Below are 57,671 nucleotides of genomic sequence, written 5' to 3'. Positions count from 1 at the left end.
CCGGATGTCGATGGGCGTACCGGTGAGCCGGAGCCGGGGGGCCTGCTCGACCAGGGTGACGTCATGGCCGCGGACGGCCAGCTCCCGGGCGCAGGCGAGCCCGGCCACACCGGCTCCGGAGATGAGGATGTTCATGGCGGGCTGCTCCCGGGGTCGCGTGGTGCGCTGCCGAAGGGCTTACTAAAGCGACAAGCCGTCGCTTTTAGCGAGCGTACTGATCCCCGGCTTGCACCGCAACGTCCCGCCTGGCGACAATCGCCACCCCGGTGGAGAGGACCACCCCGGTGGACGGGACCACTCCCGTGGAAGGGGCTATCCCGGTGGAGGGAGCCACCCCCGTTGGAAGGACAGGACAGGACAGGGCAGGAGGTGAGTACGTGATGAGTGAAGGGACCGCCGACCGTTCCCCCGCCCGCCGCCCCGGTGGCCGTACCGCCCGGGTCCGGGCGCAGATCCTCGACGCGACCGTCGAACTCGTCGCCCGCGACGGCATCGCGGGCTTCCGCTACGAGGAGGTCGCCGAGTTCGCCGGGGTCCACCGGACCAGCGTCTACCGCAACTGGCCCGACCGTGAGGAACTCGTGGTCGAGGCGCTGCTGCGCTACGCCGAGGGCCTCGCCTCGGTCGCCGACACCGGCGATCTCCACCGGGACCTGGTGGATTTCCTGGTCGCCCTCGCCGGTGGTCTGGAGACACCCTTCGGCCGGACCCTCGAACAGGCCATCCAGCCCGCCCGGCACAGCGCCACCGTCCAGGCGCTCACCAAGATCCTCGACCAGCGCGTGGCCGCCATGCGCCGCCGGGTCGACACGGCCGTCGAACGGGGTGAACTCCCGCCGGTCGACAGCGGCTTCCTGGGCGAGATGATCTCCGGGCCGGTCCATCTCATCGTCAACCGCGGTATGCGCCCCTTCTCGCGCGCGGACGCGGAACGCATCGTCACGGTGATCCTCGCGGGCGTCCGCGCCACGGCCGCCCCGCCCGCCGGTGCGAGTCAGGCCCGACGCCCACGGGCCTGACCGGTCGGGGACGGTGGGGTCCGTCCGTCCCGGCGACGCGCCTTTCGCCTCATACGGTTAATCGGCCGCCCGGCCCGCTCTGCTCGCCGCCCGGCCCGCCGTGCTCGCTTCCCTCCCCGAACCGTCGCACAGTGGAGACATGACCCCCCACGCTCCCGGCCGGGAACTGGCACAGCTGGCCGCGGCGGCGCGTGACGCGCTCGTACGCCAGATCGATGCCACGGGGGCCTGGCGCGCCGACCCGGTATGGCGGGACGCCTTCCTCGCCGTGCCCCGGCATCTCTTCGTGCCCTCCTACTACGTCGGCGCCACCGGCGGTTACGAGCGCCGCTGGGGCGAGGACCCCGACCCCGCCGCCCGCGACCGCTGGCTGCTCGGCGCCTACGCCGACACCCCCCTCGCCACCCGGCTGCGCGACGGGGAACTCCTCTCCTCCAGCAGCCAGCCGTCCCTGATGGCGCTGATGCTGGCCGCCCTCGGGGTGCGCGAGCGGGACCGCGTCCTGGAGATCGGCACCGGCACCGGCTACAACGCCGCGCTGCTCGCCCACCGGCTCGGCGACGACTCCCTCGTCACCACCATCGACCTCGAACCCGACATCACCGACTCCGCCCGCGCCCATCTCACCCGCGCCGGGCACCACCCCGTCGTCGTCACCGGCGACGGCGCCCGGGGCGTCCCCGAACGCGCCCCCTTCGACCGGATCATCGCCACCTGCGCCCTCGCGACGATCCCGCGCCCCTGGCTCACCCAGTGCCGTCCCGGCGGCCGGGTCCTCACCCCGCTCGCCACCGGCGTCATCGCCCTCGATGTCAGCGCGCCCGGCCGGGCCGAGGGACGCTTCCTGGACACCCCCGCCTACTTCGTCCCGCTGCGCGGCACCGGCCGCCCGGAGCCGGAGGCGGAACCGCCACCCCTCGGCGGTGTCCCCCGCCGGGGCCGGGACCACGAACTCTTCCGCTTCCTCGCCACCCTCACCCGCGGCAGCCTCGACCCCCAGGACGCCTACGCCCTCTGGGAACACGAGGGACGGCCCCCGCGCGAGCGCTATGGCATCACCGTCGCCGGTGACCGCGCCTGGTCCTGGCTCGACGAACCGGAGGGGCCGTACACCTGGCCCCTCCCGGGGTGAAACGCCCGGCGGCCCGCCGTGTGACGGTCCTCAGCCGCGGCGGATCGTGATCGTCGTCCACGCCCCGACATGCACCCGGTCGCCGTCCTGCAACGGCACCGGCACATACGGCTGGATCGGCTCCTCCGAGCCGTTCACCGTCGTCCCGTTGGTGGAGTTCTGGTCGACCACCGCCCAGCTGCCGTCCGGCTGCTGCACCAGCACCGCGTGCTGATGCGAGACACCCGGGTCCTCCGGCGGCACCGACAGATCGATGTCCGGGGTCTCCCCGGTCGAGTGTCTGCGGCGGCCGATGGTGATCTGGTTGCCGGTGAGCGCGCGCTGCTGCTCCGGGGAGTACGCCGGGAGGTTCAGGCCCGCGGCCTCGGGGCCCGAGCGCTGCATCATCGCGAGGAAGTAGTCCCGGTCGGGACCTATCGTCGCCGACCAGCTCAGCGGGCGCTGCGGGGCGGGCGGCGCGGGGGGCGCCTGCGTCGAGCCCTGCTGCGGGTAGCCGTATCCGCCGGGGGGACCGCCACCGCCGGGGCCGCCGTTGGGCGGCGGGATCACCCAGTCGTCCTCACCGCCCCCGTAGGGACCGCCACCGCCACCGCCGGGCGGGCGGCCCGACTCCTGGGGGAATCCGGGGTGCGCCGGGGGAGCGGGAGGCCCGGGGGGACCGGGATGGCCGGGATGTCCGGCGTGACCCGGGTGACCCGGGTGTCCGGGCGGGCCGGGGTGGCCCGTCTGGCCGGGATGGCCCGGCTGCTGGAATGCCTGCGGGGCGCCACCGGGCACGCCAGGGCCAGGGCCAGGGCCTTGTCCGGGGGGTCCGGGGTTGGTCGGCTGAGGTACCGGACGCGAGGGATCACCGGGTCCGCCCGGCCCGCCGGTGCCGTACGGGCCACCGGGGCCACCGAAGCCGCCGGGGCTGTTGGGCCCGGCCGGGGGGCGTGGCGCGTTGGGGTCGCCGAACGCGCCCCCGCCGCCCGGCGGGATCGGCTCCGCGGGCCGGTTGATCTGCGACGGGCGCGAGCCCTGGTAGTCATAGGCGTCGGCGCCACCGCCGTACGTCGGACCGGGGCCGGGGCCCGGGGGCGGGCCCGTCTGGAAGCCCGGGGGCGGGCCGCCGGCCGGGGGGCGCGGCGCGGCGGGAGTGTACGACGTCGCCGTGTTCGTCAGGAAGTTCCACCGGCACTCCTCGCAGAACGGCGCCGCCCCCTCCCGGGGCGTGCGGCACTGCGGGCACAGCTCGGGCGGACGCCCCTGGGCCGGGCCGGGATAGCCCCCGCCCGGCTGGCCTCCGGCGGGCGGCGGGAAGCCGTAGCCCCCGGCGGCCGGAGGCGGCGGGGGAGGCGGCGGTACGGCACCGGCCATGCGGTGACCGCAGACCTCGCACCAGTCGTCGGAACCCGACTGGTGTCCGTTCGGGCAGGTCGGCATGTCGGCGCCTCCCCCTCTCCTTCTCCCGGCCCCACGGCCGGTCTCCCACCCCGAGGGGCTGCTGTCGCTGCTACTGCTTCTTTACACGAACAGTCTGTGTCGACCGGGTTTCGAGAGTCATCTCGTCGGCCTCCGCGACCTTTGTCTTCAGTCGCACAGTACCCGTCGTGGCGTCGACGACGTCCACCACCTTCGCAAGGAGTTTCGCCGTATCCGCGTTGCCGGAAGCGCTCGCCAGCTGAACGGCGCGGCCGAATTTGGCGGTTGCGCCATCCACATCTCCGGATTTGCGCAAATCGAGCCCTTGTTGGATGACTTGTGCCAGTTCGGCCTGCCCGGTGTAGTGGGCGACCTGGGGATTGATCGACGTCGTCGCGACCATGTCGTCGGTCCACACGGCCCGTACGAGCCCCTGCGCGCCGAGGTTGCGCACGGACCCGCCGCCGGGCTCGGGAATGACCAGCGAGGCCCGCGCCGCCAGCATCTCCTGGCCCAGACCGGCGGCCGGGACCTCGACGCAGATGTGGTAGTCACGGGACTCGTCGCCCCAGGAACCGGTCGGGTAGTCACCCGCGCGCGGACCCGCCTCGCTGCGGCGGCCGGTGAGGTCCTCGACCCGCGGGGCGACCTGCTTCACGTACTTGATCGTCGTCCCGACCGGGGTCCACAGCCGCAGTGAGACATCGGCGACCTCCTTGCCCATCGCCGTCTCCATCAGCTGGGTGAAGTCGGCGGCCAGACCGGACGGATCGGCCACGATGTCGGCCGTGCCGAGCAGCGCGGACGCTATCCCTGTGACTTCTTTCACTTCCCAGTCCGTGCCCACGCCCCGGGCGTCACAGGTGAACCGCCCGGCGCAGGAGTCCAGCGCCGCCTTCAGATCCTCCGGCGCCTCGTGTTCATTGCGGCCGTCGGTCAGCAGGATGCCGTGCCGGATCTCGACGTCCGCCGCCGACAGCAGCCGGTCGGCCAGCCGCAGCCAGGTGCCGATCGCGGTGCCGCCGCCCGCGCTCAGCCGCCGCAGCGCCTGCTTGGCCTGCTCCCGGGTGGCCGGATCGGCCACCGCGAGGCGTCCGCCGCCGGGGAACACCTCCCGGGCCACATGGGTGCCGTCGATCACCGCGAACCGCACCCCGTCGCGCAGGGTGTCGATCGCGGCGGCGGTGGCGTCCCGGGCGCCGCGCATCTTGGTCGGCGGGTAGTCCATCGACCCCGAGCAGTCGACCATCAGCGCCACCGCGGCGGACGGGCCCTGCCCCGGTGAGTAGAGGTGCTGCGCGGCGACCGCGCTGCCGACGGTCCCGCCGCCGGTCGCGCTGACCGTGACGATCGCGTTGACCTCGCGGCCCCCCTCCGGCAGGTACTCGTTCTGGTACACGTCCATCGAGAACTGCGGCACCTTGGACTTCGAGAAGTTCGCCATCCCTTTTCACATCCCCCTCGCACGCCCCGGGTCGGCCGGGACGCCATCGGTGAGCGGACCGGTCCCCTCCGGCCCGCGGACGATCATCTTTCGGCGTGCGGGCTCCCTCGGGGGAGCCATGCCCTGCGCCGGTTCCTCCGCACGGAGCCGTGTCCGGCACGGGCCCTTTCCAGGAGCCGCGCGCGGGCTCCCTCGCGGGTGACCTCCCCTTTTCGGGGAACCTGTCGAGCGCCGGGACCGGCCCGGGTCCCGCTCCGTCGGGCGCACGGCCCCTCCAGGGTGCCCGCCTGTCCGGGCTCTCTCCCCGTCGGGGCCCGTCTCAGGCCGATCCTGCCCCCTGCGGTACCGCCGGGAACGGCAGGACGGCCACCGTTACGTTGTCGTGGCCGCCGCCGTCCAGGGCGTGGCCGACCAGGACACGGGCGCTGTGCAGCGGGCGGACCGCCGCGTCGACCGGTACCGTCCGGGCCATTTCCTCCGCGCCCTCGGCGTAGTTCCACAGGCCGTCCGTGCAGACGACCACCACTCCCGGGCGGTCCGGTTTGAAGGACGCGGTGTGCGGCTCCAGTTCATAGGCGTCCGCGCCGAGCCAGCCGGTGATCGCGTGGGCGCGCTCGTCGGCGTACGCCTCCGCCTCGTTCATCAGGCCCGCGGCGACCATCTGGGCGGCCCAGGAGTCGTCCTCGGTGAGCCGGGCGGGCGGTGAGGTGCGGTCGGCCGGGACCCAGTAGGCCCGGCTGTCGCCGACCCAGCCCACCACCAGCAGCCCGCCCGTGACGATCGCGCCGACCAGGGTGCACGCCGGGGCGTTCTGGTGCGGGGCCTGCGCGCGGGCCGTCGCGGGCTCGTTGGCCAGCGAGTTGACCGCGCGGGACGCGGCGACGATCGCGTCGTGCATGGCCTGCTGCGGATGGGTGCCGGCCGGCAGCGCGGCGAGCAGACTGTCCCCGGCCGCCCGCGAGGCGGCCAGCGAGGCATCGTCCGGGCGGGTCGCCGAGGAGACCCCGTCGCAGACGATCGCCAGCACGGCGGGGGAGCCGTCGGGCAGCGCGGTGCAGCCGACGGTGAACGCGTCCTCGTTGCGGTGGTGGCGCAGCCCGCGGTCGCTGACGGCGGCCACCGGGCCCGACTCCTGCTCCATGTGGTCGCGTTCGCGCGGCTGGGCGTGGCCGCAGTTCTCGCAGTACCCGTCGCTGTCCACCCGCCCGGCCCGGCACGCCACGCACACCGGCACCCCGGTCCCGGCTCCGCCCCCGGCAGGGGCTGCCTGCTGCGGCTCGGCGATCCGGGGATCGGGCGCCTGGAGCGGATAGTCGTCGGGCTCATGGGAGGGCCCGGCGGCGGACCCGGCGGAGGGCGGCTGCGCGGCGGAAGGCGGCTGCGCGGCGGAAGGCGGCTGCGCGGGGAGGGGTGGCGCGGCGGAAGGCGGCTGCCCGGCGGAGGGCGGCGGCGTGGCGGATGGCGGCTGCCCGGCGGAGAGCGGCGGCGTGGCGGAAGGTGGCTGCCCGGCGGTGGCCGACGGCTCGGGGTCGCCCGCGCGCCGGTCGAAGCGGACCCCGGGGGCCGGCTGCCCGGCGTCCGGCGCCGCGCGCGGACCCTGCGGCGGCACCACGCCCAGCGGCGCGGCGGCGGACGCCCCCGGCGTGCCCCCGCGCTCGGGCAGCGGGATCCCGCCGGAGTCCGTGCCCCGCAGATCCGTCGGCAGATGGGTCGCCTGGCTCCCGGCGGAGCCGGACGGCGGGGCCGGCCAGCCCGGCGGCTCCTCCGGTGCCGGAGGCGGTGGCGGCGGCGGTGGCGCGCTCAGCGTCAGCGTCGGGTTCTCGTCCGGGCGCAGCGGCACGGCGGACAGGTCGTAACCGCACGCGCCGCAGAAACGGTCGCCCGACTCCAGCGGCTCCGCGCAGCTGGGGCAATGGGACACAGCGGCCTGCGGGGGCGTCCGGGGCGTCTGGGGGGGCTTCTGCGTCATCAACTACACCCACGTCCGGGGGCGGTAACGGTTGGCACGTTCCACCAGGTCGATCCTCTCCTCGCCGCCCGGCGCGAGCCGGGCCAGCGTGCGGTACGCGCGCTCCAGGCCGAAGCGCAGCCCCCGCTCGTCCAGCCCATTGCCGAGCAGTGTCCGTCCTCCGGCGGCGGGAGGAGCGGAACCCCGGCCATCGGAGAGTATCCAGTCCAGCGCCGAGCCGAGCACCTCGGTCGCCAGCCGCTCCCGCCGGGTGGCGTCCAGACCGTACGCGCCCAGCGCCTCCACCTGGCCCGCCGCCGCGCTGAGATCGTCGAGGAAGGGCATGTCGGAGGCGGTCGGCGTGCGCTGCCGCAGCCGCGCCCGGACGGCCGCCACCCGCGCGGCGGTGTAGTGGATGGACGCCTCCGGCACCGATTCGAGCGTACGAACGGCACCCGACCGGTCCCCGGCCGCGAGCTGGACCCGCGCCAGGGCGAACGCCGCGCTGACGAAACTCGGGTCGGTCGTCCACACCAGCCGGTAGTACTCGGCGGCGTTGTCCAACTGCCCCAGCACCTCCGCGCACAGCCCGAGGGCGAGCTTGGGCGCCGTCTCGCCCGGGAAGGCGTCGTAGATCGCGTCGAAGGCCAGCGCCGCGCCCTCGAAGTCGCCGGTGACCAGCGCCGCCACCCCCCGGTACCAGACCACCCGCCAGTCGTCCGGCCGCTCGTCCTCCAGCCGGGCCAGGGCGGTCAGCGCGGTGTCCGCGTCGCCGTTCTCCAGCCAGGCCCGCACCTGCCGCAGCCGGGTCTCCGGGGACGGCGCGGGCGCCGCGTTCAGCGCCGTGACCAGCTCGGCCGGAGCGGACGCCAGCAGCCCCGCCAGGAACCCCGCGTTGGGGTCCTGGGGATCCACGTGCGGCACCGGCAGGGCCAGCGCGGCGGCGGCCGTGTCCAGCGAGCCGACCAGCGGCGGCGGGGCCGGGGGCAGCACGGTGGCGGCCACCCCGATCGACGAGGCCAGCGCCGGGACCGGTGTGCCCGGCGGCAGCGCCCGCCCGGACGGCCCCCGCGAGCCCGTTCTCGCGCGCGCCCCCAGCCGGGACACCTCGTCGCGCAGCTCCGCGAACAACTCCGTGTCCGTGACCCGCAGTTCCGGCCCGAACAGCGTCGACAGCGCCGGACGCGCCCGCCCCGACTGGAGCGAGACCACCTCGCGCAGCACCCCGGTCAGCTGCTCCGCCATCTCCTGCGCGGACGCGAACCGGCGCACCGGGTCGGGGTCGGTGGCCCGCACCAGCAGCCGGTAGTACGACTCGTAGCGGCCGAACACCGGGATGTGCTCCGGGTCGGGCAGCGAGTCCACGAACACCGTGGTGTAGCCCTGGAAGTCGAAGGACAGCACGGCGAGCGTCCGGCCCACCGTGTACAGGTCCGACGCCACCGTCGGGCCGGTCTCGGCCACCTCCGGCGCCTGGTAGCCGATCGTGCCGTAGATCGCCGACTCGTCGTCGTCCAGCCGGCGCACCGCGCCCATGTCGATCAGCTTCAGCTCGTCCTCGGCCTGGATGGCGTTGTCGACCTTGAAGTCGCAGTACACCAGATTGCGGCTGTGCAGATGGCCGAGCGCCTCCAGCGCCTCGATGCCGTACGCGCACGCCTGCTCCACCGGCAGCGGGTCCCGCTTCCCCTCCGGGCTGCGGCGGGCGTTGGCGATCTCCTTCAGCGACTTGCCGCCGACGTACTCCATGACGATGTACCCGTCCAGCGAGCCCGTGCGCTGGTCCAGGTGCTCCACGAAGTTGTAGATCCGGACGATGTTGGAGTGCTCGATCTCGGCCAGGAAGCGCCGCTCGGAGATCGCCGCGGCCATCGCGTCCTGGTCACCGGTGTCCAGCAGGCCCTTGAGCACCACCCACCGGTCCGACACCGCGCGGTCCACGGCGAGATAGATCCAGCCCAGCCCGCCGTGCGCCAGACAGCCCACCACCTCGTACTGCCCGTGCACCACATCGCCGGCCTTCAGCTTCGGCACGAAGGAGTACGGATGCCCGCACCGGGTGCAGAAGCCCTCCACCCGGCCCGGCTGCCGCCCGCGCGCCCGGCCCACCGGCGCCCCGCAGTCCGAGCGCGAGCAGAACCGCTTGCGCTCCGGCACCTCCGGATTGTCCAGCACCATCGCGCGCGGGTTCGGCCGCGGGATCGGCGGCACCTGCACCAGCCCGGCCCCCAGCCGCCCCCGGGACGACGTACCGGCCGCCGAGCCCGAGCTGCGCACCGACACCGAACGGCTCGCCGTCCGCCCCGACAGCGACCGCGACAGCCGCCCCGACACCGACCGCCGCGACCGGGACGACTGCGAAGTCTGCGACGACGTACGGGAGCTGGCGTGCGACCCGGTGCGGGCGGCGGAGCCGCTCGACGCGGAGCGCCCGCCCACGGTGAGCCCGGTGGGCGGCGAGGAGATCATCCCCCCGGGCGACACCACCGGCGCCAGACCGCAGGTGTCGCAGTACAGCTCACCGCCGCCCATGTCCTCGTAACGGCCCTCGCAGCCCGGCCGCTGGCAGCCGCCGGTTCCCTCGGGTGCCTCGGGTCCCTCACTCATCACGTCTCCCCCTACCCCCTGTGGTCCTCGGGCCGGTACGGTCCGCCGCCCAGCAGTTCGGCCGCCGCCCGCTGGTAGCGCAGCACCGCCTCCCCGGCCACCCGGAGATCGCAGGGCGCGCTCCACAGCATCCGGCGGGCCGCGTCGTACCGCTCCACCAGCAGCGGGTCCTCCGCCAGCCCGTGCCGGGACACCTTCGCCCGGTACGCGTCCAGCCGCCCGCGCAGTTCGGCGCGGACCGCGAGCGGCGCGGTCACCGCCGTCAGCGACTCCCGGGCGCGCAGCAGTTCGTCCTCGGCCTTCTGCTCCAGCGACTCCAGCAGCGGCGACAACCGGTGCCACTGCCCCTGCCGACGGTACTCGGCCGCCATCGCCAGCTGCTCCTGGAGCGCGGTGGGCGGGCCGCTGACCGGCGGCACCTCGGTCGCCGCGATCTTCGCCAGCACCTCCCCGCGCGCGGTGCGCGCCTCGGCGAGGGTGCGGTCCGCGCGGCTGAGCACGTCCCGCAGCCGGATCAGCCGCTGCTCGGCGTCCTGCCGCACCCCGAGCACCGCGTCGATCTCCCGGCGCACCTCGTCCAGCGCGCGGGCCTCCCGGTCGTAGACCGCGGTGTCCGGACGGCCGCCGCCGGGCGCCGAACTGCCCTGCGCGGGCAGCCAGTACGCCAGCGGATCGGAGATCACCCGCTCGCGCAGGACGGTCAGGGTGCGGGTGATGCGCTCCAGGTCGTCACCGGCCGGGTGCTCACCGGGGCGCACCCCGACCGAGTGGGCCAGCTTGCGGGTGCGTTGCAGCTCGGCGGCCAGCAGATCGATCCGGGCGGGCAGCGCCGACCAGACCGCGTCCGCGGCGACCACCATGTCCAGGGAGCCGGCGTACAGCTCGTTCATCCGGTCCACCAGCGATGCCAGGGAGAAGCTCTCGCTCAGCCGGCCGGTGCCGTTCAGGCTGGGCGCGAGGGCGGTCGCGGCGCCTGCGCCGGCCATCGCCACCGGCTCGCCGCGCAGCAGCTCCGTCAGCTCCGTCAGATCCTCGCGGGAGGACCAGCGGCGCCGGGAGCGGATCTCCCGGGCGGAGCGCAACGCGCCCGCGTAGGCGTCGAAGTACGTCCACAGCAGGGTGATCGCCGCCTCGGCGCTCCGCCAGCGCTCCTGGGTGGTGCCGGTCAGCGCGGCGCCTTCGAGGAGTCTGCGGCCGGCGTGGTCCTGGAGGGCGAGCAGCGAGGTCTCGATCGCCTCGTGCTCCGCGCCGAGCCGCGCCAGCGCACGGTCCACCTCGTCCCGGTCCATCACCGGCCCGGTGGGTCCCGTGCCGCCCATCGATCACCTCTCGCTGCTGTCGCGTGCCGTTGTGTCGGTGTGTCGTCGCCGTCTGTGTCGTCTGTGTCGTCCGTTTTTGTCCGGGCCGTCCGTCGGGACCTTCTGTCTGGGCCGTCCGTCGGGATCGGTGGCGGGGGCTACTGGCTATTGCCGGTACTGGGGCTCGGGCGGGGTCGCGGACTCCGAGTCGGCGCCCATGGTGTCCGACAGCCAGCGGTCGTAGGAGTCCCGCCAGCCGTTGTCCTGGCGGTAGTCCTCCAGTATTCGGTTGACCCGGCGGACCAGGTCGTCCGCGCCCTTCTTCATCGCCACGCCGTAGTACTCGGTGGTGAACCGCTCGCCCTTGAGGCTCACCGTCGGGTCCTGCGCGGCCTGGCTCGCGGCGAGCGCGCCATCGGTCACCACCGCGTCCACCTCGCCGAGCTGGAGCCGGACCAGGCAGTCCAGCTGACTGGGCACGGTGGTGGAGATGTCCGCGTCCTTCGCCAGCTCGCCCGCCTTCTGGTCGGCGGCCAGCGTGTCGTGGGCCGTCGAACCGGACGCCGAGCAGATCTCCTGACCGGCGAGGCTCTCGTCATAGCCGGTGATGTCCGAGGTGACCGGCGCGAGGACCTGCTGGCCGGTCATGAAGTAGGGGGCGGAGAAGTCGACCTCCTCCATCCGGGTGCAGCTGATCGTCATCGTGCGCACCACCATGTCGACCTGGCCGCTCTGGATCGCCGGGATGCGCTGGTTGGTGGGGATCGCCTTGAAGATGATCTCGTCGGGGGAGCCGAGCAGCTCCTGCGCTATCCGCCGGGCCAGATCGATGTCGAAGCCCTCCAGTTGGACGTCCTGTCCCTGGCGGTTGGGGTCGCGGTACCCCCAGCCGAAGCTGTTCTGGTCGACGCCGACCAGGAGATGGCCGCGCTCCTTGATGGCCTCGATGGTGGCGCCGTCGGCGGTGGACGGGGCGAGGCTCTGGTCCTGCGGGTCGGGGCACTCGGGCGCCTTCTGCCCGGCGCTGACCTGGGAGGCGTCGGCGAGGCCGGAGCCGCCGAGGCCCGTACTGCCGTCGCCGCCGCGCGAGGCGGTCAGCGGCAGCAGCAGCGTCAGCAGCGCGGCCAGGGCGCAGACGACCGCCATGGCGCCCACGCCGCCCCAGCCCCTCAGACTGGCTCGCGACCTGTCTGCTCGCATCGTCACGCCCCCTTTCACCGGTACTCCGACAGCCTGCGGCCGATGCCGAGGACCGCGCCCGCCGCGCCGAGCACGGCCAGCGCCGCGGCGCCCGCCGTCAGCCCGGTCATCGCGCCCAGACCGTCGGCGGCGGCGGCCTCGAACTCCTTCTTCTCGTGGTCGATCGCCAGCGCGAGGCTCTCGTCGACCCCGTCGAAGCACTCACCGGTCGGCGGGTCGTCGGGGTCGCCGCCGATGATCCGGTTCAGCGCGGTCTGGTAGTCGCCCGCGTTGTCCGCCGCGCGGGCCCTGCCGTGCCGGGCCTGCCACTCCTCCATATTGCCCGCCGCCTCGGACACCGGGTCCCGTCCGGCGTCGTCGTCCGCCAGACCGGCGGCCGTGTCGAGCCCCTTCTCCAGGTCCGCCATCGACTTGCCGAACTCGACGTCGAACTTGTCCTGGTACTCGCCGTCGACCATCACGCTCTCCGCGCCCCGGTTGACCAGCGTCAGATTCTCGTTGCCCCGCGCCTTCAGGGAGGCGATCCGGGCGTCGTTGAGCGCGTTCAGCGAGCGGACGCCGTGCTCGTAGGAGTCATTGAGCCCCGCGCGGGCCACACTGTGCCCGACGACCAGCCACAGCAGCACCACGACGGTGGCGGCGGACGCGGCGACCAGACCGTGGTTGAGGACCCGGTTGGTACGGCGGTACGTACGGTGCTGGGCCCAGGCGAGGGCGCCGAGCGCGGCGACGCCGAGGGCGATGGCCGCCCACGGGTAGGGCGTGGCGTCCGCGTAGTCGGCGCTCAGGCGCTCGTTCTCGGTCTTGTAGAGCTTCTCGGCGGACGGGAGCATGTCCGACTGCATCGTGTCGTTGGCGTAGCGCAGATAGGCGCCGCCCAGCGGGAAGCCCTGGCGGTTGTTGGCGCGGGCGCGCTCGATGAGGCCCTTGTACTCGGGGAGCAGCCGGTTCAGGTCGGCGATGGTCTGCGCGGACGCCGAGCCGGGCTCGGAGTTGTTGGCGGCGCGGACCAGGCCCTCGGCGGCCTTGCGGATGTTGTCCTCGTACCGCTCGCGGGACTCCTCGGTCTCCTGACCGCCCGCCAGGAAGCCGCTGGAGGCGGCGGTGTTGGCGTCGGCCAGCGACCGGTAGATGTCGGCGGCGTCGGAGCTGAGCGGCTGGCTGGTGTTCAGTACGGCGTCGGCGGCCGAGGCGCGCTCGGCGCTCTGCCAGGCGGTGATCGCGCCGAACGCGACGACCAGCAGGGCGAGCAGGGCGCCGATGACGCGCAGCCGGCCCGGCTCGGTGGTGGCCCCGGCCCGCAGCCGGTCCACGCCCTCGGCGAACGCCGTGCGGCGCGGCGGCTCCGGGAGCGGCGGCGCGGTGGCCGGGCCCGGCCGGGACTGGGCCGGGATCGCGGGCGCGGAGGGGGCGCCCGTGCCGCCTGTGCCGCCCCCGCCCGGTGGAGCGGTGCTGCTCTTGGGCGGTTGTGTCACTGTATTGACCTCCCCCATGGTCATCCGGTCGCCGCAAGTATCTCTGCCGGGGCCGACATCCGCATCGCGCTTGACTGGATCTTGCGCCGCACAGCGCCCCCTTCCCATGAATACGCCCCCGGAATCGGTTCGGTTCCCAGCAGGGGGGACGGGTGCGGAGGGTTGTTGCGGGGGGCTTACGGGGAGCTTGCGGGGGGTGGGTGAAGGGGTGGGGTGGGGGTGGGCGGGGGTTGTCGTGAGGGGGGTTTGGGGGCGGGGGTGTCATCCGGTTGCTTGGGGGGCGCGGGGTGGGGAGGGGCGGCTGCCTGGGGGCTGGTGGGGGCGCGGGTGTCCCTGGGGACTGGGGGGGATGTGCGGGTGCGGGGCGCCTGGCGTGGAGGGGGGTGAGGGGGCGCGGCGTCCGGCGTGGAGGGGGTGAGGGTGCGCGGGGGCCCCTCCGGAGGGGTGGGGCGGGTGCGGGAGTTCGGGCTGCCCTGCGGGGCGTGGTGCGCCCGGGGCCCGTGCTGCCCCGGCTCAGGCCCCGGCCCATGCGCGGGCCCGTCGGCTCAGCCACTCCTCGTATCGTGTCGACGCCGGTTCCACCCCGGTGTCGCCCTCGCCGGTCAGCACCGGCCCAAGCCCAGGCCCGGCCCCGGCCGGGGGCCTCTCGGCCCGGTGAACCTCCCCTGCGCGCAGGCCAGTTCGCGGGCGTTGCCCGGCTCGCCGCATCCCCCGGAGGGGTAGGGCGGGTGCGGGAGTCCGGGCCGTCCAGCCGGGCGTGGATACGCCTGGGTCCCGTGCTTCCCCGGCTCAGGCCCCGGCCCAAACGCGGGCCCGTCCGGCCCAAGCCAAGCCCGGACCGGGGCCGCGCGGCCCCGGTGAACCGCTTCTGCGTGCGGGCCAGTTCGCGGGCGCTGCCCAGCCCCCGCGCTCCCCCCGGGAGGGGCGGGGAGGGTGCCGGGAGTCCGGCCGCCCTACGGGGCGTGGGTACGTCCGGGGCCCGCGCTGCGGCCCGGCCCAGGCCCCCGGCCCAAAGCTCAGGCACCGGCCCAGGCCCAGGCCGCCCGGCCCAAGCCCAGGCGCAGGCCCGCCCGGCCAAGCCCACCCCCCGGGCCCCGCCCGGTGAGCCACCCCCGCCCGAACGCCAGTTCACCAGCGGCGCCGCACCCCAGCCCCGTACCCCCCCGGAGGGGCAGCCTGGGGCCCCCTCAGAAGTGGGTGCGCAAGCGGGTCTGGGACTCTGGGGGGGAGCCCAGGGCGTCCAGGCCCAGGAGGGCCGCGCCCAGGACGGGGGGTGCGGTGACCACCCGGGGCGTGGCCTTCGGGGCGCGTTCGGTGAGCAGGGTGCGGATGCCGGTGTCGAGTTGCTCGTGGCGGGCCGCCAGCACACTGCCGCCGAGGACGACCGGGGCCGTCTCCTCCAGCAGGCCGAGGCGGGTGAGGGCGACCGTCGCCAGGGTCGTCACCTCGTCGGCCAGGTGGTCGATCAGGGCGCGGGCGACCGGGTCGCCGTCCGCGGCCGTGCGGAACAGCACCGGTGTCAGCTCGTGGCGGCGCAGTGGGTCGATCCGTTCGAAGTGGAGGGCCTCGATGAGGGCGTACATGGACGGCAGGCCGAAGTGGGAGGGGAGGGTGCGCATCAGGTCCGTCGGTCCGCCGCGGCCGTCCTCCGCGCGGGCCGCGTGGTAGAGCGCCTCCTCGGCCATGCCCCAGCCGCCGCCCCAGTCGCCGGAGATCCGGCCGATCGCGGGGAAGCGGGCGGTCCGGCCGTCCGGGAGCATCCCGACGCAGTTGATGCCCGCGCCGCACACCACGGCGACCCCGCGCGGCTCGGTGACCCCGGCCCGCAGGATCGCGAAGGTGTCGTTGCGGACGTCCACCGCGTCGCCCCACCCGCGCGCGGTGAGCGCCGCCGTCAGCCGCTCCTCCTCCAGCGGGAAGTCCGCGTTGGCCAGACACGCCGAGACCTGCGCCACCGGGGGATCGCCCGCGTCGGCGAGGGCGCGCTCGACCGCCTCCGCCAGAATGCCGACGGCCGTGTCCACGCCCACCACCGGTGGCTGGAATCCGCCGCCGCGGGCCGTGGCGAGGACCTCGCCGTCGCCCGACACGACCGCGACGTCGGTCTTGCTGTTCCCCGCGTCGACGGCGAGGACCGCTGTGCTCATGCCCACGCGAGGTGCTCCCGGTTGTGCGCGATCAGCCGGTCGGTGAGCCCGTCGGCGTAGGCGTGCTGGCCGATGAGGGGGTGCGCGAGGAGGGCCTTGAAGACCCGTTCCCGGCCGCCGTGCAGGGCGGCGGTCAGGGCGAGGTCCTCGTAGGCGGTGACATGCGCGATCAGTCCGGCGTACAGCGGGTCCACGGGCGGGAGCGGCAGCGGGGTGGGGCCCTTGGGGCCCACGGCCGCCTGGACCTCGATGACCGCGTCGTCGGCGAGGAAGGGCAGGCGGCCGTTGTTGCGGGTGTTGACGACCTGGTAGGGGCTGCCGGAGCCGCCCAGCAGCGCCGCCGCCAGATCGACGGCCGCCTCCGAGTAGTAGGCCCCGCCGCGCTTGGCCAGCAGCGCCGGTTTCTCGTCCAGCGCGGGATCGGCGTACATCTTCAGCAGATTGCGTTCCATCTCGGCGACCTCGGCCGCGCGGGAGCGCTTGGTGCGCAGTTCCGCCACCACCTCGTCGTGGGCGTAGAAGTAGCGCAGGTAGTAGGAGGGGACGACGCCGAGGCGGGCCACGACCGGGTGCGGCAGGCTCAGATCGGCGGCGATGGCCTCGCCGTGCTCCGCCAGCAGCGCGGGCAGGACGTTCTCGCCCTCGGGGCCGCCGAGGCGTACCCCGGTCTCCCAGGTGAGGTGGTTCAGGCCCAGATGGTCGAGGTGGACCTCGGCCGGGGACACCCCGAGCAGGTTCGCGAACTTGCGCTGGAAGCCGATCGCCACATTGCACAGCCCCACCGCCTTGTGCCCGGCCTGGAGCAGGGCGCGGGTGACGATGCCGACCGGGTTGGTGAAGTCGATGATCCAGGCGTCCGGGTTGGCCCGGCGGACCCGCTCGGCGATGTCCAGGACCACCGGGACCGTGCGCAGCGCCTTGGCGAGGCCGCCCGCGCCGGTGGTCTCCTGGCCGACGCAGCCGCACTCCAGCGGCCAGGTCTCGTCCTGCTCGCGGGCCGCCTGGCCGCCGACGCGCAGTTGCAGCAGCACCGCGTCGGCGCCCTCGACGCCCTCGTCCAGGTCGAAGGTGGTGACGATCCGGCCCGGGTGGCCCTGCTTGGCGAAGATCCGCCGGGCCAGCCCGCCCACCAGTTCCAGCCGCTCGGGTGCCGGGTCCACCAGGACCAGTTCCTCGATCGGCAGGGTGTCCCGCAGCCGCGCGAATCCGTCGATGAGTTCGGGTGTGTAGGTCGACCCTCCGCCGACCACGGTGAGTTTCATGTGCTGCCTAACCCTTCACTCCGGTGAGCGTGACGCCCTCGACGAACGCCTTCTGCGCGAAGAAGAACACAAGGATCACGGGGGCCATGACCAGCACGGTCGCGGCCATGGTGAGGTTCCAGTCGGTGTGGTGCGCGCCCTTGAAGGACTCCAGGCCGAAGGACAGGGTCCAGGCGCCGGGGTTCTCGGAGGCGTAGATCTGCGGTCCGAAGTAGTCGTTCCAGGCGTAGAAGAACTGGAACAGGGCGACGGCCGCGATGCCCGGCTTGGCCATCGGCAGCACGACCTTGAGCAGGGTGCGCAGATCACCGCAGCCGTCCACCTTCGCCGCGTCCAGATACTCATCGGGGATGGTGGTCAGGAACTGGCGCAGCAGGAAGATCGAGAACGCGTCGCCGAACGCCATCGGGATGATCAGCGGCCACAGTGTGCCGGAGAGGTCCAGCTGCTTGGCCCAGAACAGGTACATCGGGATGATGACGACCTGCGGCGGCAGCATCATCATCGAGATCACCAGCATCAGCGTCACATGCCGGCCCCGGAAGCGGAACTTGGCGAGCGCGTACGCCACCGGGATGGACGACACGACGGTCAGCAGGGTGCCCACTCCGGCGTAGAGCAGGGTGTTGCGCCACCAGATGAGGAAGCCGGGGGTGTCGAAGACCTTGGTGTAGTTGCCCCACTCCCAGGTGTCGGGCACCAGGTCCCGGGTGAGCGCCTGCTGATCGCTCATCAGCGAGGTCAGCACCACGAACACGAACGGCAGGACGAAGAAGAGCGCGGCGGCGACGCCGAGGGAGTGCACCGCGATCCACTCCAGGACGGCCCGGCGGCGGGCGGTCCGCTGTTCGGGGGAGGGCGCCGCGTCGCTCTCCACGGGCCGCTGCTCCAGTAGCTGCGTCATCGCTCACCTGCCGGCTTCAGGGGCCGCTCATGCGTTCGGGTCGTCGGCGCACCCGCCGACTTCAGGAGCCGCTCACATACCCGCGTCATCGCTCACCTGCCGAGATCAGTCCGCCCCGGCGGCGCATCAGCAGTGCCGTGAACGCCATGGACAGCGCGAACAGCACCAGGGCGACCACACAGGCGGCGCCGTAGTCGAAGCGCTGGAAGCCGAGGTTGTAGACCAGTTGGGGGAGGGTCAGGGTGGACTTGTCCGGGTAGCCCGGCTCGAAGGACTGGCCGGAGCCGCCGATGATCCCGGAGGCGACCTTTCCGGCCACCAGGGGCTGGGTGTAGTACTGCATCGTCTGGATCACGCCGGTGACCACGGCGAACAGCACGATCGGGGAGATGTTGGGCAGGGTGACGAACCGGAACCGCTGCCAGGCCGACGCCCCGTCCAGCTCCGCCGCCTCGTACTGCTCCTTGGGGACGTCGAGCAGCGCCGCCATGAAGATCACCATCAGATCGCCGACGCCCCACAGCGCCAGCGCGGTGAGGGCGGGCTTGGACCAGGTGCCGTCGGTGAACCAGCCGGGGGCGGGCAGACCGAGGCCCTCCAGCACGGAGTTGACCGGGCCGGTGCCGGGGTTCAGCAGGAACACGAAGGCCAGCGTCGCCGCCACCGGCGGGGCCAGATAGGGCAGATAGAACAGGGTCCGGAAGACCCCGGTACCGGTCCTGATCCGGGTGATCAGCAGCCCCACCCCGAGCCCGAACACCACCCGGCAGGTCACCATCACCAGCACCAGCCACACGGTGTTGCGCAGGGCGGGCCAGAACATCGGGTAGTCCTGGAAGACGTACAGCCAGTTGTCCAGGCCGCGGAACTCCGGGACGCCGAAGCCGTCGTACCGCATGAAGGAGAAGTACACGGTGGACAGCAACGGATAGGCGAAGAAGACGCTGAACCCGATGAGCCATGGTGACAGGAAGGCCGCCGTCCGAAGCGCCGACCTGCGGCGCTTCGCGCGGAGCGTGTACGTGGTCACCCGGGGCTACTTCGCCTGCTCGATGTCGCGGTCGATCTGCGCGGCGGTCCGCTCCAGACCGGCCCGGAGGTCCTTCTCCTTGCCGGACTCGTACTGGTAGCCGAAGTCCTGGAGGGTCTGCTGGTAGGTCGAGCCGTTGACGGAGGCGGGCGGGCTGCTGGACTCGGGGTGCTGGGCGATGTCCAGGAAGGTCTGGAACGCGGGGTCGTGCTTGAGGTCCGGGGACTTCAGCGCCTCGAAGGTGGAGGGGACATTGCGGATGCCGTTGGAGAAGGCGACCACGGCGTCCGTGTCGGTGGTCATGTACTTCACGAGTTCCCAGGCGGCGTTCTGCTTCTCGCTCTGCGGGGCGATGCCCATGACCGTGCCGGACAGGAAGCCCTTGCCGTACTCGTCCACCTCGTCGTCCGCGACCGGCAGCGGCGCGGTGCCGATCTCGAAGTCCACCCCGGCGTCCTTGGCCATCCCGAGCCGCCACTCGCCGTCGAGCTGCATGGCGACCTGCCCGGTGTGGAAGGGGTGCTTGGCGCCCCACTCGTCCCCGAAGGTGTTGCGGTACTTCTCCAGCTTGGAGAACCCGCCCAGCTCGTCCACCAGCTTCTTCTGGTAGGTGAACATCTCCGCGAACGCCGGGTCCGTGGCGATGGTGGACTTGCCGGAGTCGTCGAAGTAGGTGTGGTCCCACTGGGACATGTAGTGGTCGACGACGGTCTCGTAGCCGTGGTAGTTCGGCATGAAGCCGAGCTGCTCATAGCTGTCGCCCTTGGCCTCGGTGAGCTTCTTGGCGACCTCGGTGAACTCGGTCCAGGTCTTCGGCGGGGCGGTGATGCCGGCCGCCTCGAAGGCGTCCTTGTTGTAGTAGAGGCCGTAGGCGTCGCCGAGCAGCGGCAGGGCGCAGCGGGTGCCCTCGAACTGGGTGTAGTCCAGCATCGGCTTGGGGATGAGGGCGTCCAGATCCAGCTTCGACTTCTCGATGAACGGCTTCAGATCGAGGAAGGCACCGGACGAACAGAACTTCCCGATGTTGGCGGTGGTGAACGACGACACCACGTCCGGCCCGCTGGAACCGCCCGCGCGCAGGGCCTGGTTCAGCTTGTCGTCGTTGATGTTGCCGACGACCTTGACCTTGATGTTGGGGTGCGCCTTCTCGAAGCGGGCGATGTTGTCCTCGATCGCCTTCACCTCGGCGGGCGCGCTCCAGCCGTGCCAGAAGGTGATCGTGGTCTCGGCGTCCGGGTCGTCGGCGGCGCTGGTCCCGGAGGAGCCGGTGCAGGCGGTGGCGGTCAGCGCGAACGCGGCGGAAGCGGCCAGCGCGAGGGTGACTTTCCTGGATATTCCGGGCATGGCGGGATCTCCTGGGGGAAGGGAAGGCCCTTTCAGGGGCGCGGGGAACTGCGCGACGGGCCACAACCGGCCCGCGGCGTCACACTCAAACCGGTGTTACGGGGGCGCGCCCCTAGCGGAGCGCCAGCGTGTCGAAGACTTCATCGCGGGTCGCGGCGAGGGCGCTCTCCAGCGCCCCCCGCAGAACGGGTTGCTCGATCACTTCGCCGACCACCAGCCGCGGGCGCGACGCGGCCAGCTCCTCCAGTTCGGCCTGGATCAGGGCGCGCAGCCGCTCGCCGCCGGAGGTGAGGGCGGAGCCGCTGAGCACGACGAGTTCGGGGTCGAGGACGGAGACGAGGGAGGCGAGTCCGGTGGCGAGCCGGGTCGCGTAGGCCGTGAGCAGGGCGGTGGCCCGGTCCGTGTCCTCGGTGACGGCGCGGGCGACGAGCGCGCCGGCGACCTCGGCGTGGGAGCCGGCCGGGATACGGTCGTAGCCGAGGTCGGCGGCCATCCGGGAGACGGCCTGGGACCCGGCCAGCTCCTGATATCCGCCGCTGTTGGCTTTGGTGACATGCCGGACCAGCGGGGTTCCGGGCACCGGCAGGAAACCCACCTCCCCGGCACCGCCGGTCCAGCCGCGGTGCAGCCGTCCGCCGAGCACCAGGGCGGCGCCGAGGCCCTCCTGGCTCCACAGCAGGACGAAGTCGTCGTGCCCGCGCGCCACCCCGAGCCGCTGCTCGGCGACGGCGGCGAGATTGACGTCGTTCTCGTACTCCACCGGCATCGGCAGCGCGGCGGCCAGCTCGTCCAGCAGGCTGGGGGAGTGCCAGCCCGGCAGATGGGAGGCGTAGCGCAGCCGTCCGGTGCCGGGGTCGAAGGCGCCGGGGGTGGCGATGACCAGCCGGCGCAGCTCCGCCCGGGTCAGCCCGGCCGCCTTCACGGCGCCGTCGAGGGCGTCGGTGACCTGGCGGACGACCGGCTGGGCGGGACGGCGGCCCGGGGTGCGCAGTTCGAAGGCGCCCACGGTCCGCCCGGTGAGATCGGCGACCGCGGCCCGGATGCGGTGCGGGGTGACATCCAGTCCGGCGGCGTACGCGGCGGCCGGGTTGACCGCGTAGAGCTGGGCGTTGGGTCCCGGGCGGCCCTCGCTGGTACCGGTCTCGTGGACCAGTCCGGCGGCCTCCAGCCGGGCCAGCAGCTGTGAGGCGGTCGGCTTGGAGAGCCCGGTGAGCTTCCCTATCCGGGTGCGGGACAGGGGGCCGTGCTCCAGCAGCAGGTCCAGGGCGGCCCGGTCGTTCATGGCCCGCAGGACGCGGGGGGTTCCCGGCGTTCCGTTCGGTCCAGCCATCGGGTCGGCACCTGCCTCTCACCTGGTCGTCGGGTCAGCTTGGCAGCGACGCGGATGACCCGTCCAACTCCGGGATCACCGGAGGCTCCGCGCCACTGTTAGGAAACTTTCCTATCCGGTTGGCAGAAAGTAATCCCGAGGCGAGGAGGCCGTCAATAGGCGCAGACGGGGAACGCCCCCGCGGCAACGGAGTCGTTATCTGCGGGGGCGTGCTTGATGCGCGTGTCAGGGGATGAGGAAGGCTGACGTGTCCAAGGAGGGGTAGGGCGGCGGCAGCGGGAGCCGCTGGCCCAGGTCCACCTTCTCGTCACTGCCGTAATAGGCGTCGGCCGGATCGCCGCCCGGCGGGACTGGGTCCGTATAGCAGTGAGCCGTCCCGGAGTGGCGGTTGACAAGGACGTAGACGGGCACGCCTGCGGCGGCATAGGTCCGGAGCTTGGGTCCCGTGTCGGTCTCGTGGTTGCTGGAGGTGACTTCGCCGACGAGGGCGAGCAGATCGATGGGATACCAGCTCTTGTGGGCCCTGCGGTACGCCTCGTCGAGTTCGCCGGGGTCGCGGCGGAGGACGTAGAAGTCCGGAACCACCAGGGCCGTGGTGCGACCGTCTCGGTGTGCGGCGCGGTATCCGTTGCCCATACCTGCCAGGGTGAAGCCCGCCGAACTGAGCTGGACGGCGAGTTTGAAGGCCCCTGCGTTGTGCTGGTGGTTCGCGTGCGGCGGCACGTAGGTGGTCCCCTCGATGTACTCCGCGCGAATCGGCAGCGGTGACACTGCCTTCTCGATCGCGATCAACAGGTCGATGGGGTCCTGGTGCGTCATGACCGGCTCCGTGATGGGTTCGGCGCTCATCGCTGTTCTCCTCGTCACGCTGATGCCAGGCTAAGCCCGTGGCGGGTGCCCCGGCAGAACGATGGGCCTCGCCACACACAAGCCGCGCCGCACATCTCGGCACCTTCACTCGAACGAGCGTGCAGAACCGTTCCCGTCCCCGCTCCCGGTCGCCCTCGCCCTACTTCGTCACACCCGGCGGCGCTATCGGAGAAGCCGCCGCCGACTGGGGCGATGTCGTGCTGGCGAAGGCGGACGGGGCCGACATCGTGGCCGTCGGGTCGGGGTCGGATTCGAGCGGGGGCTGGAGGGGGAGGCCGCCGACCAGCTGGATGCCCTCGGCGTCGAACGCGCGCTTGATGCGCCAGCGCAGTTCGCGTTCCACCGTGAGGGCCTTGCCCGGCATGGTCTTGGCGGTGACGCGGACGACCATGGAGTCGAGCAGGACGCTGTCCAGGCCCAGGATCTCGATCGGGCCCCAGAGCATCTCGTTCCAGGGCTCCTCCTTGCTCATCTCCTCGCCGACCCGGCCGAGCACCGCCTTGACCTTGTCCAGGTCCTCCGACGGGCGCACGGTGACATCCACCCCGGCCGTCGCCCAGCCCTGGGAGAGATTGCCGACCCGCTTGACCTCGCCGTTGCGGACGTACCAGATCTCCCCGTTGTCCCCGCGCAGCTTGGTCACCCGGAGGCCGACCTCGACCACCTCGCCGCTGGCCACGCCCGCGTCGATGGTGTCGCCCACCCCGTACTGGTCCTCCAGGATCATGAAGACCCCGGAGAGGAAGTCGGTGACCAGATTGCGGGCGCCGAAACCGATCGCCACGCCCGCGACCCCCGCCGACGCCAGCAGCGGGGCCAGATTGATCTGAAAGGTGGACAGGATCATCAGCGCGGCGGTGCCCAGGATCACAAAGGACGCCACCGAACGCAGCACCGAGCCGATCGCCTGCGAGCGCTGCCTGCGCCGCTCCACATTCACCAGCAGCCCGCCGATCGCGGTGCCGTCCACCGCCTGCGCGGTGCGGTTCATCCGGTCTATCAGCTTGGTGATCGCCCTCCGTATCATCACCCGCAGCACCACCGCGATCGCGATGATCAGCAGCACCCGCAGCCCGATCGCCAGCCAGGTCGACCAGTTCTGCTCCACCCAGCTCGCCGCGTTCGTCGCGCTCTCCTGGGCTTCCTGGAGCGTCGGCATCGCCGGGGCGGTCTCCGACTCCGACGGCACGGGCGCCGGGGACGCGGCCCATGCGGCGGGGGTGAGGAGAGCGGACAGGGACGACACGGACGACACGGCGGGTACCTCCTGGAGCTGCGGCCCGGCCACTCCTTCGGCAGAGATCACGGCTTCACGGTTCTTCAAGGTCACGGAAAGGTCACTGGAGCGGCGGAGCCACCCACACTAACCGGGCCGTGCGCCCGGACCGGCGTGATGGGCGCGGGAGAGACCGTTCTCACCCCGGTACGAACGGGTGGAATGAACGGCCGCCGATCCTGGGGACGATTCAGGGTGTGGTCGAAAACACTCCCAGCCCGTTACCGGGACATGGTGGCGCTTCCACCAGGCATGAGGGGAGACTGATGGCAGATCGTCCCGGCGCGAGCCACGCGCCGCCGGCGTACAAGGAGGCATCCGTGCCGCATGTCCTGGTCCTCAACGCGTCGTACGAGCCCCTTGGCGTCGTACCGCTCCGCCGCGCACTCATTCTCGTCCTGGAGAACAAGGCCGTATGCCTTGAGGAGTCCGGCGCCTTTCTGCACAGCGCGACCGTCACACTCCCCGCACCCAGCGTGGTCCGGCTCAAGCGATTCGTCCGGGTTCCCTACCGGGGGCCCGTTCCACTCACCCGAAGAGCGCTCTTCGCGCGCGACGGGGGCCGGTGCATGTACTGCGGTGGCGTCGCAACCAGCGTCGACCACGTCATTCCGCGCTCACGCGGTGGCAAGCACGTCTGGGACAACGTGGTGGCCTCGTGCCGCCGCTGCAACCATGTCAAGGCCGACCGTCACCTCGGTGAGATCGGCTGGCGGTTGCGCCACAAACCCGCCCCACCCACCGGCCTGGCCTGGCGCATCATCGGCACCGGCCATAGGGACCCGCGCTGGCTGCCGTACTTGCAGCCGTACGGCGCGGACGACGCCCTGGCCCGGATCGACGGCATTTCCGCCTGACGATCCGGGCCTTCGCATTGCCCGCGCCCGGACCGGGGAGACCCCCGTCCACCCCGGTCCGGGCGCCGGCGGCGCGGTCCGTCCGGCGCGGCGGCGGACAGGACCCGCCCCGCGCCGGGCCGCCCCTCGGCATGCCCGCGCACGGGGCCCGCGGTCGTACGACGGTCCCGCCGCCCCGTGCGCACGGGGCCCGCGTGCCTACGACGGTCCCGCCGCCCGGTCCATATGACCGCGCGCTTCACGATTTCTCATCGGTCCCGGCGCGATTCATCCGTACCTCAGTTCCCCCGGCCGGACCGAGCGGCCCAGCAGCGGCAGGGCCGTCGCCGCCGCCAGCAGACACCCGGCGTACACCACCACCGGGACCAGCAGCGACGCCCAGGGCACCGACCAGCCGGGACCGGTCAGGGTCGCGTACCCGGTGCCCACCGCCAGCCCCCCGGCGCCCGCCAGCAGCAGGGCGGGCGCCAGCGGCAGTGCCGTCTCCAGCAGCAGCGCCCGGCCGAGCACCGCCCGCGGCACCCCGGCGGCGGACTGCGCGGCCAGCCCCCGGCGCCGGGTGGCGAGGGACTCGGCGGCGCCGACCGCCAGCGCGCCCAGCGTGATCAGCAGCGCCACCCCGATCGCGGCGGCGGTCAGATCCAGTCCCGTGGTGTAGAAGGCGAGGGACTCCATGTGCGGATCGGAGCGCAGGATGTCCAGCAGCGCCGCCCGCACCCCCACGAACCCGGCGCCCACCACCGTCACCAGCAGCGCCGCCGCATGGGTACGGGCCGCCGCCCACGGGTCCGCGCACAGCCGCTCCGCCGCGATCAGCACCGCCGGACGCGAGGTCCGCGCCGCCAGCCGCCGCCCGGTCAGCCGCGCCACCAGCCCCGACAGCCCGACCGCGCCCAGCCCGGTCAGCACCACACCCACCCACACCGTCACCGGCGCCAGCGGGAACGCCGCCCGGCCCTGGTCCCACTGGATGAACACGATCAGCAGCGCCGGTACGCCCACCACCGCCCCGCCGACCACGAACCAGGGCGCCCGGCCGCCCGGCGCCCGCACCCGCCGCACCCACCCCAGCGGCGAGGCCACCACCCGCCGCAACGCCAGCACCCCCACCAGCGCCCCGGCGACCGGCACCCCGACCGCCACCACCGCGATCCCCGCCCACACCGCGGCCGTCGGCCGCCCCCACCGCGTCAACAGCAGCAGCACCGAGAAGACCGTCGCCACCGCCGACCCCGCCAGACACGCCAGCCCCGTCTCGTAGGCCGCGATCCGCCGGACCTGCCAGGGCGTGCCGCCCGCCAGCCGCAGCCCGGCCAGCCGCCGGTCCCGGTGCACCGCCCCGATGCGCGCGCACTGCCCGAGGAACCCCAGCACCGGGATCAGCAGCAGCACCAGCGCCAGTACCACCCCGGCCCGCTCCCCGGGCTGGTCCAGCAGCCCGTGCGCGATCTCGAACCGGTACGTCCCCCGCAGCGCCGCCAGGCTCACCGCGGCCAGCGCGAACCCGGTGGCCAGCGCCGCCCCGATCCCGGTCAGCGTCACCCGCCACCACTCCCGCCGGTCCGACCCCCGCAGCAGCGCCCACGCCAGCCGCACATCCGACCCCATGGCCGCCCTCGCCGCCCTCGCCGTCCCCGCGCTCATCGGGCCACCGCCGCGCCCGTGCCCACCGTCTCCGGGGCGCCGTCGCGCAGCGTCACCTCGCGGTCGGCGTAGGCCGCCACCCGGGCGTCATGGGTGATCAGCAGCACCGCGGCGCCCGTCTCCCGGGCGGTGTGGACCAGCGCCGTCATCACCTGCTCCCCGGCCAGCGAGTCCAGCGCGCCGGTCGGCTCGTCGGCGAACACCACCCGCGGGCCGGTCACCAGCGCCCGCGCCAGCGCCACCCGCTGGGCCTGGCCACCGCTCAGCTCCCCGGGACGCAGCTCCCCCTGCCCCCGCACCCCGAACCGCTCCAGCCACTCGCCCGCCGCCCGCCGGGACCGCGTACGGTCCGTCCCGGCCAGCAGCAGCGGCAGCGCCACATTGTCCAGCGCGGTCAGCTCCGGGATGAGCTGCCCGAACTGGAACACCACCCCGAACTCCGTGCGGCGCAGCTCGCTCAGCCGCCGCTCCGGCAGCCGGTCCAGCCGCTCGCCCCCGTAGCGCACCTCCCCGGCGTCCGGGCGGACGATCCCGGCGAGGCAGTGCAGCAGCGTCGACTTGCCGCTGCCGCTCGGGCCGGTGACGGCGAGGATCTCGCCCTCCGCCAGTTCCAGCGCGGCGCCGCGCAGCGCCCGGGTCGGGCCGTGCGCCTTGACCAGGCCGTGCCCGGCCAGCACCGGTGAGGCGTCCCGTACCGGTGACACGTCCGGAACACTCGTACTCGTACCGCTCATGCGGGGTCGACCTCCGCGGTCAGGGTGGTGAGCCGGTCCGCGGTGGTGGTCATCCAGCGCAGATCGGCGTCCAGGTGGGTCAGGGCGTAGTCGGCGGAGAGCACCGTCGGGAGCCGGGCGCCCGGCGCGGCCTTCACGGCCGTCAGCTCCCGCATCCGCGTCATATGGGCGGTGCGCTGCTCGCGCAGATAGGCGGCCGGGTCGCCGGAGACCAGGATCGAGACGACGACCTTGGCGAAGATCTCGTTGGCGACGAAGGGCGCGGGCGGCGCGATCTCCGCCGCCCAGTGCTCCAGCTCGCGCCGGCCCTCGTCCGTCACCCGGTACCGGGTGCGCTCCGGGCCGCCGTCCGCCTCGGTGCCGTCGATCTCGGCCAGTCCGTCCCGGACCAGCCGCTGAAGGGTCTGGTAGACCTGCCCGTAGGCCAGCGGCCGGGCCTCGGGGAACCGCTCGTCGTGCCGCCGCTTGAGGTCGTAGCCATGGCTGGGCCCCGCGACGAGCAGGCCCAGCAGGATGTGACGGGTGCTCATGGGGATCAGTATGTACTGAGTACATGTACTGAGTGAATAGCCACCGGGAAATTCGCAGCGGGGCGCCCTGCGGACAGGAAATACGTCTGCCCCGGCCCGCGCTGGGTAGGGCTGCCTTAGCCGAACGACGACCCCAGCCGGACGACCACCACTGCCGGACCACTACGACAGCCGGACCACGACGAGATCCCACGACTAAGAGCCCCCCACGCCCCCGCCCCGCCCGCCGTATCCGACAAGGAGCCCCTCCGTGGCCGCAGCGGCACACCTTCTGCTCCCGGCGCTCTCCGAACATCCGGACGACGCGCTCGCCCCCGACCCCTGTGATCCCGACGACTGGTACATCGGCGTCTTCAGCTCCGAGGGCGCCCGCGCCCAGACCCCGCTGACCAGCGAACCCCCGCTGCCCGACGCGGAGCCGCTGACCAGCGAGCCGCCGCTCGCCGCCCCGGACGCCGACACCACGAGGCCGTAGATGAACCCACCCCGTCCGGCCGAGGTCCCGGACGACGACCTGGTCCGGCTCGCCGAGCTGTACGGCGTCGCTCCCTCCTACCGCCCCTCCCCGGACCGCACGGTGACCGCCACCGCCACCGCGCTCGGCCGGGCCCTCGCCGCCCTCGGCGTCGACACCGGCACCCCCGAAGCCGTCCGCGCCGCCCTCGACGAGCGGCGCCGCGCGCTGGATGCCCGTCTGCTGCCGCCCACCCTCGTCGCCTGGGGCGAGGCCGCCCCCGCCGCGCTGGCCGCGCTGCCCGACGGCACCCGGCTGCGGATCGAGACCGAGGAGGGGGAGACACGGACCACCGCCGCCGGTCTGCCGCCCGGCGTCCACCGGCTCACCGCCACCGCCCCCGACGGCCGCGCCGCCACCGCCCGGCTGATCGCCGCCCCGCCCCGGCTGCCCACCCCCGAGGGACGCTCCCACGGGCTCCTCGTCCAGCTCTACTCGCTGCTTTCCCGGCGCTCCTGGGGCATGGGCGACCTCGGTGACCTCGGCGAACTCGCCGCCTGGGCCGGACGGGCGCTGGGCGCCGGATTCATCCAGGTCAACCCGCTGCACGCGGCCGTCCCCGGCACCCCCACCGACCCCTCGCCCTACCGGCCCTCCTCGCGCCGCTTCCCCGACCCGGTGCATCTGCGGATCGAGGACGTGCCGGAGTACCCGGACGCCGACCCCGAGCGGATGCGGGAGCTGCGCGAGCGGGCCGCCCGGCTGCGCGAGGGTGTCCTCGGCAAGGGCGACCTCATCGACCGGGACGCGGTCTGGGAGCTGAAGCGGACCGCGCTGGACCTGCTCGCCGGGGTGGAGTGGGGGCCCGGCCGCCGCGCCGCCTACTGCGACTTCCTCGCCGCCCAGGGCCGCGCCCTGGAGGACCACGCCACCTGGAACGCCCTCGCCGAGATCCACGGCCCCGACTGGCGCACCTGGCCCGAGGAACTGCGCGACCCGCGCTCCCCGGGGACCGCCGCCGCCCGCCGCGAGCTGATGGACCGGGTCGATCTGCACTGCCGGCTGGCCTGGCTCACCGACACCCAGCTGACCGCCGCCCAGCGCACCGCCCGGGAGGCCGGGATGCCGCTCGGGATCATCCACGACCTCGCGGTCGGGGTGCACCCCGAGGGCGCCGACGCCTGGGCGCAGCAGGAGTACTTCGCCGCCGGGATGTCGGTCGGCGCCCCGCCCGACGCCTTCAACGCCCGCGGCCAGGACTGGGGTCTGCCGCCCTGGCGCCCCGACCGGCTCGCCGAGGCCGGGTACGCGCCCTTCCGGGAGCTGCTGCGCGGTCTGTTCCGCTTCGCGGGCGCGCTGCGCATCGACCATGTGATGGGCCTGTTCCGGCTCTGGTGGGTCCCCCAGGGCCTGCCGCCCACCGAGGGCGCCTACGTCCGCTACGACGCCGAGGCGATGCTCGCCGTCCTGGTGCTGGAGGCCACCCGCGCCGGGGCCGTGGTGATCGGCGAGGACCTGGGCACCGTCGAACCGGGGGTGCGCGAGGCGCTGCGCGAACGCGGGGTGCTGGGCACGTCCGTGCTCTGGTTCGAACGGGACTGGGACGGCGACGGCGGCCCGATCCCGCCGCAGAACTGGCGCGCCGACTGCCTGGCCACCGCCACCACCCACGATCTGCCGTCCACCGCCGCCCGGCTCCGCGGCGACGATGTGGAACTGCGCGACCGCCTCGGCCTGCTCACCCGCCCGCTCGCTGTCGAACGCGCCGAGGCCGCCGCCGACACCGGCGCCTGGCTCGCCCTGCTCACCCGCCTCGGACTGCTCGACGGCAGCGGCAGCGGCGGCGGTCACGGTCCCGCCGAGGAGGAGGCCGCCGTCCAGGCCGTGCACCGCGCCCTGCTGCGCACCCCCGCCAGGCTGGTCGGGATCTGGCTCCCCGACACCGTCGGCGACCGCCGCCCGCAGAATCTGCCGGGCACCTGGGACCAGTACCCGAACTGGCGGCTGCCCATCGCCGACGCCGACGGCACCCCCGTCACCCTGGAGGACCTCGCCGCCTCCCCCCGGCTGCACGCCCTCCTGGAGGCGATCCGCGCCGAACCCTGAGACCGCGCCGCCCGGCGCGCCCCTTACGGCACCCCGGGCGCGCCGCCGGACCGGGGGGCGGGTACGTTGGCCCCGTGGACAAGAAGAACGCCCTGCGCGCCGGCACCCTGGCGGCCGGTACGACGCTGATGATGCTGCTCATGTCGTCCCCCGCGCTCGCGCTGACCCGCGACGACGGTGACGACCCCGGCCCGGGTTTCAGCGTCATCGAGACGCTGGGCTGGTTCGTCTTCCTCCCGCTCGTGCTGTTCCTGGTCATCGCCGGTCTGGTGATGGCCCTGGACCGGTCCGACCCGGCCCACCGCGTCTACGCGCCCTCCGAGAAGCCGAAGGCCAGGGCCAAGGCCGGGGTCTGACGCCGGACCCGGTGCGGTGGGCACCCGCCCGCCGCCCCCGCCACCAGGTGCGCGCCCACAGGATGTGGACACCGCCCAGGGTGATCAGCACCGCCGCCGCGTCCAGCCGCTGCGCGGCACCGTGGTCCCCGGCGCAGAGCCGCCCGGCCGCCCGGGTCAGCAGGGCGAGATCGGCGGGCAGGGTGACCGTCACCAGGAACGCCAGGCACAGGGCCGTCCCGGCGACCAGCAGCACGCTGTAGACCCGGACCGCCCGCCGTTCGTGCGCGGGCAGTGCCCCGCTCGGGTCGGGCGGGCGCCGCCCGGGGCGCAGCAGCCGCCGGGCCGCGTAGCGGGCGTAGGCCCGTCCGTCGCCGTACAGATCGCGGCAGCGGGTGAGGTCCTGGAGCACGAAGTACAGATCCGTGCGCAGGAACACCATCAGCTGGAACGGCAGCGGCAGCAGCGCCAGCACGGTGAGCGCGGCCAGCACCCGGCGCGCGGTGCCGTCCACCGCACCCGCCGCCAGCGCCGCCGCCGCCGACACCGCCAGATTGACCCCGATCCCCGCCAGATAGGCCGTCATACGGTGGCGTCTGGGCGCCAGTTCGATCCCGCTGATGTCGGTCTGCATCACCAGGAACTGCAACCGGGTGCCCAGCCGCATCCGGGCCGGTACCCCGGTGGCCCGCGCGGTCACCAGATGCGCCAGCTCGTGCAGCAGCAGCAGCGCCCAGCCGCTCGCCGCGCCGAACGCCAGCACCAGACTCCCGTGCTCGCTCCACAGCAGCGCCCGGTAGGAGACCGCGACCCCCTCGGGCCGGACCAGCAGCGCGGCCGTCACCAGCAGCACGATCAGCACCGGCAGCAGCGGGCTCAGCGTCCAGCGCACATGCGCGGGCCTGATCCCGGGCAGCGTCGGCCGGGGCGGGTCCGGCAGCGGCACCGCCCGCCCGTCGACCTCGGCGACGAAACCCAGCTCCACCAGGGCGTCCACGAAGTCCGCCACATCCAGGTCGTGCCCCGTCTCGTGCTCAAGGCGGCGGGCCGCCTCCCCGGTGCTCAGCCCCTCGCCGAGCAGTTCCAGGGCGCGCTTCCCGGCCTCCGGCACGGCGACGAACGTCCCCGTGGCCGGGCGGCCGACGATCCACTCCGTACCGTCCGGACGGGCGGCCAGCCGGTGCAGCCGTATCCGGCTCATCGTGGTCCGTCGCCGCACGCCGCGCAGTCCGGGCGGCGCGGGAAACGCTGGTGCACCCGGTCGCCCGGCACCATCAGATTGACGCCGAAGCGGAACCCCGGCTCCAGCGCGGGCACCCCGGTCAGCAGCGCCAGCGCGGCATGCGCCAGCAGCCCCCCGGACAGTCCCGCCGTCACCGCGCTCGCCGGGTTCCACGGCAGCCGGGGCGAGGCCACCTCCTCGTCCTGTCCCGGGGCCAGCCGCAGTTCCCGCCGGTCCGCCTCCCCGGCCCGCAGACACTCCCAGCACGCCCCCCGCCCCGGTACGTACACCCCGGCCGTCACCAGCGGCCCCCGGTACCCGGCGTCCACCCAGGGCAGCCGGGCGTCCAGACAGACCCGGTTGGTCCAGCGCCGCAGCTCGACGGGCCGGTCGGCGGCCAGCACCAGCAGGTCGTACCGCCGCCCGGGGCTCCCGCCCGCGTCCACCAGGTCCCGCAGATCGTCCGGGCCCCGGGCCTCCCGCCGCTCCCCGGTCACCGTGACATCCGAGTTCAGGGCGCGCAGAAAGGACACCGCCGCCTCGACCTTGGGGCGGCCGATGTCCGACTCCCGGTACAAGGGCTGCCGGTTGAGGTTGGACAGCTCCACCACATCCGGGTCCACGCAGTGCACCCGGCCCACGCCGGACGCCACCAGGGACTGGGCCGCGTAGCCGCCCGTACCGCCCACGCCCAGCAGCAGCACCCGGGCCCGGCGCAGCAGCAGTTGGGCGTCCCAGGCGCTGGCGCGCGGGCCGAGATCCATCCAGCGCAGTAAGGGCACCCCCCGGCTGTAGCGCTCCCGCTCCCGGTCCGACACCGGCACCGGCGCCGCCGCGTCCTCCACGAACCCGGCCGCCAGCAGATCGGCCATCGCCTGCCGGACATCGTCCGCGCCCACCGCCGGATGCGCCTCGCGGACGCACGCCACCACCGCCGCCGGGTCCCGGGAGCCGTCCATCGCCTCCACCAGCAGCCAGACCCAGCCGTGCGGATCGGCGATCTCCGCGCCGATGCCGTACACCACACTGCCGATCCGGACATGGCCGTCGACGGTCCGGTACGCCCGGTGCTCCGGCTTCACCCGGGGCCGACGCAGGGCCTGCACACCGTCCGGTGTCACTCCGGCCGCAGTCTCGTGGGTCACGCGGTCACCTCCGAAAGAAATACGACACGGGCCGGGCGCGGAGCACGGCAGAGCAAAGGAACCCTCAATAAAACCGGGCGGCAAATACGGCCACACCAGGCCGACGAGCAAGTACGCCGCCAACTGCGACATCCGGCTCGAATACGCACCCTTGACACTCTTGTTCACCCGCACGACAGTTGGCAAGAAGCTCCCGCCGAGGGGCTTGAATCCAGTCAAATCCCTTGTGAGAGCGGCGAGTTGAACGGGAGGAGAGCGGCTATGGCCGAGAAGATCGTGATTCGCCCGCTGGACAAGAAGGAGACCACCGGGGACAGCAACTCCCAGGGCGCCTGAGCGAAGCGGGGTACCAGCGTGCGGACATCGTGCCATCCGGGATATCCGGCCGTCGGTGAACTGGAGCGGCGGGCCCGCGCGCTGGCCTCGGCGGTGCCCGGCGCGCTGCGGCTGCGGGCCGTCGGCGAGAGCCGTGCCGGGCGCCCGCTCTGGCTTCTGTCGGCCGGCCACGGAGAGCGGAACATCCTCACCGTGGCCGGGGCCCACGCCAATGAACCCGTCGGCGGCGCCTCCGCGCTCCGCCTCGCCCGCCTCCTCGCCCACCGCCCGGACACCCTGGCCCGGCTCGGCTGCACCTGGCACTTCCTGCTCTGTCTGGATCCCGACGGCGCCCGCCTCGCGCACAGCTGGGTCCCCGAGGACGTCGCCCCCTCGCTGGAGGAGTGCCATCTGCGCTTCTACCGGCCGGCGTTCGCCCGCCAGCCCGAGTCGCTGCCCGCCCCCGGCGGCGCCCGCCGGCCGATGCCGGAGTCGGCCACCCTGGTCCGGCTCCTGGACGAACTGCGGCCCACCGCGCAGTTCACCCTGCACGGCATCGAGTTCGGCGGCGCCTTCGCCATGATGACCCGCCGGGTCCCCGGCGCCGCCCACGCCTTCCGCGCCACCGCCGCCCGCCTCGGCGTCCCGCTGGACGACCACCCCTGCGACGGCCCCGACTGGCTGCCCGACCGCCCCGGCGTCCTGATCCGCCCCGGCGGCCCGGCGGGCGACGAACGCGACCCCAGCGGCTTCGTCGCCGAGTCCACCTGGCTCTACCCGCGCCGCTACGGCACCCTCACCACCCTGGTCGAGGCGCCCGCCTGGGCCGTGCCCGCCGTCGCCGACGACCGCCCGGCACCCGACCCGCGCCGCGAGGTGGCCCGGATCGGCGCCCTCCTCGTCGGCCGCACCCGTGAACTCGCCGCCGTGCTCCGCGCCGCCGCGGACCCGGCCGACAGCGCCGTCCCCGGGGCGCTGGCCCCGCTGCGGGACGCCGCGCGGGAGCTGATCGAGGTCGCCCCGTCGGTCGCCGCGACCTGGGCCGCCGAGGAACGCACCGGCTCCCGGGGCCACTTCGCCACCCTCGCCATCGCCGCCCGCCGGATGCCGCTGCGGGCCGCCGGGATGATGCGCCGGGTCCTGCTGCCCACCGACCCGGCCACCGCCGACGCCCTCGGCGACCTGGTGCGCGAGTGGTGCCAGGAACTGGACAAGACCTACGCCCCGCGCTGGGTACCGATCCCGGCCCAGACGGGCCTCCAGGTGCGGACGATGCTGGACATCGCGGAACGGGTGTGCGGGTCCTGACCGGTACACCGAAGGGGGGCGGCCCACCGGCCGCCCCCCTCCCTCCGTGCCGCTCCTACTGTGCCGCCGCCGCGTCCGCCGCCTGGGCGCGCAGCGCCCGCTCGACGCCCGCCCGCGACTCCGACACCAGCCGCCGCAGCGCCGCGTTCGGCTCCGCCTCGGCCAGCCACGCGTCCGTCCGCTCCAGCGTCCCCGGCGCGATCTGCACCGCCGGGTACAGCCCGACCGCGATCTGCTGGGCCATCTCGTGCGACCGCGACTCCCACACCCCCTTGAGGGCGGTGAAGTAGGTCTCGGTGTACGGCGTCAGCAGCTCCCGCTGGTCGGTCTGCACAAAGCCGGAGATCACCGCCTCCTGCACCGCGTTCGGCAGCTTGTCGGACTCCACCACCGACGCCCACGCCTCCGCCTTGGCCTCCGGCGTCGGACGGGCCGCCCGCGCGCTGGCCGCGTGCCGCTCACCGGCGGCGGTCCGGTCGCGCTCGTACTCCCCGGCGATCTCGCTCTCCTGGTAGCGGCCGACCGCCGCCAGCCGGTGCACGAACGCCCAGCGCAGCTCGGTGTCCACCGCCAGCCCCTCGACGGTCCGGGTGCCCTCCAGCAGGCTCTCCAGCAGATCGAGCTGCTCGGGGGTACGCGCGGTCGCCGCGAACGCCCGCGCCCAGGCCAGCTGGTGGTCGCCGCCCGCCTCGGCCGCCCGCAGATGGGCGAGGGTGGCATCGGTCCAGCGGGTGAGCAGCGCCTCCCGGGCGGCCGGGTCGGCGTACAGGTCGATGGCCAGCTTCACCTGCCGCTGGAGGGACTGCACCACCCCGATGTCGGACTCCTTGCCGATGCCGGACAGCACCAGGGAGAGATAGTCGCGGGCGGGCAGCTCGGCGTCCCGGGTCATGTCCCAGGCGGACGCCCAGCACAGCGCGCGCGGCAGCGAGTCCGCGAAGTCCCCGAGGTGCTCGGTGACATACGCGAGCGAGCTGTCGTCCAGCCGGACCTTGGCGTAGGACAGATCGTCGTCGTTGAGCAGGATCACCTCCGGCCGCGCCCTCCCGGCCAGCTCCGGTACGGCGGTCAGCTCGCCGTCGACATCCAGTTCGACCCGCTCCAGCCGGACCAGCTTGCCGCTCGCCGCGTCCCGCCCGTAGAGGCCGACCGCGATCCGGTGCGGGCGCAGCACGGGCTCGCCCTGGGCGCCGGCGGGCAGCGCGGGGGCCTCCTGGCGGACCGCGAACGAGGTGATGACGCCATCGGCGTCGGTCTCGATCTCCGGGCGCAGGATGTTGATCCCGGCGGTCCGCAGCCACTTGGTGGACCAGAGACCCAGGTCACGGCCGGAGGTCTCCTCCAGGGTGTCCAGCAGGTCGGAGAGGCGGGTGTTGCCGAAGGCGTGCCGCTTGAAGTACGCCTGCACCCCGGCGAAGAAAGCGTCCATGCCGACATACGCCACCAGCTGCTTGAGCACCGAGGCGCCCTTGGCGTAGGTGATGCCGTCGAAGTTGACCAGGACGTCGTCCAGATCGCGGATCTCGGCCATGATCGGGTGGGTGGAGGGCAGCTGGTCCTGGCGGTACGCCCAGGTCTTCATGGAGTTCGCGAACGTCGTCCAGGCGTGCGGCCAGCGGGAGCCGGGGGCGTACGCCTGGCAGGCGATGGAGGTGTAGGTGGCGAACGACTCGTTCAGCCACAGATCGTTCCACCACTCCATGGTGACCAGATCGCCGAACCACATATGGGCCAGCTCGTGCAGGATCGTCTCCGCACGCACCTCGTACGCCGCGTCCGTCACCTTCGAGCGGAAGACGTACTGGTCGCGGATGGTCACCGCGCCCGCGTTCTCCATCGCGCCCGCGTTGAACTCCGGCACGAAGAGCTGGTCGTACTTCTCGAACGGGTACGCGTAGTCGAACTTCTCCTGGAACCAGTCGAAGCCCTGCCGGGTGACCTCGAAGATCGCGTCCGAGTCCAGGTGCTCGGCGAGCGAGGGACGGCAGTAGATCCCCAGCGGCACCGACTGCCCGTCCTTCTCGTACACACTGTGCACCGAGTGGTACGGGCCGACGATCAGCGCGGTGATGTACGACGAGATCCGGGGCGTCGGCGCGAAGGTCCAGATGTCGTCGCGCGGCTCGGGGGTCGGCGAGTTGGAGATGACGGTCCAGCCGGCCGGGGCCTTCACGGTGAACTGGAAGGTCGCCTTCAGATCCGGCTGCTCGAAGGAGGCGAACACCCGCCGCGCGTCCGGCACCTCGAACTGGGTGTAGAGATACGCCTGGTCGTCCACCGGGTCCACGAAGCGGTGCAGGCCCTCGCCGGTGTTGGTGTACGCGCAGTCCGCGACCACGCGCAGCACGTTCGGGCCGGCCGGCAGCCCCGGGAGCGCGATCCGGGAGTCCTCGAAGACCTCGGCCGGGTCGAGCGCGTCCCCATTGAGCGTCACCTCGTGGACCGCCGGAGCCACCAGGTCGATGAAGGACTCCGCACCCCCCTCGGCGACCTCGAAGCGCACGGTGGTGACCGACCGGTAGGTCCCGCCCTCCTGCGCGCCGGACAGATCGAGATCGATCTCGTACGAGTCCACGGTCAGCAGCTTCGCGCGCGCTTGCGCCTCTTCGCGGGTCAGGTTTGTGCCAGGCACGCGGTCATCTCCTCGTGATGTGTCGTTCGCGCCATCCTTCCACGTCACCCACACCGAACGCGATGTCCAAAACCCGCCGGTAACCGCTCCGCCCACCGGCCACGCTGGCCCGTATGACCACCCCGCGCACCACACCCCGCACCCCCCGGCCCATCGACACCGCGACCCTGGAAGAACTCCGCGACCTCGACGACGCCGGCCGGCCACCGCGCCCCGTCCGCGACGACGAGGGCGGCGCCCCGCTCCGCTGCTGTCTGCGCCGCAGCCGCCCCGGCGAGCTGATCGCCCTGGTCGCCTACGCCCCGCTGCGCCGCTGGGCGGCCGGCACCGGCGCCGACCCGGGCGCCTACGACGAGCAGGGCCCGGTGTTCATCCACGCCGAGGACTGCGCCGGACCCGAGGACGGCACCGCCCTCGCCTTCACCAACGCTCCCCGCGTCCTACGGCGCTATTCGGCCAACGGGCGCATCCTCGGCGGACACCTGGTGACCCCGCCCGACGACTTCACCGACGCCCTCACCGAGGCGTTCACCGACCCCGAGGTCGCCCTCGTCCATGTCCGCGCGGTCGAGTACGGATGCTTTCTGTACGAGCTGCGGCGGGCCTGAGCCGGGGCGCTCCCCGCCGGTCCCCCCGGCCGCCACATCCCGCTCCACATCCCGCTCCACCTCCCGCTCCAGCGCCCGCGCCAGCCCCCGGACCGGCTCCGTCTCCTCGCCCCGGCGCCAGATGAGGCCGAGCGCCGACTCCGGCAGGCCCTCCACCGGGACGTACCGCAGATCCTCCCGGCCGTGGTACTCGGCCGACGGACGGCACAGCAGCATCGCCGCACGCCCGGCCGCCACCAGGGCCAGCCCCTCCTGAAGGGTGCCCGCCACCGGGCCGGGCACCGACGACGGGGCCTGCGCCCGCCGCCAGTAACCCGGCGCCGTACCGGCCGCGGTGACCAGCGGCTCGGCCGCGACCTCGGCGGCGTCCACCGAGGCCCGCCCCGCGAAGGCGTGCCCGCGCCCCACCGCCACCGTCTGCCGCTGCCGGGAGAAGACCGGGCCCAGCGTCAGATCCGGCTCCTCCACCGGCAGCAGCACCACCGCCGCGTCCACCGACCCGGCCCGCAGCGCCCCGAAGGGATCGGCGAACGGCACCTCCACCAGCCGCGCCCGCACCCCCGGATACGCCGCCTCGAACGCCGCGACCACCCCGGTCAGCAGGGCGTCCGAGGTGCCCTGGAACCCCAGCCGCAGCTCCCCGGCCGTGCCCCGCGCCGCCGCCCGCGTCCCGTCCACCGCCGCCCGCAGCGCCCCGTACGCCGGGCCCAGCTCCGCCCGCAGCCGGGCGCCCAGCGGGGTCAGCTCCACCCGGCGGCTGGTACGCCGGACCAGCCGGGCGCCGATCCGGTGCTCCAGCGACCGCAGCAGCTGACTGACCCGGCTCTGCGACACATACAGCCGCTCCCCGGTCCGGCCGAAGTGCAGTTCCTCGGCGAGCACCAGGAAACACTCCAGTTCGCGCAGGTCCAGCCCGCTCACCCGCACCCCTCCCCTTGCCGATCGATGAGTCCTGCTCATGGAAGGGTGAGGAAAACGCCATTGTTCCCGGCGCTTTCGCGCCGAAGGCTGGAGCCATGCCCTCCACGCCCCCCGCGCGCGCCGCCACCGCGCCGCACCACGCCCCCGGCACCGCCCCCGTCCGCCCCTGGACCGCCGTGCTGGCCCTCGCCGCCGCCACCTTCTGTGTGGTCACCGCCGAGATGCTGCCCGTCGGACTGCTCACCTCCCTCGGCACCGACCTCGGGGTGTCCGCCGGGACCGCCGGTCTCGCCCTCACCCTGCCCGGACTGATCGCCGCCCTCGCCGCCCCGCTGCTCCCGGTCGCCGTCCGCCGCGCCGACCGGCGCCGGGTGCTGTGCGTCCTGCTGCTCCTGCTCGCCGCCGCCGATCTGCTGTGCGCCCTCGCCTGGCACTTCAGCGTGCTGCTGATCGCCCGCGCCCTGGTCGGGGTGTGCATCGGCGGGGTGTGGGCGGTCGCCGCCGGACTCGCCGTACGGATCGTGCCGGCCGCCCGGGTCGGCCGGGCCACCGCCGTGATCTTCAGCGGGATCGCGGTGGCCTCGGTGCTCGGGGTGCCCGCCGGCACCTTCCTGGGCGCGCTGGCAGGCTGGCGCTGGGCATTCGCCGCGCTCGCCGTCCTCGCCCTGGTGGTGGCCGCGCTGCTGGCCCGCGCCCTGCCCCCGCTGCCCGCCGGGCACCCCATACGGCTGTCCACCGTCGCCGCCCTGCTGCGCGCCCCCGCCGTCCGGCGCGGACTGCTCGCCGTCGCCCTCCTGGTCACCGGCCACTTCGCCGCGTACACCTATGTCCGCCCGGTCCTGGAGCGGCTGCCCGGCACCGGCGCCGGGCAGATCAGTCTGCTGCTGCTCGGCTACGGGGTCGCGGGCGTCGCCGGGAACTTCGCCGCCGGTCCGCTCGCCGCCCGCGCCCCGCACCGGGCGCTGCTGCTGCTCGCCGCCGCCATCGGCACCGTCGTCGTCCTGCTGGTCCCGGCGCGCGACTCGACCGCCGCGTCCATCGCCCTGCTGCTGCTCTGGGGACTGGCCTACGGCGGGGTCTCCGTCTCCGCGCAGAACTGGCTGACCGCTGCCGCGCCGCACGCCCGCGAGGCCGCGTCCGGGCTGTTCGCCGGGGTCTTCAACAGCGCGATAGCGCTGGGCGCGTTCAGCGGCGGCCGGGCCCTGGACGGACCGGGCCCCTCGGGCGCGCTCCTCCTGGGCGGCACGGCGGCCCTGCTCGCCGTACCGGCGGTGGTGTGGGGGGTACGGGCGCCGGGGCCGTCCGGCGGGGGCCGGGTGGGGGAGGTGCCGGGGGCGTCGGGCGAGGGTCGGGTGGGGGAGGTGCCTGGGTTGCCTGGGGATGGGCTGGTGGGGGAGGTGCCGGGGCCACCCGGGGAGATACCTGGGCGGCCTGGGGATGGGCCGGTGCCGGGGCCGCTCGCGGATGGTCGGGTGCGGGAGGTGCCTGGGTTGCCCGGGGATGGGCCGGTGCGGGAGGTGCCTGGGCTGGCCGGGGATGGTCGGGTGGAGGAGGTGCCTGGGTTGCCCGGGGATGGGCCGGTGCGGGAGGTGCCTGGGCTGGCCGGGGATGGTCGGGTGGGGGAGGTGCCGGGGTCGCCCGGTGACGGTTCGGTGCGGGAGGTGCATGGGTCGCCCGGGGACACCCCGGGGTAGGGGACACCCCGGGGTGTCCCCGGGGCAGGGGAAAGGGGCGGTCGCCGGGTGACCGCCCCTGATCCACTGTCCGCGGCTACTTCGCCGCGGACAGCTCCCGCGCCACCAGCTCCGCGATCTGCACCGCGTTCAGCGCGGCGCCCTTGCGGAGGTTGTCGTTGGAGATGAACAGCGCCAGCCCGTTCTCCACCGTCTCGTCCCGGCGGATCCGGCCCACGAACGACGGGTCCTGCCCGGCCGCCCGGAGCGGGGTCGGGACATCGGTGAGGACCACGCCGGGCGCCTCGGCGAGCAGCTCGGTGGCCCGCTCCGGGGAGATCGGGCGGGCGAAGCGGGCGTTGACCTGGAGCGAGTGCCCGGAGAACACCGGGACGCGGACACAGGTGCCGGAGACCTTCAGCTCGGGGATCTCCAGGATCTTGCGGGACTCGTGGCGCAGCTTCTGCTCCTCGTCGGTCTCGTTCAGCCCGTCGTCCACGATCGAGCCCGCGAGCGGCAGCACGTTGTACGCGATCGGCGCCACGTACTGGCTGGGCGCCGGGAACTCGGCCGCCGTACCGTCGTGGGTCAGCTTGGGCGCGTCGTCGCCGACCTTCTTGATCTGCTCGAACAGCTCGTCCACCCCGGCGAGACCCGACCCGGACACCGCCTGGTACGTGGCGACGACCAGCGCCTCCAGACCCGCCTCGGCCGCCAGCGGCTTCAGCACCGGCATCGCCGCCATGGTGGTGCAGTTCGGGTTGGCGATGATGCCCTTCGGGCGGTGCGCGACGGCGTGCGGGTTCACCTCGGACACGACCAGCGGCACCTCGGGGTCCCGCCGCCAGGCGGAGGAGTTGTCGATCACCACGGCGCCCTGCGCGGCGACCTTCTCGGCCAGCGCCCGCGAGGTGGCGCCGCCCGCCGAGAACAGCACGATGTCCAGGCCCGCGTAGTCCGCCGTGGCGGCGTCCTCCACCGTCACCCCGTCGAGGACCGTCCCCGCCGAGCGGGCCGAGGCGAACAGACGCAGCTCGGTGACCGGGAAGCTCCGCTCCACCAGGATCCTGCGCATGACCGTGCCGACCTGACCGGTGGCTCCGACGATTCCGACCCTCACGACGACTCCTTAGCGTGACTGCGTGCTGCGTTCGTGCTGCGTGTGCTCGTACCCGGGGCGACCTGGGTCTCGCGGTGTCTCCATCATGCGGGGGACCCCGGTCGATATGTCCAATCGATTGCCCGGACCCCGGACGGTCACTCCTGCCGCCCGCGCAGTTCGATGGTCCACTCCCCGAGCGCGCGCACCTGGAGGAATCCCTCCGAGACGCGGTAGGGATCGGAAGATCCGGTGACTTTGCGGGCGGGGAACAGATTTTCGTCCAGCTGATAGAGGTGCTGGAGCCCGCTGGTGGAGGCGAACACGATCTCCGTGTCCGGCCCGGTGTGATGTACGACTCCATAGCCGACGCCCTGGGTGCGCCGCCCGAGCCCGGTCGCCGCCCCCCAGGGCTCCGGCTCCAGCCGCCACGGTGTGTCCTCCTGGGCGGCGACCACGATGAAGCAGGTGCCGCCCAGGTCCACCCACACCGGCCCCAGCACCGGACGGCGGCCCTTCACCGAGGCGATGATCGCCGTATTGCCGTAGGGGTGGTTCAGGGCGTTCGCGAGGACCGAGGCGTCCTTGGAGCGGGAGGTCTGGCGGACGGTCATCAGGGCGGGCGGGCCCTGGTAGCGGAGCAGGGTCGAGCCCGTGCCCTCGGCCGGGCCGGTCAGCAGGGGCGCGTCCTCCTCCGGCAGCACCCGCAGCGTCCAGTCCCCGCTGTGCTTGATCCGGACCCGTATCTCGTCCTGGCCCCGGCCGAACAGAGCGGCCACCCCGCGTGTCCCGGTGGTCTCGCCGGACAGCCACTCGGTCTCGTCGCCGTACTCGTCCAGCCGCCACACCTGGAGGTCGTAGCGGCGTTCGACGTCCCGGAACTCGTAGCGCAGCAGCGCCGGGCGGCCCGGCCGGGGGTTGGCGATCGTGATCGTCCGCTCGCCCCGGCCCTCGTACACCCCGGATTTCAGGCCCTTGGACGGGTCGCGGACCGGGAGCGGGCGCGGGGTGAGCTGCCAGACGCCGTCGGCCTTCTCGACCACCACCAGGTGCGGGCCCGCCGGGAGGGGGAAGGTCTCCTTCAGCTTGCCGGTCTCGTTGACCAGGAGATCGTGCCGGTCGAGGTCGGTCAGGTCCTCCGGCCGGTGCCCGGTGATCAGCAGCCAGGCGTCCCGGTCGGGGCCGCCGTCGAACCGGGCCTTCACATCGCCCTCGGTGCCGGTGTGCACCAGGACGTCGGGGCCCCGGCCCTTGACGGTGTCCGTGTCGAGCGGGCGGGCGGCGGTCAGCGGCAGGATCCGCAGCGACCACTCCCCGGCGTACTTCACCCGCAGCCGCAGCGGACGGCCCTCGGGCGGCTGGACCAGGGCACGGCCGTGCAGATCGCGCAGGGTGGAGTTGAAGACCAGCTTGTCCTCCTTGTTGCGCCGGTTCAGCGTCTCGACGCACAGCCAGTCGTCACCCTTGACGCGCATCTCCACGATGACCGGCCCCGGGGCCAGGGGGGTGTCCACGGTGACGACGTCATTGCCGTTGCCGGTCCGGACGAAGGGCGGGAAGTCCGTACCCAGGGCGGGCACGGGGGTGGCCGGGGGAGGGGCGGCCGACTTGGAGACCCCGGTCACGGGCACCGGCATCCGACCGGGCACGGGCACCTGATCCGGGACCGGTACGGGCATCTGATCCGGGACCGGTACGGGCACCCGATCCGGGACCGGTACCGCGGCTCCCCCGGGAACGCCGTGGGCGACGACCGGCGCAGGCTCCCGCGCCACCTCGATCCCGAAGTCCGTGGCCAGTCCCGCCAGCCCCGAGGCGTAACCCTGGCCCACCGCGCGGAACTTCCACGCCCCGTCCCGCCGGTAGAACTCGCCCAGCACGAACGCCGTCTCGGCGGCGGCCTCCGTCACCGCGTAGTGCGCGGCGATGGCGCCGTCCGGGGCCACCGCCTGGACATACAGCCCCGGTACCTGCCCGAAGGTCCCGCCGTCGCAGGAACCGGCGATCACCACGCGCTGCACGGCCGGTTCCAGGTTCGGCAGATCCAGCTCCAGCCACTCGGCCGACTGCCCGGCGCCCTGTCCCACGCCCGCGTGCCGGACCGCGCCCGAGGGATGCCGGGGCTGGTTGTGGAAGACCAGATCGGCATCGCCCCGTACCCGTCCGGTGGCGTCCAGCAGCAGGGCGGAGGCGTCCACGGCCGGGGTGCCGGGAACGTCGGCGCGGCCGACCGCCACCCGCAGGGGAGCAGCGGGGACAGGGGTGTTGCCGCCTTTGGTGATGTACGTCATGGGGCACATGGTGGCAGTGGAGAAGGTGTGAAGTCGATGGCCGGAAGAAGTGGAGGGGCGTGGTCCGAAAGTCGTCGCCGAATTCCGCGAACGTTCCGGCGCCCCCCGGCGTCGTAGAGGAAACGCGGCGAGGAGAGGGGTGGCTGTGCTGCGCAGATTCGCGCGCCGCGGCCAGGGGGCGGACCGCTCGGCGGACGACCCGCTGGACGCGGCCCAGGAACGCCGGGTGCGGGCGGTGCTCGCGCTCGGCGGTGTGCCGCAGGCGGACCTGCCGGACGGGGTGCAGCAGGTCCGCCTGCGGCTGCTGGAACGGGCGGCCAGCGGCCGTGAGGCACCGAGGGACGTCTCCGCCTGGGCGGCGGTCGTCGCCTCCAACCTCGCGATGGACTGGCACCGCGCCAAACGCCGTCAGGAACGCCTCGGTGAACGCCTGGCCGCCCTGCACGAACCCGCGCTCCCGTCGGCCGAGGAGTCCCGGCTGCTCTCCCTCGCCGTCGCCCGCGGACTGGACGAACTGCCCGGCCCCCAGCGCCAGGTGCTGGTCCTGCGGTTCTACGCCGATCTGCCGGTGCGGGGGATAGCCGAGCAGCTGGGCATCCCCGAGGGGACGGTCAAGAGCAGGCTGCACACCGCGGTCCGGGCCCTGCGCGCCCGGCTGCACGAGGACGAGGTGGTGTGACGTGTCCGTCGAACACGACGGCCCCGACGGACTCGACGGCCGGGACGGTCGGGACGGCTCCGAGGGCTCCGACGGCCGTGACGGCCGTGACGGTTCGCGGGGGGCCTACGACGCCCCGGACCCGCTGCTCGCGGTGCTCATGGACGAGCCGCCGTCCGCCGCCGCCCGCGCCGACGCCGCCTTCATGGCCGAGTACGCCTCGGCGCGCGCCGATGTCACCGCGCTGCGCGAACAGCTCGGGCTGATCGCCGACGCCCTGACCGAACCGGAACCCGCCCCCGCCGCCGAGCCCGTCCCGGAACCCGCCCCCCGACCGGACCCCGTTCCCGAGCCGCCCCCTCTTCCCCGCCGGGGGCGCCGCCCCTTCGCCGTCGCGCTGGGCGTACTCGCCGTCGCCTGTGCCGCCACCCTGGTCGCCGGGCTCGGCTGGCTGGTGGTGCGGGGCGGCGACAGCCTGGGCGCCGCCGACAGCAGCAGCGGCGCGGACCAGGCGTCCGGGGGCGAGGCGAAGGCGTCCACGGCGCTGGGCAGCCCCCGCCATCTGGCCTGCACGGTCCTGGTCGCCGAGGGCGAGATCACCGCCGTACGGCCGCTGACCGGCGCGGACGGCGGGCGGGCGCGGATCACGCTGGATGTCACCACGTACTACAAGCCCGCCGAGGGCGGTGAACGGCGGATCACCTTCGAGCGGGACGAGGAGGCCCTGCCCCCGCTGGTGGCGGGCGACCATGTCCTGATCGCCACCCGGGTCGACGGCCAGGACGCCGATCTGCTGGCGGTCGGCGACCCCGACGTCCGCCGGGAGGCGGCGCTCCTCGCCCAGAGCCTGCCCGAGTCCACCGCCCTGCCCTGCGGCTAGCGGGGCCGGGCCGGGCAAACGGAAGGGCGGGCGCCCCCCAGGGAACGCCCGCCCGGTACTGCCGAGTCACCGGTACTACGGAGTGACCGGTACTACGGATTCACCGGTACTACGGAGTCACCGTGCCGATCGCCACATGGCCGGTGCCCGCGGTGGTGCCGCGCGCGGTGACCAGCCCGACCTCGCCGAAGAACGAGCGCCCGGCGGGGGCGGGAGCGGTGGCGGTGACCGTCGCCGAGACCTGCGCCGACTCACCCGTGCCCAGCTTCACCGGACCGGAACCGTCGACCGAGACGGTGCCGAGCGCGGAGGAGAAGAACACGTCCAGGTAGTCGTACGCGGTGCTGCCGGTCGGCACCGAGTAGCCGTCGACCTGCACGTAGTACGTGCCGGGCGCCGGGTCGGCGACCGAGACCGCCTCCTCGGAGTCGCCGTCCGCCGCCTGCGCGACGACGTTCCCGGCGGCGTTCAGGAGGTAGAGGTCGAGGTCGGCGGCGGGGTCGGCGGTGTTGCCGATCGACGCGTCCAGCCGGGTCGCGCCCTCGGGGACGACGACCTCGTACACGGGCGCCTCGCCCTGGCCGACCGTGCGCCGCTCGGCCAGCGACGAACCCAGCGCGCCGCCCGCCAGCTTGCCGTCGATGGGCGCCTTGTTGTTGGTGACCGTCCAGGAGACCGGGGCCGGGACACCGGCCCGGACCTCGGGCAGGCTCACCGTCTCCGGCGCGAAGTCGGCGCCGAGCACGGTGACATCCAGCCGGTACGGGTTGTCCAGGTGCGGTGAGGTGCGCCGGGACTCGACCTCGATCTCCCAGACGCCCGGCGCCGGGTTCGCGTAGGAACGGACGTCGGGGCGGCAGCCGTTGCCGTCGAGGTAGTTGTTGTAGCAGTACGGCGTGGAGTTCTCGTCCAGCGGGACACCGTACGGGTGGAGGCTGATGAACCGGGTCTGGCTCTTGTCCTTCAGCCCGCCGATCGCCACCTCCAGCGTCTTGGCGCCCTCGGGCACGGTGACGAAGTAGGAGGTCGAGCTGTTGCGCTGGACCGAACCGGACGCGGCGAAGGCGTAGTTCACGGGCTGGGCGACGACGACCGTGTTCAGCACCTGCTGGTCGATGCCCTCGGTGCGCGGGTCGTCGACCTCCAGGATCGCGCTCTTGACCCCGGCCGACTTCGGCGCGGCCTGCACCTTGACGGTGACGGGCTGGTTCAGCGGCAGCCGCACCTCGTCCGAGCCGACGATCCGGAAGGTGCCCTCGGCGTTGTTCTCCAGGTGCAGTTCGTGCCGCAGGGCCCGGTCGGCGCCGGTGGTCCGGGTCACCGTGATGTCGTACGTCTTCTTCTGCCCGGCCTTCAGCCCGCCCTCGCGGTCGTAGAGACCGGTGCCGAAGCCGGGGGTCTCCAGGTACTGCTCGATCGCGGTGTCCACCGGCGCCTTCACGGTGTACTCGTGCGCGGTGGCCCCGTCGCGGATCGACTCCCAGGCGTCCTCGATATTGATCAGGCCCGCGCCCTCCTCGTACGCCTGCACGCCCTTGACGTGGTCGGCGGTGGAGGTCAGGGCGGTGCGCAGGGTCGCCGGGGTGAGGTCGAGACCGCGCTGCTTCGCGGCGCTCAGCAGCAGGGCGGCGGCACCGGCGGCCTGCGGGGAGGCCATCGAGGTGCCCTGGAGCATGGAGTAGCCGGGCGGCAGGGCGTAACCGGCCTCGGCGACCGGGCCGCCGGGCGACCAGGTCTGGGTGGTGTTGATGGCGGCGCCGGGCGCGGACAGCGTCGGGGTGAAGCCGCCGTCCTCACGGGGGCCGCGCGAGGAGAACGGCATCATGGCGTACCGCTTCTCCACCTGGGAGCCGTAGTTGGCGGCCCAGGTCTCCTTGGAGATGGTGGCGCCGACCGAGATCACCTTGTCGGCGAGGGCCGGGTCGCTGATGGTGTTCACGCCGGGGCCGTCGTTGCCCGCGGAGACGACGAGCTGGACGCCGTACTCGTCGATCAGACGGGTGTAGAGGGCGGCGCGGACGTTGTTGCCGTCGTTGAGCGCCGGGAGACCGCCGATGGACATATTGACGATGTCCACACCGCGGTTGACGACCAGGTCGATCATGCCCTCGGTGAGGGCCATGTTGGTGCAGCCGCCGCTCCAGGTGCAGGCGCGCGAGGAGACCAGCTTGGCGCCGGGCGCGGCACCGTTCATCTCGCCGCCGAAGAGGCTGTTGGCGGCGGTGATCCCGGCGACATGGGTGCCGTGGGAGCCCTCGATGACACCGATGCTGACGTAGTCGGCCTTGGCACCGGCGTCGTTGTAGACGACGTCCTTGCGGACCTCGACCACGAACGGGATCCGCTCGGCGATGGCGGTCGCCGGGTTGTCCGTGCCGAAGTAGCCGATCTGGTAGCCGTCCTTGTACGGCTTCAGCGCGGTCTCGTCGGTGAAGTCGAGATCGTCGTCGAGGTCGATCCGGACCGTGCCGCTCGCCGCGTCGTACAGCACGCCCCAGATGTCCGTGCGGTCGCCGTCGCGGTTGAGGTCACCGGCCATGTCGCCGCCGTTGGTGGCGGACTCGGAGAAGTAGTTGAACTTGAAGGCGCCGGCGGGGGTGGTGAAGGTCTCGCGGACGCCGGTGGGCGCGGTCACGGTGAAGGTGGGGCCGTTGACCGAGGCGGTCATCCGGCGCCAGGTGCCGTCGCCGTCCACCACCGGGTCGGTGGCGGTCACCCAGTCGACGATCTTGCGCTCGCCGGTGGTGGTCTTCTGGAGCGCCGGGTGGCCGAGGTCGACCCCGGAGTCCAGGATGCCGATGGTGATCCCGCGGCCGTCCGCCTTCGGGTGGTCGTCCACGAAGTCCACGGCACCGGTCTCGAAGGACGGGTTGTACGGGTTCTCCGCGGGGGTGTTCTTGTCCGGCGCGGGGTAGGTGCCAGCGGCGCTCTTCCCGCCCTTGGCTCCGGCGTCGGGGCGCGGGTCCTCCAGCGGGATCTCCTCGCGCAGATCGATCGCCTGCACGGAGGAGAGCTTCGCGGCGGCGGCGATCGCGGCGTCGGCCCTGCCGGTGGGGACCGTGGCGCGGACGTAGCCGAGCCGGTCGTAGGTCTTGCCGACCAGGCCGCCGTCCACGGCGCCGAGCTGGCCGGCGACCTGCTCGGTGGCGCCGGGGGCGGTCGCGACCATCAGGGTGACGGTCTTGTCGCCGCCGGCCTTGGCCTCGGCGAGGAGCTCGGCGTCGGCGGAGCCGAGTTTGTCCTCGGCGGGCTTGACGGCCGGGTCCGCGGTGGGCGCGGGGTCGGTGGCGGCGACGGCGGCGGGGATCGGCCCGGCTGCGGCCAGCGCGGCGACGAGGCCGGCGGCCACGGCGATCCGGGCCACGCGTCTCGCGCCGGGTATCGACTCGGGGGTCTGGGTCATCGGCATCCCTTGGAGAAGAAGGACGACAGCTGTCCGTGAGTGTCCGTCGGGTTGATCAGCGAGTTGATCAGTGACGGTCGAGGGCGTCCGGAATGCGGTTCCGGACGATCGCCCAGCCTTTCGCAAGGGATGTGGGTTTGGGGAGAGTTGACCGGAAGCCGCTGGGGAAATGGGGAAAACCCGCGATGGGATTGGGTGGGGGTTGTGGGGGGTTGGGGGTGGTTGGGGTGTGGGGGTGAGTGCGGGTGGGGGTGGGTGGTTGCGGTGGGTGGGGGCTGGTCGCGCGGTTCCTCGCGCCCCTGAACAGCGGGGCGCTGCCCCACTCGTCGTCGGTGTCGCGCCGGTACCCCGCCAGATGAACGCTCAGTGACCGTCCGGCGGCCGGTCTCCCCGGAGGGCGCCGCCGTCCTCCGATCGGTGTCACCCGTTGTCGTCTCGTTAACGCGCAGGTCACCCCCGGTGCCAAGCATCCGGAGAGGCGAGGGAACCGCACTCGGCGGCCCCCGCCCCCACCGTCGACGCGTTCGCACTCGGGGAGATCGCGCCATGCCGCGCACACGCTCTGTCGCCGAAACCGCCGCCGAGGGCGGCCTCGCCCTCAACCGCCGGGCCGTCCTCGCCACCGCCGGGGCGGTGACCCTCTCCGCGGGCATCGGCCACGCCCTGCGCCCCACCGACAGCCAGGCGGCCCCGGCCGCACCGGCCGCCGCAGCCCCGGCCACCTCGGCCGCCGCCCCCGCCCCCTACACCCGCGCCACCACCCTCGTCTCCGTCGCCGCCCCGCGCGCGGGGAGCGGATACCGGCGGCTGGGCGACGGGCCCGGCTGGCGTCGGGTCCTGCGTACCGACCTCGCCGCCGCCAAGTCCGGCCGCGCGGACCGCCGTACCCCGCTCGCCGCCTTCGTGCAGGTCACCGATCTGCATCTGCTCGATGTGCAGCACCCGCTGCGCCTGGAGTTCCTGCGCTCGGCGGATGTGCGCGCCTGGCGCCCGCAGGAGGCGCTCACCGTGCAGGGCGCGGTCTCCCTGGTGGAGCGGATCAACGCGCTGCGGGCCGCCCCCGTCACCGGCGCCCCGCTGGGCTTCGCCATCACCACCGGCGACAACACCGACAACAACTGCCGCACCGAACTCGACTGGTTCCTGACGGTCATGAGCGGCGGCCGGATCACCCCGGACTCCGGCGACCCGCACCGCCACGAGGGCGTCATGAACAGCGGCCTCACCGGGTACTGGCAGCCCGACGCCCCCGTCCGCGACGCCGACAAGCAGCGCGGCTTCCCGCACCTGGAGGGCTTCCTCGCCGCCGCCCGGCGCGAGGTCAACAGCCCCGGCCTGAACCTCCCCTGGTACTCCACCGTCGGCAACCACGACTCCCTCCCCCTCGGCTGCTACGGCCACGGCGACCCCTACCTCCGGGACTTCGCCACCGGCGGCAGAAAGCTGATGAGCCTGCCCGCCGCCGAGTCCAAGAAGCTCCAGGACGCCATCCGCAAGGCCAAGGACCCGATCGGCACCCAGTTCCGCGACCTGCTCAAGGCGCACGCCCGCGAACTGCGCCCCGTCACCCCGGACCCGCGCCGCGCCCCCTTCACCGCCACCGAGTACCTGACGGCCCACCTCGACCCGAAGTACACCGGGATGGGCCCGGTCGGCCACGGCTACTCCACGGCCAACATCGAGGCGGGGACGCAGTACTACTCCTTCCGGATCGCCGACGACATCATCGGCGTCAGCCTGGACACCACCGACGCCGGCGGCCACTACGAGGGCTCTCTCGGCACCGCCCAGCTGAACTGGCTCGACCGCACCCTCACCGAGCACAGCGACGCCTACGCGATTATTTTCAGCCACCACACCAGCGACTCCATGGACAACCCCCGCCCCGACCCCGCCCGCCCCGGCGAGCGCCGCCACAACGGGGCCGAGGTCGTCGCCCTGCTCAACCGGCACCGAAACGTCCTGGCCTGGGTGAACGGCCACATCCACCGCAATGCCGTCACCGCCCGCCCCGGCCCCGACGGGCGGTCGTCCTTCTGGGAGATCTCCACCGCCTCGCACATAGACTTCCCGCACCACGCGCGGATCGTGGAACTCACCGACAACAAGGACGGCACGATCTCCCTGTTCACCACCCTGGTCGAGTCCGCCGCCCCGCACCGCACCGACTTCACCGACCTCTCCCAGACCGGACTGGCCGCCCTGTACCGCGAGCTCTCCTTCAACGCCCCCGGCGGCCGGACCGATCTGAGCGGCGGAGCCCGCGACCGCAACACCGAGCTGGTCCTCAGGAAGACCTGAAGGTCGGCCGAAAGGCACTCAACCGGCCCCAGGGCGAGCAACCTCCACGAAACCCGTCAGGTCTTCGCCCCCGACCGAGATCACGGCCCGGAGCGCGACGGCTCACGGGCGAGAAGGGGGAACGACATGACCGTACGTGCACGGGCGACCCTGGTGGCGGCCACCGCGGTGACGCTGTCGCTGGCCCTGGCCGTGCCCGCGTTCGCGGCACCGTCCGACAAGGACCAGGGCAAGGGCCAGAGCCAAGGCCAGAGCCAGAGCCAGGGCCACAGCGCGACCCGCGACGCGATGCGCGCGGCCGTGCAGGACGGAGTGCCCGGCGTGACGGCCACCGCCCGCGACACCCAGGGCACCTGGCGGGCCACCGAGGGCGTCGGCAACCTCAGGACCGGCGCCCCGCGCTCCGCCGACGACCGCTACCGGGTCGGCAGCATCACCAAGACCTTCGTGGCGACCGTCCTGCTGCAACTGGAGGCCGAGGGCGAACTCGACCTCGACGACACCGTCGACACCTGGCTGCCGGGCCTGGTCACCGGCAATGGCAACGACGGCCGGAAGATCACCGTCCGCCAGCTCCTCAACCACACCAGCGGCATCTTCAACTACACCGGCGACGAGCCCTTCGCCCGCGAGATCTTCCTCAAGGAGGGCTTCGACCGGAACCGCTACCGCACCTGGGCCCCCGAGGAACTCGTCGCGGTCGCCATGCAGCACGAGCCGAACTTCACCCCCGGCACCTCGTGGAGCTACTCCAACACCAACTACATCCTGGCCGGAATGGTCATCGAGGCGGTCACCGGCCGCCCGTACGGCGAAGCGATCGACGACCGCATCATCGAACCCCTCGACCTGGACGACACCTTCGTCCCGGCCGGCCGCCCCACCCTCGGCTCCCCGCACACCCGCGCCTACTCCAAGCTCGCCGAGACGTCCGACGGCCCGTCCTACGACGTCACCGTCTTCAACCCCTCCGCGGCCGGCGCGGCCGGTGAGATGGTCTCCGACAACAACGACCTCAACCGCTTCATGAGTGCCCTGCTGCGCGGCAAGCTGCTCCCGCCCGAGCAGCTCAAGGCGATGAAGACCACGATCGTCGCCCCCGGCATCCCCAACGCCACCTACGGACTCGGCCTGATCAAGCAGGACCTGTCCTGCGGGACCACCGTCTGGGGCCACGGCGGCGGCATCCACGGCTCGACCTCCGAGTCCTACACCACCGGCGACGGCAAGCACAGCCTCGCCCTCAACCTCAACGCCGACTGGACCGGCGACACCCAGGCGATCATCGAAGCCGAGTACTGCGCCGACTGACCCCGCACGACCTCGCACGACCCCGCCGGGCGTCACGGCCACGGCCACGGCCATGACCGACCGACCGTGGCACCCGGCGGCTCCCCCGTCATCTCGGCAGGACCACCACATACGCGGCCGGCTCCCGCTCCCCGGCCGTCATCAGCGCCGTCCGCACCACCGTCGCCTGCTGCTCCATGGTGTCGCGCAGCTTGCGCGGGGTGAGGTGGACGACCGTCACCCCGAGCCGCTCCAGATGCTCCCGCTTACGGGCGTACTCCGACCACAGCGCGTCCTCGTCCTGCGGATCGCCCAGCCGGGGCGCCCGGGTGTCCAGCTCGACCGCGACCGACTGGTCCGGCCAGAACGCGTCGATGCCCCCGAGCCGCGGCCCGCCCGGCAGCCGTAGCTCCACGTTCCACACCGGGTCCGGCAGCCCGAACTCCCGCACCATCCGGTACAGCCGCTCCTCCGCCAGCGCCCGGCCCTCCGCCAGCAGCGAGTCCACCGCGTCCACGACATGCGCCCGGCCCAGCAGCTTGGCCTGATCCAGCTCCCGTACCACCGCGCCCGGTTCGCAGTACCCGCCGCGCACCGCCTCGGTCAGCAGCCGCCGCACCAGCCCCGCGTCCGTCAGCTGCGCCACGGCGTCCGCCAGCGCCCTGGGCACCGGCGCGACCGGCAGCCCGGTGCGCTGCTGGGGCGTCGGCAGCGCGGAGGCCCGTACGATCCGCGCGGTGCCGGTGGAGCGCAGCCGCCGCATCCGGGACACCAGCACATCCAGCTGCTCCAGCGCCGGCAGCGGGGGCGCGGCGGTGAACCCGTGCAGATTCAGCGCGGCCAGCCCGGTGATCATCACCTCGGAGTACGCCGCCGCGGGCTGCGCCCCAGGGGACCCCGGCTGCGCGGGCACCACGGGCACCGGCTCGCGGGAGGCGTACATCAGCACCGCGTGCAGCCGCTCCTCGCTCGTCGGCGGCCCGGAGTGCAGCAGAAAGACGCCGGGCAGCAACTGCCGCCAGGCGCCTCCGGCACGGCACTGCTCCTGGGCCTCGGCGGCGGAGACCCCGTGCGCCCGCAACTGCCCCGAGGTCAGCACCCGACGCCGCGAGGCGTCCAACTGACCGAGCGGGCGCGGAGTGAGGGGGGAGGCGGGGGAGACCTGGGACGGGGTGAGGGGGGTGTCGTGGTTCATGCCCCGGGGATTCCCGCGTCCGGTCCCCTCCTTAACCCCTGTTACACAGTCGTCGGCAAATCAGGACAACCAAGCACTAAAGGACGAATGTTCGCCTGCCGAATACGCGGGGGCCTTTGTAGTGCCGAGCGGGGCAACGCCCCCATCTTTTCAGGGGCGCGGGGAACTGCGCGACCAGCCACATACCACCCGCACCCGGCACTCAACCGGTCCTCACCCCTCCGCAGCCCCGGCATCACAAGCCTGCCCCCGAAGCCCCCGAGCCAGATCATCCCGAGCCTCGATGACCAACCGCCGCAACGCAGGCGCCGCCCCCGCATGCGCAGCAAGCCACGCATCCGCAGCCACCACCGTCCCCTCCGTATCCACCAACCCCGGGAACAACCCCCGCACCACATCCACCCCGATCTGAATGGACCGCTCCGCCCACACCCCCTCGATCGCCGCGAAGTACTTCTCGGCATACGGCGAGAGCAACTCCCGCTGCGACGGCTGTTCGAACCCCGCGATCGTCGCCTCCACCAGCGCGTTGGACAGCGCGTCGGACTCCACGACCTGTGCCCACGCCTGCGCCTTCACCGCCGCCGACGGCCGCGCCGCCAGGCACCGCACCTGGTGCCGCTTGCCGGACGCCGTGTCGTCGCGGGCGAGTTCCGCGGCCAGCTCCCGCTCCCCGGTCACCCCGTGCACGGTGAGCGGCTCCAGAAACGCCCACCGCAGCTCCTGGTCGACCTCCAGCCCGTCGACCTTCTCCACCCCTTCCAGCAGCCCCCGCAGCAACAGCAGATCCCCCTCGCCGGAGGCCACCGCGGCGAAGCACCGCGCCCACGCGAGCTGGTGCTCACTGCCCGGCTCGGCCCCCCGCAACTCCCGCAGCGCGCCCTCGGCGAACAGCGCCCCGCCCTCCGCCCGCCACTCCGGCGCGGCGTAGTGGACCAGCGCGGACTGCGCCCAGGCGTGCAGCATCTGAAGCACACCGATGTCGCTCTCGCGCCCCGCGAACCGCAGCACCAGGGCGACGAACTCCCGCGCGGGCAGCAGCGCGTCCCGGGTCATGTTCCACAGGGCGGTCCAGCACAGGGCCCGCGCGAGCGGGTCGGTCATCGTGCCGAGCGACTCCCGCAGGGTGGCCAGCGAGGTGGCGTCGAACCGGATCTTGCAGTAGGTCAGATCGTCGTCGTTGACGAGCACCAGTGCGGGCGCCTCGGCCCCGGCCAGCTCGGTGACGAGGGTGCGCGGCCCGTCGACGTCGACCTCGGCGCGGTCGTAGCGCTCCAGCGCGCCACCGGCCGTGCGCCGGTAGAGCCCGATCGCGACCCGGTGCGGGCGCAGCCGGGGATGCGACTCGGGCGCCTCCTGCACCACCGCCAGCTCGTCGATCCGCCCCTCGGGCGTGAGCAGGGTCTGCGGGGTGAGGGAGTTGACCCCGGCGGTCTGGAGCCAGGCGGCCGACCACGCCCCCATGTCCCGCCCGCTGGTCTCCTCCAGCACGGACAGCAGATCACCCAGCCGGGTGTTGCCGTAGGCGTGCCGCTTGAAGTAGCGGCGGGCGCCCTCCAGGAACGCGTCCTGGCCGACGTACGCCACGAGCTGCTTCAGCACCGAGGCGCCCTTGGCGTAGGTGATGCCGTCGAAGTTGAGCTTGGCGTCCTGGAGGTCGCGGATGTCGGCGGTGACGGGGTGGGTGGAGGGGAGCTGATCGGCGCGGTAGGCCCATGCCTTGCGCCGGTTGGCGAAGGTGATCCACCCATCGGTGAACCGGGTCGCCCCCACCAGCGAGAAGGCGCCCATGAAGTCCGCGAAGGACTCCTTCAGCCACAGGTCGTCCCACCACTCCATGGTGACCAGGTCGCCGAACCACATATGCGCCATCTCATGCAGGATGACGTTGGCCCGGCCCTCGTACGACGCCCTGGTGACCTTCCCCCGGAAGATGTACTCCTCGCGGAAGGTCACCAGCCCCGGGTTCTCCATCGCCCCGAGGTTGTACTCGGGCACGAACGCCTGGTCGTACTTCCCGAACGGGTACGGGTAGTCGAAGTGGTCGTGGAAGAAGTCGAGGCCCTGCTTGGTGACCAGGAAGATGTCGTCGGAGTCGAAGTAGGGCGCGAGCCCCTTGCGGCACATGGCGCCCAGCGGGATCTCCACCCTCCCCCCGTCCTCGAACACCCGCTCGTACGAATCCGTCACATAGTGGTACGGACCGGCGACGACACAGGTGATGTACGTCGAGATGGGCCGGGTCTCCGCGAACCGCCACACCCCGTCGGTGAGCGTCCCGGCGCCGTTGCTCCACACCGTCCACTCCTCGGGCGCCCGCACCTCGAACCGGAAGGGCGCCTTGAGGTCCGGCTGCTCGAAGTTGGCGAAGACCCGGCGTGAGTCGGCCGGCTCGTACTGGGTGTAGAGGTAGACCTCGCCGTCCTCGGGGTCCACGAACCGGTGCAGCCCCTCACCCGTGCGGGAGTAGGCGCACCGCGCGTCCACGATCAGCTCGTTGTCCGCGGCCAGGTCCTCCAGCGCGATCCGGGTCCCGTCGAACACCTCGGCCGGATCGAGATCCCGCCCATTGAGGGAGACGGCGGTGACGGCGGGCGCCACCAGATCCGCGAAGCTGCTCGCGCCCGGCTCGGCGCAGCGGAACCGGATCGTGGTCACCGAGCGGAAGGTCCGCGGCCCCTGTCCGGTGTGCTCGCCCAGCGCCGAGCGCAGATCGAGCGACACCTCGTACCCGTCGACGGACAGCAGGGCGGCCCGCTCCCGGGCCTCGTCACGGGTCAGATTCTCACCGGGCACGGGCGGTACTCCCTCGGCTGCTGTTCGCTGTGCGGTCAGGCCCGATCCTGCCATGTGCCCCTGACCGGGGGCACCCGGGAATGCGGTGGTGAGGAGTGGTGTTGCGCCGGGTACAGCCCACCTTCCCAGGGAGAGCCATGTCCGAGACACCCTCCGCCACCGATGCCCCCCGCACCCCGGTCGACTTCTGGTTCGACCCGGTGTGCCCCTGGGCCTGGATGACCTCCCGCTGGGTCCTCGAAGTGGAGAGGGTCCGGGACATCGAGATCCGCTGGCATGTGATGAGCCTGGCGGTGCTCAATGAGAACCGGCTCGACGAAATTCCCGAGGAGTACGCCGAGAACATGCGCCCCGGCGGCTCCACCTGGGCCCCGGTCCGCGTGGTGATCGCCGCCCAGCAGCGCTACGGCGACGAGGTCGTCGGCAGGCTCTACACCGCGCTCGGCACCCGCTTCCACAACGAGGGCCTCGGCGTCAACCGCGAGAGCATCGCCGCCGCCCTCGCCGACGCCGGCCTCCCGGCCGATCTGATCGACCAGTGGGACAAGGACACCTACGACACCGAACTGCGCGCCTCCCACAAGGAGGGCATCGACAAGGTCGGCCAGGAGGTCGGCACCCCCGTGATCTCGGTCCCCGGCCCCGACGGCACCGAGGTCGCCTTCTTCGGCCCGGTCGTCACCCCGGCCCCGCGCGGCGAGCAGGCGGCCCGCCTCTGGGACGGCACCCTCGCCGTGGCCTCGGTCCCCGGCTTCTACGAACTGAAGCGCACCCGCACGAAGGGCCCGGACTTCAGCAACCTGTGACCCGGACCCTCACCGCTGCCACCGCCGCCCTCGCCGCGCTGACCCTCGCCGGCTGCACCGGCACCGGCACCGTCCCCGCCGACGGCTCCGGGGACCGGACGGCGGGCGCGGGGCGCCAGGAGGTCCCGTACTGGGAGGAGGGCGTCGATTTCGCGCGGGTCGCCGGGTTCCTGCGGGTGACGGTCCCGGAGACGGCGACCGACCGGAAGGCGGCGGTGCAGCGCGGCTTCCAGGACGACGGTCTGCTGCTGGCCTTCGTCGTGCCGGAGGCGCAGGCCGACCGGTTCGTGGCGGGCCTGGAGCCCGAGCAGCCGCTCGTGCGGCGGGCCGAGGCGGCGTTCACGGCGGCCGAGTACTGGCCCACCACCCCGTTCGCCCGGCTGGGGCTGCCCGAGCCCGAGACGCTCGACGGGGTCACCACCGGGCCGGTGTGCGCGCCCTGCGGTGGTGATCTCAACGCGCTGGAGGTCACCGTCGCCCCGCTGGACGGCGGCCGGGCGAGAATCTATCTGCGCGGGGTCGACTGACCGGGCCGCCGGGCAAGGGGAAGCCCCCGCGAGTCACGTCCTCGCGGGGGCTTCCTTTCCTCCGCCTGCCCGGTGAGCGGTGAGAAGACGATCACGAGGCAGGGCGCTCAGGGATGGGCCACGGCGTCACGGCGCCAGCAGCAGCACATCCGCGCGGGACTTGGCGGCGGCGTAGCGGCGGGCCACGTCCTGCCAGTTGACGACGGCCCACATCGCGTCGATGAAGTCGACCTTCTGGTTCTTGTACTGGAGGT

43 protein-coding genes and 1 pseudogene (1 of these 44 running past the window's edge) are annotated in these 57,671 nt (G+C 73.3%); 15 read left to right on the top strand and 29 right to left on the bottom strand.

Translation table 11 applies throughout. The features are described 5' to 3' along the window. Positions 1–135, bottom strand: partial view of an FAD-dependent oxidoreductase gene (locus ABZX40_RS30695; RefSeq protein WP_355744852.1) — the start only. The gene continues 990 nt to the left of window position 1, outside the view; 135 of the gene's 1,125 nt are visible here — the first part of the coding sequence; its start codon is at positions 133–135; the stop codon falls past the left edge of the window. 245 nt (positions 136–380) lie between these two features. Between ABZX40_RS30695 and ABZX40_RS30690 the strand changes: the two genes are divergently transcribed. Both ABZX40_RS30690 and ABZX40_RS30685 read left to right on the top strand, forming a co-directional pair. Next, positions 381–1,019, top strand: a complete 639-nt coding sequence (locus ABZX40_RS30690; RefSeq protein ID WP_355744849.1) for a TetR/AcrR family transcriptional regulator — start codon at positions 381–383, stop codon at positions 1,017–1,019. Between the two features lie 139 nt (positions 1,020–1,158). Further along, a complete protein-coding gene (locus tag ABZX40_RS30685) occupies positions 1,159–2,151 on the top strand; it encodes a methyltransferase domain-containing protein (protein ID WP_355744846.1) in 993 nt (330 codons plus the stop codon). A gap of 30 nt (positions 2,152–2,181) precedes the next feature. Here the strand turns inward: ABZX40_RS30685 and ABZX40_RS30680 are convergent, their stop codons facing one another. From ABZX40_RS30680 to ABZX40_RS30610, 15 genes are all read right to left on the bottom strand, one after another. Further along, a complete protein-coding gene (locus ABZX40_RS30680; protein ID WP_355744843.1) occupies positions 2,182–3,573 on the bottom strand; it encodes an FHA domain-containing protein in 1,392 nt (463 codons plus the stop codon). A gap of 70 nt (positions 3,574–3,643) precedes the next feature. After that, positions 3,644–4,996, bottom strand: a complete 1,353-nt coding sequence (locus ABZX40_RS30675) for a VWA domain-containing protein (RefSeq protein ID WP_355744840.1) — start codon at positions 4,994–4,996, stop codon at positions 3,644–3,646. A gap of 319 nt (positions 4,997–5,315) precedes the next feature. Beyond that, a complete protein-coding gene (locus ABZX40_RS30670) occupies positions 5,316–6,965 on the bottom strand; it encodes a protein phosphatase 2C domain-containing protein (protein WP_355744837.1) in 1,650 nt (549 codons plus the stop codon). A 3-nt stretch (positions 6,966–6,968) separates the two neighbouring features. Beyond that, complete coding sequence (locus ABZX40_RS30665) at positions 6,969–9,551, bottom strand: tetratricopeptide repeat protein (protein ID WP_355744835.1); 2,583 nt, start codon at positions 9,549–9,551, stop codon at positions 6,969–6,971. Between the two features lie 11 nt (positions 9,552–9,562). Next, positions 9,563–10,870, bottom strand: coding sequence for a hypothetical protein (locus tag ABZX40_RS30660; RefSeq protein ID WP_355744832.1), 1,308 nt, complete (start codon positions 10,868–10,870; stop codon positions 9,563–9,565). 144 nt (positions 10,871–11,014) lie between these two features. Then, positions 11,015–12,049 (bottom strand): glutamate ABC transporter substrate-binding protein, encoded by a 1,035-nt coding sequence (locus ABZX40_RS30655; protein ID WP_355744830.1) that lies wholly within the window; start codon positions 12,047–12,049, stop codon positions 11,015–11,017. A gap of 14 nt (positions 12,050–12,063) precedes the next feature. Next, positions 12,064–13,524, bottom strand: coding sequence for a hypothetical protein (locus ABZX40_RS30650; protein WP_355744827.1), 1,461 nt, complete (start codon positions 13,522–13,524; stop codon positions 12,064–12,066). Positions 13,525–14,711: 1,187 nt separating this feature from the next. Continuing rightward, positions 14,712–15,677 carry a BadF/BadG/BcrA/BcrD ATPase family protein gene (locus tag ABZX40_RS30645; RefSeq protein WP_355744824.1) on the bottom strand — a complete coding sequence of 322 codons (966 nt, stop codon included), beginning with the start codon at positions 15,675–15,677 and terminating at the stop codon, positions 14,712–14,714. Continuing rightward, on the bottom strand, positions 15,668–16,933 hold the full coding sequence (locus ABZX40_RS30640; protein ID WP_355744821.1) for a 6-phospho-beta-glucosidase: 1,266 nt from the start codon (positions 16,931–16,933) through the stop codon (positions 15,668–15,670). Before ABZX40_RS30640 ends, ABZX40_RS30645 begins: the two co-directional genes overlap by 10 nt. 7 nt (positions 16,934–16,940) lie before the next feature. After that, positions 16,941–17,837, bottom strand: a complete 897-nt coding sequence (locus ABZX40_RS30635; RefSeq protein ID WP_355744818.1) for a carbohydrate ABC transporter permease — start codon at positions 17,835–17,837, stop codon at positions 16,941–16,943. Between the two features lie 85 nt (positions 17,838–17,922). Beyond that, the gene (locus ABZX40_RS30630; RefSeq protein ID WP_355744815.1) at positions 17,923–18,867 is read right to left on the bottom strand and encodes a sugar ABC transporter permease; all 945 of its coding nucleotides are present in this window, start codon (positions 18,865–18,867) and stop codon (positions 17,923–17,925) included. 6 nt (positions 18,868–18,873) lie between these two features. Further along, complete coding sequence (locus ABZX40_RS30625; protein WP_355744812.1) at positions 18,874–20,211, bottom strand: ABC transporter substrate-binding protein; 1,338 nt, start codon at positions 20,209–20,211, stop codon at positions 18,874–18,876. Positions 20,212–20,323: 112 nt separating this feature from the next. Continuing rightward, positions 20,324–21,541, bottom strand: coding sequence for an ROK family transcriptional regulator (locus ABZX40_RS30620; protein ID WP_355744810.1), 1,218 nt, complete (start codon positions 21,539–21,541; stop codon positions 20,324–20,326). 225 nt (positions 21,542–21,766) lie between these two features. After that, on the bottom strand, positions 21,767–22,390 hold the full coding sequence (locus ABZX40_RS30615; RefSeq protein WP_355744807.1) for a Uma2 family endonuclease: 624 nt from the start codon (positions 22,388–22,390) through the stop codon (positions 21,767–21,769). A gap of 160 nt (positions 22,391–22,550) precedes the next feature. Further along, positions 22,551–23,666, bottom strand: a complete 1,116-nt coding sequence (locus tag ABZX40_RS30610) for a mechanosensitive ion channel family protein (RefSeq protein ID WP_355745006.1) — start codon at positions 23,664–23,666, stop codon at positions 22,551–22,553. A gap of 341 nt (positions 23,667–24,007) precedes the next feature. On the opposite strand from ABZX40_RS30610, the gene ABZX40_RS30605 reads away from it, so the two are divergent. Continuing rightward, positions 24,008–24,544 (top strand): HNH endonuclease, encoded by a 537-nt coding sequence (locus ABZX40_RS30605; protein ID WP_355745003.1) that lies wholly within the window; start codon positions 24,008–24,010, stop codon positions 24,542–24,544. A 267-nt stretch (positions 24,545–24,811) separates the two neighbouring features. On the opposite strand, the gene ABZX40_RS30600 is transcribed toward ABZX40_RS30605, so the two are convergent. The 3 genes from ABZX40_RS30600 to ABZX40_RS30590 are packed head-to-tail and all read right to left on the bottom strand — an operon-like array spanning position 24,812 to position 27,452. Then, on the bottom strand, positions 24,812–26,188 hold the full coding sequence (locus ABZX40_RS30600; RefSeq protein WP_355744804.1) for an ABC transporter permease: 1,377 nt from the start codon (positions 26,186–26,188) through the stop codon (positions 24,812–24,814). Beyond that, positions 26,185–26,922: an ABC transporter ATP-binding protein gene (locus ABZX40_RS30595; protein WP_355744801.1), complete on the bottom strand. Its 738-nt coding sequence runs from the start codon at positions 26,920–26,922 to the stop codon at positions 26,185–26,187. The genes ABZX40_RS30600 and ABZX40_RS30595 overlap by 4 nt, the downstream gene beginning before the upstream one ends. Then, positions 26,919–27,452, bottom strand: coding sequence for a PadR family transcriptional regulator (locus ABZX40_RS30590; protein WP_355744798.1), 534 nt, complete (start codon positions 27,450–27,452; stop codon positions 26,919–26,921). The genes ABZX40_RS30595 and ABZX40_RS30590 overlap by 4 nt, the downstream gene beginning before the upstream one ends. A gap of 250 nt (positions 27,453–27,702) precedes the next feature. Here ABZX40_RS30590 and ABZX40_RS30585 point away from each other — a divergent pair, with 250 nt between their 5' ends. The 3 genes from ABZX40_RS30585 (at position 27,703) to ABZX40_RS30575 (ending at position 30,368) form a co-directional block, all read left to right on the top strand. Further along, the gene (locus ABZX40_RS30585) at positions 27,703–27,927 is read left to right on the top strand and encodes a hypothetical protein (RefSeq protein WP_355744795.1); all 225 of its coding nucleotides are present in this window, start codon (positions 27,703–27,705) and stop codon (positions 27,925–27,927) included. After that, a complete protein-coding gene (gene malQ, locus ABZX40_RS30580; protein ID WP_355744792.1) occupies positions 27,928–30,012 on the top strand; it encodes a 4-alpha-glucanotransferase in 2,085 nt (694 codons plus the stop codon). It begins immediately after the preceding gene. Positions 30,013–30,086: 74 nt separating this feature from the next. Continuing rightward, positions 30,087–30,368, top strand: coding sequence for a hypothetical protein (locus ABZX40_RS30575; protein ID WP_355744789.1), 282 nt, complete (start codon positions 30,087–30,089; stop codon positions 30,366–30,368). Here the strand turns inward: ABZX40_RS30575 and ABZX40_RS30570 are convergent. Together ABZX40_RS30570 and ABZX40_RS30565 are read right to left on the bottom strand one after the other, a co-directional pair. Next, complete coding sequence (locus ABZX40_RS30570; protein WP_355744786.1) at positions 30,268–31,548, bottom strand: hypothetical protein; 1,281 nt, start codon at positions 31,546–31,548, stop codon at positions 30,268–30,270. The genes ABZX40_RS30575 and ABZX40_RS30570 overlap by 101 nt on opposite strands. Then, positions 31,545–32,651, bottom strand: a complete 1,107-nt coding sequence (locus ABZX40_RS30565) for a ThiF family adenylyltransferase (RefSeq protein ID WP_355745000.1) — start codon at positions 32,649–32,651, stop codon at positions 31,545–31,547. The genes ABZX40_RS30570 and ABZX40_RS30565 overlap by 4 nt, the downstream gene beginning before the upstream one ends. Before the next feature lie 417 nt (positions 32,652–33,068). On the opposite strand from ABZX40_RS30565, the gene ABZX40_RS30560 reads away from it, so the two are divergent. Beyond that, positions 33,069–34,337: a M14 family zinc carboxypeptidase gene (locus ABZX40_RS30560; RefSeq protein WP_355744783.1), complete on the top strand. Its 1,269-nt coding sequence runs from the start codon at positions 33,069–33,071 to the stop codon at positions 34,335–34,337. 55 nt (positions 34,338–34,392) lie between these two features. On the opposite strand, the gene pepN (ABZX40_RS30555) is transcribed toward ABZX40_RS30560, so the two are convergent. Next, entirely contained in the window at positions 34,393–36,969 is a 2,577-nt protein-coding gene (gene pepN, locus ABZX40_RS30555; RefSeq protein WP_355744780.1) for an aminopeptidase N, read from the bottom strand. Positions 36,970–37,082: 113 nt separating this feature from the next. Between pepN (ABZX40_RS30555) and ABZX40_RS30550 the strand changes: the two genes are divergently transcribed. Next, positions 37,083–37,577 carry a DUF1203 domain-containing protein gene (locus tag ABZX40_RS30550; RefSeq protein ID WP_355744777.1) on the top strand — a complete coding sequence of 165 codons (495 nt, stop codon included), beginning with the start codon at positions 37,083–37,085 and terminating at the stop codon, positions 37,575–37,577. A gap of 69 nt (positions 37,578–37,646) precedes the next feature. Here ABZX40_RS30550 and ABZX40_RS30545 read toward each other — a convergent pair. Then, positions 37,647–38,498 (bottom strand): annotated as a pseudogene (locus ABZX40_RS30545) (LysR family transcriptional regulator); the annotation flags it as partial. 95 nt (positions 38,499–38,593) lie between these two features. Between ABZX40_RS30545 and ABZX40_RS30540 the strand changes: the two are divergent. After that, positions 38,594–40,192: an MFS transporter gene (locus tag ABZX40_RS30540; protein ID WP_355744774.1), complete on the top strand. Its 1,599-nt coding sequence runs from the start codon at positions 38,594–38,596 to the stop codon at positions 40,190–40,192. 76 nt (positions 40,193–40,268) lie between these two features. Here the strand turns inward: ABZX40_RS30540 and ABZX40_RS30535 are convergent, their stop codons facing one another. Both ABZX40_RS30535 and ABZX40_RS30530 read right to left on the bottom strand, forming a co-directional pair. After that, positions 40,269–41,291, bottom strand: coding sequence for an aspartate-semialdehyde dehydrogenase (locus ABZX40_RS30535; protein ID WP_355744772.1), 1,023 nt, complete (start codon positions 41,289–41,291; stop codon positions 40,269–40,271). Positions 41,292–41,428: 137 nt separating this feature from the next. Next, positions 41,429–43,561 carry a TerD family protein gene (locus tag ABZX40_RS30530; RefSeq protein ID WP_355744769.1) on the bottom strand — a complete coding sequence of 711 codons (2,133 nt, stop codon included), beginning with the start codon at positions 43,559–43,561 and terminating at the stop codon, positions 41,429–41,431. A 139-nt stretch (positions 43,562–43,700) separates the two neighbouring features. On the opposite strand from ABZX40_RS30530, the gene ABZX40_RS30525 reads away from it, so the two are divergent. Beyond that, positions 43,701–44,240 carry a sigma-70 family RNA polymerase sigma factor gene (locus ABZX40_RS30525; protein ID WP_355744766.1) on the top strand — a complete coding sequence of 180 codons (540 nt, stop codon included), beginning with the start codon at positions 43,701–43,703 and terminating at the stop codon, positions 44,238–44,240. Position 44,241: 1 nt separating this feature from the next. Beyond that, entirely contained in the window at positions 44,242–45,099 is an 858-nt protein-coding gene (locus ABZX40_RS30520; RefSeq protein WP_355744763.1) for a hypothetical protein, read from the top strand. A gap of 109 nt (positions 45,100–45,208) precedes the next feature. Here ABZX40_RS30520 and ABZX40_RS30515 read toward each other — a convergent pair whose 3' ends face one another. Next, positions 45,209–48,502, bottom strand: coding sequence for a S8 family serine peptidase (locus tag ABZX40_RS30515; RefSeq protein ID WP_355744760.1), 3,294 nt, complete (start codon positions 48,500–48,502; stop codon positions 45,209–45,211). Positions 48,503–49,048: 546 nt separating this feature from the next. Here ABZX40_RS30515 and ABZX40_RS30510 point away from each other — a divergent pair. Then, positions 49,049–50,803: a TIGR03767 family metallophosphoesterase gene (locus ABZX40_RS30510; protein WP_355744757.1), complete on the top strand. Its 1,755-nt coding sequence runs from the start codon at positions 49,049–49,051 to the stop codon at positions 50,801–50,803. A gap of 126 nt (positions 50,804–50,929) precedes the next feature. Next, a complete protein-coding gene (locus ABZX40_RS30505; protein ID WP_355744755.1) occupies positions 50,930–52,114 on the top strand; it encodes a serine hydrolase domain-containing protein in 1,185 nt (394 codons plus the stop codon). 88 nt (positions 52,115–52,202) lie between these two features. Here ABZX40_RS30505 and ABZX40_RS30500 read toward each other — a convergent pair whose 3' ends face one another. Both ABZX40_RS30500 and pepN (ABZX40_RS30495) read right to left on the bottom strand, forming a co-directional pair. Beyond that, positions 52,203–53,288 (bottom strand): hypothetical protein, encoded by a 1,086-nt coding sequence (locus ABZX40_RS30500; protein ID WP_355744752.1) that lies wholly within the window; start codon positions 53,286–53,288, stop codon positions 52,203–52,205. A gap of 213 nt (positions 53,289–53,501) precedes the next feature. Beyond that, entirely contained in the window at positions 53,502–56,084 is a 2,583-nt protein-coding gene (gene pepN / locus ABZX40_RS30495) for an aminopeptidase N (RefSeq protein WP_355744749.1), read from the bottom strand. 137 nt (positions 56,085–56,221) lie between these two features. Between pepN (ABZX40_RS30495) and ABZX40_RS30490 the strand changes: the two genes are divergently transcribed. After that, positions 56,222–56,890 (top strand): DsbA family protein, encoded by a 669-nt coding sequence (locus ABZX40_RS30490; RefSeq protein WP_355744746.1) that lies wholly within the window; start codon positions 56,222–56,224, stop codon positions 56,888–56,890. Then, complete coding sequence (locus ABZX40_RS30485) at positions 56,887–57,417, top strand: hypothetical protein (RefSeq protein ID WP_355744743.1); 531 nt, start codon at positions 56,887–56,889, stop codon at positions 57,415–57,417. Before ABZX40_RS30490 ends, ABZX40_RS30485 begins: the two co-directional genes overlap by 4 nt. 126 nt (positions 57,418–57,543) lie before the next feature. Here the strand turns inward: ABZX40_RS30485 and ABZX40_RS30480 are convergent. Further along, a partial coding sequence (locus ABZX40_RS30480) for a Fe-Mn family superoxide dismutase (protein WP_355744997.1) occupies positions 57,544–57,671 on the bottom strand: 128 nt, incomplete at its 5' end.

This window comes from Streptomyces sp. NPDC004610 (assembly GCF_040609715.1).
Taxonomy (GTDB): Bacteria; Actinomycetota; Actinomycetes; order Streptomycetales; family Streptomycetaceae; genus Streptomyces.
This window is presented reverse-complemented; position numbering and strand designations above follow the sequence as displayed.

Excerpts from the sequence above, each read along its gene's own strand:
- ABZX40_RS30500 (WP_355744752.1), bottom strand. The coding sequence starts at position 53,288 with ATGAACCACGACACCCCCCTCACCCCGTCCCAGGTCTCCCCCGCCTCC.
- ABZX40_RS30490 (WP_355744746.1), top strand. The coding sequence starts at position 56,222 with ATGTCCGAGACACCCTCCGCCACCGATGCCCCCCGCACCCCGGTCGAC.
- ABZX40_RS30515 (WP_355744760.1), bottom strand. The coding sequence starts at position 48,502 with ATGACCCAGACCCCCGAGTCGATACCCGGCGCGAGACGCGTGGCCCGG.
- ABZX40_RS30510 (WP_355744757.1), top strand. The coding sequence starts at position 49,049 with ATGCCGCGCACACGCTCTGTCGCCGAAACCGCCGCCGAGGGCGGCCTC.
- ABZX40_RS30640 (WP_355744821.1), bottom strand. The coding sequence starts at position 16,933 with ATGAAACTCACCGTGGTCGGCGGAGGGTCGACCTACACACCCGAACTC.
- ABZX40_RS30540 (WP_355744774.1), top strand. The coding sequence starts at position 38,594 with ATGCCCTCCACGCCCCCCGCGCGCGCCGCCACCGCGCCGCACCACGCC.
- ABZX40_RS30530 (WP_355744769.1), bottom strand. The coding sequence starts at position 43,561 with ATGACGTACATCACCAAAGGCGGCAACACCCCTGTCCCCGCTGCTCCC.
- ABZX40_RS30505 (WP_355744755.1), top strand. The coding sequence starts at position 50,930 with ATGACCGTACGTGCACGGGCGACCCTGGTGGCGGCCACCGCGGTGACG.
- ABZX40_RS30675 (WP_355744840.1), bottom strand. The coding sequence starts at position 4,996 with ATGGCGAACTTCTCGAAGTCCAAGGTGCCGCAGTTCTCGATGGACGTG.
- ABZX40_RS30620 (WP_355744810.1), bottom strand. The coding sequence starts at position 21,541 with ATGGCTGGACCGAACGGAACGCCGGGAACCCCCCGCGTCCTGCGGGCC.
- malQ (WP_355744792.1), top strand. The coding sequence starts at position 27,928 with ATGAACCCACCCCGTCCGGCCGAGGTCCCGGACGACGACCTGGTCCGG.
- ABZX40_RS30600 (WP_355744804.1), bottom strand. The coding sequence starts at position 26,188 with ATGAGCGCGGGGACGGCGAGGGCGGCGAGGGCGGCCATGGGGTCGGAT.
- ABZX40_RS30680 (WP_355744843.1), bottom strand. The coding sequence starts at position 3,573 with ATGCCGACCTGCCCGAACGGACACCAGTCGGGTTCCGACGACTGGTGC.
- ABZX40_RS30615 (WP_355744807.1), bottom strand. The coding sequence starts at position 22,390 with ATGAGCGCCGAACCCATCACGGAGCCGGTCATGACGCACCAGGACCCC.
- ABZX40_RS30665 (WP_355744835.1), bottom strand. The coding sequence starts at position 9,551 with ATGAGTGAGGGACCCGAGGCACCCGAGGGAACCGGCGGCTGCCAGCGG.
- ABZX40_RS30635 (WP_355744818.1), bottom strand. The coding sequence starts at position 17,837 with ATGACGCAGCTACTGGAGCAGCGGCCCGTGGAGAGCGACGCGGCGCCC.
- ABZX40_RS30590 (WP_355744798.1), bottom strand. The coding sequence starts at position 27,452 with ATGAGCACCCGTCACATCCTGCTGGGCCTGCTCGTCGCGGGGCCCAGC.
- ABZX40_RS30655 (WP_355744830.1), bottom strand. The coding sequence starts at position 12,049 with ATGCGAGCAGACAGGTCGCGAGCCAGTCTGAGGGGCTGGGGCGGCGTG.
- ABZX40_RS30570 (WP_355744786.1), bottom strand. The coding sequence starts at position 31,548 with ATGAGCCGGATACGGCTGCACCGGCTGGCCGCCCGTCCGGACGGTACG.
- ABZX40_RS30550 (WP_355744777.1), top strand. The coding sequence starts at position 37,083 with ATGACCACCCCGCGCACCACACCCCGCACCCCCCGGCCCATCGACACC.
- ABZX40_RS30660 (WP_355744832.1), bottom strand. The coding sequence starts at position 10,870 with ATGGGCGGCACGGGACCCACCGGGCCGGTGATGGACCGGGACGAGGTG.
- ABZX40_RS30690 (WP_355744849.1), top strand. The coding sequence starts at position 381 with ATGAGTGAAGGGACCGCCGACCGTTCCCCCGCCCGCCGCCCCGGTGGC.
- ABZX40_RS30685 (WP_355744846.1), top strand. The coding sequence starts at position 1,159 with ATGACCCCCCACGCTCCCGGCCGGGAACTGGCACAGCTGGCCGCGGCG.
- ABZX40_RS30595 (WP_355744801.1), bottom strand. The coding sequence starts at position 26,922 with ATGAGCGGTACGAGTACGAGTGTTCCGGACGTGTCACCGGTACGGGAC.
- ABZX40_RS30670 (WP_355744837.1), bottom strand. The coding sequence starts at position 6,965 with ATGACGCAGAAGCCCCCCCAGACGCCCCGGACGCCCCCGCAGGCCGCT.
- ABZX40_RS30625 (WP_355744812.1), bottom strand. The coding sequence starts at position 20,211 with ATGCCCGGAATATCCAGGAAAGTCACCCTCGCGCTGGCCGCTTCCGCC.